A 57,671-nucleotide genomic window follows, 5' to 3' on the forward strand; every position below is an offset into this window, starting at 1 on the left:
AGTTAGATTTGGTTTAGAAATGGTAAAAAGTGAAATAAAAATGGGTATTACAACACCTTCGTTAGGATGGCCTGAATGGTGGTTTGGAATGTTTTTACCGATAGGCGGACTCTTTATATTTATAAGATTTACTCAATTTACTGTTAATATGTTTAGACAAAAAAAGGAGGAAGAATAATATGAATATAGCTACAATTTTATTTCTTTCCTTTATTATACTATTATTTCTCAATGTACCGATTGCTTTGAGTCTTGGAGTTTCTTCTATTATCGCAATGTTGATTTCAGGTTTGCCTCTTGATATGTTCCCTATGCAAATCTACGCATCTATTGGAAAATTTACTTTATTAGCAATTCCATTCTTTATGTTAGCAGGTAATGTAATGGAAAGAGCAGGTATTTCAGACAAATTAATAAATATGGCTAATAAATTTGTTGGACATAAAAATGGTGGACTAGCAATTGTTGCTGTTATTACATCTTGCTTTTTTGCAGCCATTTCTGGTTCGGGTCCGGCAACTGTTGCATCACTTGGAGTAATACTCATACCGGCTATGATAAAAGCAGGTTATGGGGAAGGTATGTCGTCTGCACTATTAGCTACTTCAGGTGGGATAGGAATTATTATTCCTCCTAGTATTACATTTGTTGTATATGGTGCAATAGCAGGGGTTTCAATAGGCAAAATATTTATAGCTGGTATAATTCCAGGGTTACTTATGGGAGCTGCACTTATAATTGTTAGTTTACTTTTAGTTAAAAAAATGGATATAGAACCTCAGCCGAAAGCCTCATGGAGTGAAAGATGGGCTGCCTTAAAAGATGCAATTTGGGGACTCATGATGCCTATTATTATATTAGGTGGAATCTACGGAGGTTATTTCACACCTACAGAAGCAGCAGCTGTTGCTGCAGTATATGGTATTTTAGTTGGAATGATTGTATATAGGAAAATTGGATTTAAAGAATTATATGATCTACTAGTGGAATCTGCAATTAGTTCGGCAGTTGTAATGTTTATTGTTGCAACAGCAAGCTTCTTTGCTTGGTTCTGTACAACAGAAGGTATTTCTGACATGGCGAGTGATTTATTGTTGTCTGTATCAGGTAATAAGTATGCATTCTTGTTAATTTTAAATATTATTTTACTTATAGCAGGATGCTTCATAGATGCTACATCAGCTCTTTATATTTTTGCACCTATTATGCTTCCAGTAGCAACAGCGTTGGGTTATGATCCATTGGTACTTGGAGTTGTAATGACAGTTAACCTTGCAATAGGACAAATTACTCCACCTGTAGGTGTAAATCTATACGTAGCTTGTGGTGTATCAAAAATAAGTATTGGTAGAATATCAAAAGCAGTGATACCATTCTTATTAGCAGCATTAGTTGTATTATTGTTAATAACTTATTTACCAGGTATTGTTACATTCTTACCGGATATAATGGGTATAAAATAATTAATTAAACTTATTAATAATCCCTCTTTTATATAAATCTGAGCGCTATCGAAGACTATGATTAGTGAGATACTTCGATTGCGCTTCAGAATGACTTTAGAGAAATAAATTATTATCAAGCAATTAGATAACATTAATCTTCTAGATTTATAATACATAATGTTAACCTTCAGCATTCGAGGAATCTCATATAATCTAAATGTGTGATTCTTCGATATGCGCCCCCCTAAATTGTATAAGGGGAATAATCTATGTCATTAAAAGATGGATTAATATTAATCCATCTTTTATAATAACAAATTACGAGGAGTGAATATGGACGTTAAAAGAAATGTTATAAAATCAGGTGTTAAGAGAGTAGTTGCAGGAAGAATTCCAAGAGGAGAAGATTTATTAACTGGAATTAAAGAAATATGTAAAGAATATGATATTAAACACGGATATATTCCAATGCTTATAGGTAGCCTTGATAAAGGTAGATTTATCTACGCCATTTCTGATGAAAAGGCGCCAATAGGTTTTGCATATAGCGATCCAGTTGATTTAGAAGGTCCATTAGAGTTGATTTATGCTCAAGGGCTTATAGGTGTCGAGGAATCAGGAGAATTATCCATACATGTTCATATGTTAGTAAGTGATAAATATATGAGAGTATTTGCTGGTCATACTACTGAAGGTGGAAATATTGTAGCTGCAACAGGGGAAATTATTATTCACGAATTAGAGAAAGCAGAATATATTAGAAAATTTGATGAAAAAACAGGATTCAAATTATTTCAAATACAATAGTGAAAGATGAAAAAGGATTAGTATAATAGTATTTTAGTTTAGTCAAAAAAGAATGCAGAAATTATCAGATATCTGCATTCTTTAAATATATACATTTATTATAAATAATTTAATGGAGGAGGCGTAATGTTATACTTAGTTAATAATTCCACAGATCCTTGGTTCAATTTAGCTCTTGAAGAGGTATTAATGAAAGATAAAAGTATAGATGAAGATGTTATTATGTTGTGGCAAAATGATAAATCAGTTATTATTGGGAAACATCAAAATACTGTAGAAGAGGTAAACCAACAATTTGCAGATAATAATAATATTAAAATAGCTCGTAGAACAACTGGTGGGGGTGCAGTTTATCATGATTTAGGTAATTTAAACTACACCTTTATTACAAAATATACAAATAAAGAAAATGTAGACTTTAAGAAATTTGCAATACCTGTTGTAGATGCATTGAATAGCTTAGGATTAAATCCTGAGTTGTCAGGAAGAAATGATATTTTATTAGATGGGAAAAAAATTTCTGGAACAGCAATGGCATGTATAGGTGATAAGTTTATGTTTCATGGTACTTTACTTTTTGATATTAACATTGAGATTGCCTCAAAAGTATTGACTGTTAAAGCAGATAAAATAGAATCAAAGGGCATTAAATCAGTAAAAAGTAGAATGGGAAACATTAAATCATATTTACCTAACTTAACAATAAATGAGTTTAAAGAAGAAATTATAAAAAATCTAGAAAAAAATAGTGACAAATATATTAAAAGAAAAATTAGCCAAAATGAAATCAGTAAAACAAATGAATTATATAATAACAAGTTTTCTAAATATGAATGGAATTATGGATACTCTCCAAAATGCAATTTTCATAAATTTACACGACTTCCTTGCGGTGGAATCGACATAAATTTGAATATTGAAAATGGATATATTACAGAATGTAAAATATTTGGTGATTTTATTGGTCTTCATGGAATAGAATCAGTGGAAAATATTATTAAAGGAAGTATGTATAATGTAAAAGAAATTAGAGTCAAGTTAAATGATTTAAATTTAAATCAATATTTTGGAAGTATGACTATTGATGAAATTTTACAATGCATATTTTAAGAAGAATTAAAGACGAATATTACGATAAGCGAATGAGAGGGAAATTATGATTACATCATTGATTAATAGCATTACTTTAATGGGAATTTTAATGATTATTGGCTTTAATCTTAGAAATAAGAAAATACTAAACGATGATGCAGAAAATGCATTAACATATATCTTAGTGAATATTGCTATACCTGCAATGCTTGTTAATTCTTTTCTTGTTGATTTTTCCGTTGAGCAATTAAAAACAGGATTGACATTGTTGATGGTTGCAGTGTTTTTTGACTTATTTCTTATTTTATTAGGCAATGTTGTTGCTATTAAACTTAAAGATAAGGATAAGAAAAAAATAGTAAAATTTACAGTGGCGTTAATGAATGGAGCCTTTATGGGATATCCAATTGTAAATCAGATGTTTGGAGCAGAAGGATTGTTTTATGCAACAATGTTTCATACTCCGAATATAATATTCATGTGGACATATGGTACATCGTTATTTTTAGATGGGAAAAAAGATAAAAAAAGATATGTTCAAATGTTTGTAAATCCTGGAATGGTTGGAGTTTATATAGGTCTTATAATTTATTTGTCTAGAATTCAATTGCCACCATTTGCAATAAATTTAGTAGGACTTATGGCTAATGTTACAACAGTATTATCTATGATAATCATAGGAAGTAAAATAGCGACTATTGGGATTCACAATTCATTTTTTGATATACAAGCATATTTTGCTTCCTGTTGGAGATTGATAATTTCTCCTATTATTATGATAATAATATTAAAATTTTTAAATTTTGAAGAAATGATAGAACAAATTTATGTAATTTATGCTGCATTACCTGTAGCAGTTATGATGCCTATTATGGCTAAAAGCTATGGAAATGGTGATGATGGTTTTGCATCAAAAATAGTTGTAATAACACATTTGTTATCATTAGTAACAATTCCATTATTTGTGTGGTTATACACCATTATGTAGGGGACGCATTGCATGCGTCCCGATGTTTGTTAATTTGCATATAATTTCACTATTTCTATTAAAATATCAACAGTTTTTTCCATTGATTGAATTGAAATATATTCATATCTTCCATGGAAATTATGTCCTCCAGTACATAAATTAGGACAAGGAAGCCCCATATATGAAAGCCTTGCTCCATCAGTTCCACCTCTTATAGGAATTATTTGTGGTTTAATTCCAAGGTTTTTCATAGCCTTTTCAGCAGTTTCTATTATATGCATGTGAGGGAGGATTTTTTCTTTCATATTATAATAAGAATCTTTCAACTCTACGATAACTGTATTTTCACCATACATTTCATTTAAATAATCTGCGATTTTTACAAACCTATCTTTTTTAGAATTAAATTTAATTAAATTGTGATCTCGAATTATATAGTCGAGATATGTTTTTTCAACTGTACCGTTAATATTATCCAGCAAATTAAAACCTTCATAATTCTCTGTATTAGCTGGATTTTCAAATACAGGAAGCATATTTTGAAATTCCATAGCGATTAAAATTGAGTTCTTCATTTTATTTTTAGCCGAACCTGGATGAATATTAATTCCATTAATAGTAACCTTAGCACTTGCTGCATTGAAATTTTCATACTCTATTTCTCCCAGAGCTCCACCATCAACTGTATAAGCAAAATCAGCATTAAACTTCTCAACATCAAACAAGTTAGCTCCATTTCCAACTTCTTCGTCAGGAGTAAATCCAATTTTAATTGTTCCATGTTCTATCTCTGTATTGTTAATAAAAAATTCAGCCATTGATAGAATCTCAGCAATTCCTGCCTTGTTATCAGCTCCTAGAAGCGTTGTACCATCTGTAACTATTAAATCATCTCCGATATAGTTTAATAAATGCTCAAACATTTCCGTTTTCATAACGATATTTTTTTCTTCATTTAATAAAATGTCTTTGCCGTCATAATTATGTATAATTTTTGTTTTTATATTATTACCCGGCATATCGGGAGATGTATCCATATGAGCAATAAAACCTATTGTTGGAATATCCTTATTTGTATTTTTAGGAATAGTGCCGTAAACATAGCCATAATCAGTCATATAAACATCAGAAATACCTATTTCTTTCATTTCTTCTGTTAGAATACGTGCTAAGTTTAATTGCTTATTACTACTTGGTATTTTTTCAACATCATGAATAGATTGCGTATCAACATTCACATAATTTAAAAATCTTTCGTGTACTTTCATATTCAAATCCTTTCTATGACAAATATTAATTTATATTATAGTATTAATAATTATAACACTATAAATACATATTTCAACAAACAATTTAAACATAGGGGGCGCATTGAATGCGCCCCGCGGTTTGCATACAATGCAAACATACAGTAGATTCACAGTAAATTCATAATTCCAACATGGTGAAATATAGGGGGTGCATTGAATGCAAACATACATTCATTTGTAATTGAAAATATATTGTAATTGTTATATAATGATTACAATATATTACTTACATATTAAAAAATAATAGGAGGATGTTGTATGGATTTCATTCAGGAAGCAAACAAGATAAAAAGTTCAACAATAATAAAGAATCTTAATAAAAGAGCTATGGAAGGTTACTATTTCGAAACGAAGGAAGAAGCAATAAAACATGTTATGTCTATGATAAAACAGGAAGATGTAGTTTCATGGGGAGGAACAACAACTATAGATGAGTTGGGAATAAAGAAGTTATTAAAAGAAAAAAATATAAAAGTTATTGATAGAGATACAGGAAAATCGCCAGAAGAAAGAACTAAACTGATGAAAGCAGCTTTGACATCAGATGTATTTTTGGCTAGTACTAATGCAATAACAATGGATGGAGAGTTGCTGAATATAGATGGAAATGGGAATCGTTTAGCAGCATTTTGTTATGGACCAGACAGTGTAATAGTAGTAGCAGGGATGAATAAGGTTGTTCGAGATTTAGATAGTGCATTAAAAAAAGCTAGATTAGATGCTACAGTACCTAATGCTATTAGAACGAATTCAAAGACTCCTTGTGCAGTTACTGGAATTTGTACAGAATGCACATCTCCACAAACAATTTGTGGACAAATATTAGTAACTAGATATTGTAAACCAGCAAATAAAATAAAGGTAGTTTTAGTAGGAGAACATTTAGGATTTTAACGTAGGGGGCGCATTGAATGCGCCCCGAGGTTTGCCCCGCATTAAATGAAACAAGGAGAATACAATGAAAATAATTCATACCTCAGATTGGCATCTAGGAATAAGCTTACATAGTGCCTCATTAATAGAAGAGCAGAGAAATTTTATTGATTACTTAATTAAGGTGGTTAAGGAAAATAGTGTTGATGCCATTTTAATTGCTGGAGACATATTTGATAATTCTGTATCAAGTGCCGAAGCAATAACAATATATAATTACGCTGTAACGACACTATGCAATGAAATAGGCGTTCCAGTTATTATTTCAGCAGGAAATCATGATGGAGCTGCCCGCTTAGCATCGTGTAACGAGCTCTTGAAAAAATCAGGACTATATATAAGTGGGAAGCTTACAAAAGATATAGTTCCAATTACCATAAATGACTGTAACATATATCCTCTTCCATACTTTAACATAGATGAAGTAAAGGCATTGTTCCCAGATGAAAAGATTAGTGATTATAATGACGCTATGAATTATGTTATTAAAAATATTTTAAAAAACACCCAATCTGATAAGAAAAATATACTAATGTGTCATTGTTTTGTTGGGGGTTCAGTACTTTCAGAAAGTGACCGTTCAGCAATGGTAGGAAGTGCTTCTATCGTATCTGAAAAAATATTTGAAGATTTTGATTATGTAGCAATGGGACATTTACATAGGTCTCAAAAAAGAGGAAAAAATATTAGATACAGTGGTTCACCATTGAAATATTCCTTTAGTGAAGCTAATCATAAAAAAAATATAACTATAATTGATATTGATGATGAAGTCAGTATTCAAGAAATTGAAGTAGTGCCATTAAGAGAAGTTAGAGTAATAAAGGGAACTTTTGATGAAGTTGTTGATATTGCCGAAAAAGATACTCGAAAAGATGATTATATTAAAATAGAAATATCAGATAAGTATGCAGGTATGGAATCAGTTGAACTTTTTAGGTCATTTTATAGCAACTTGTTAAGTATTTCAGGTAAAGTAAATGAAACTCAAGAAAATGAGCTTACTGTAGATGAACTGCATAATTTATCAATAGATGATATTTTAGGTAAATTTTACAAGGAAATCACAGGAACTGATATATCTGAAGAACAGGTAAATTGGTTTAACGAAGCATTAGAATCAGTTCAGGAGGGGGATGGGAACCAATGATACCAATTAAACTTACATTTCAGGCCTTTGGTCCCTATGTAAACAAGCAAGAAATTGATTTTGGAAAGTTTACTAATACCGGTGTATTTTTAATTCACGGAAATACAGGATCAGGTAAAACTACAATACTTGATGCAATCAGTTATGCCCTTTATGGAAAGGCAAGTGGAGGTCAGAGAGGCGATATAACAGCTATGCGTTGTCAGATGGCACCTGAAGATATTCCAACAGAAGTAGAATTTGAATTTGAAATAAGAGGAAGAACATATAAATTTACACGCAATATTAAAATACGAACTAAAAGAAATGGCACGAAAGAATACAATGTAACGCAAAATGCTATGTTTTTAGATGAAGAAGGAATATTCATTCCTTTTTTTGAAAATCCTAGAATTAGAGATGTAGAACAAAAATCTATAGAAATAATAGGACTAAATCATGAACAGTTCATACAAGTTATAATGTTACCTCAAGGTAAATTTGAAAAGCTTTTAGTGGCTAAATCTGGTGAAAAAGAAGATATAATGGTAACTTTGTTTAATGCAGAAAAATGGCAAGAGGCAGCAGAATGGATTTGTAATGAAGCTAGAAAAATGAATAGAGATATTCAAGGTAAAAAAGACAATATTATTCATTTGCTTAAAGCAGACAATGCAGAAACAGTAGAAGACTTAGAAAATCAAATTAACGAATTAAAAAATAATATAGAAAATTCAACTAAAGAAAAAAAGGAAACTAAAGAGAAACTAACTAAAGAAAGAGCCAATTTAGAAATACAAAATGAAATATTTAATATATTTGCAGAAAAAGATAAAGCAGAAAAAGAGTTAAGTAAAATTAATAGTAAAGAATCTGAAATTAATGAAATAATGATTAAGCTAGAAAAAGGTAAAAAGGCATTTAATATATCACAAAAATACGCTAATATGAATAATTTGCAGTTGCAATTAAAAGAAATGAAATCAAAGCTTGCAACTGAAGAAAATAATTATAAAAATTGTATAGATATTATAGAGAATATTGAAAAAACTATGTCAGAATTGACTGAAAAGGAAGCATATATAGAAGATTTAAAGGAAAGTAAAATAAAGTCAGAAGGATTAAAGGAAGTATATAGCCAAATTACTAAATCAAAAGTAAGGGCAGAAAGCGAAAAAAAGAAATATATATCTTTATCATCAGAATTAAAAAGTAAACAATTATTGTATGCCGAATCGAAAGAAAGGTTACAAAAATATTCTGATAAAATTAATTATATTTTTAATAATTATAGTTTAAAACTTCCAATCCTTAGAGAAAATGTAGAGAAATTAAATTCTATTGAAAAAAAACAAAATGAGTTTAATTTGATAAAAGCAGAGATAAAAAATATAGATACAATTTTGGATAAATTTAATAAAGATGCTGACATAAATTTTAAAAATATAGAAACAAAAAAGGCAGAATATGAAAATAAGTATCACCATTATTTAGACCAGGCAGCATATATAATGGGAGAAGGTTTAAGCGAAGGACAGAAATGTCCTGTCTGCGGAAGTATTCATCATCCAGAAAAAGCTTTAAAGTCAAAGGATGATGTAGATGCATCTTTAATTAAAAAATTGGGCATAGAATTAGATAAACTAAAGGAAGTAAATTTAGAAATAAGCAATAATATCGCTAAATATACTGCAGAAAAATCAGCAAAGTCTGAAAGACTTAAAAATATGTATGAAGAAATTGCACAGTTAATAAGTAGTTTTAACGGAGATATTGATAAAAGTATAAGAAATAATCTTAAAATAGCAGAAGAAGAGAACAATAAAATAGATAGCTTAAGAAAGACAGAAGCAAATCTTAAAGATACAACAACTAAAATTGACATAGAGATTTCAGAGCTAAATATAAAACTTACTGAGCAGAGTAAGTTGATGGAAGAAAGTCTTGCAATATATAATTCATTAAATTCTAGGAAAATCAAGGGTATTGAAAACGAAGAAGATTTAAACAAAAAAATAGATGATTTAAATAAGACAATAAATAAATATATAAATACATTAAAGGAATTAACTAATAAAAAAAGTGAAGCAGATAAAGCTCTAAGTTCAAGTAAAGCCAGCCTTAATTATTTAAGAAGCGACGTTAAGAATAAAAATAATGAATTGCAAGAAATTAAGTTAAAATTTGATGTAGAACTTAAAGTTAATAATTTCAATGATTATGAGGAATTTAAGTTATATTTGGTTGATGAGGATATATTAGATAAATGGGATAAAAAAATTCAAAGCTTCATTATAGAAAAGGGAACTGTTAAAAATAACTTAGAAAGACTTATAAAACTAACAGAAAATAAAACAAAACCTAATATTGATGAATTAAAGAATATTATTATCGAACTTGATAAAAAAGTTACAGAGTGGGAAAAACAAATTGCATTATGCAATGATAGAAATAAGCGATTAGAAAAGATAATAAACATTGTTAATAAAGAACAAGAGCAACTTTATGAAATGATGAAGAAGTATGACAACTATTACAATTTTGGTATTACTTTAAGAGGGGATACTGGTATAAGTCTGAGACGTTATGTTCTTGGAGTCATGCTTTCGTCTGTAACTGTTGAAGCAAACAGATTGCTAAAAAATGTTCATGATGGTCGTTTCCAATTATGTAGAACTTTAGAAGGTAAGGGTAGATCTCGAAAGGCTGGTCTGGACCTTGAAGTATTTGATGCATTTTCAGGTGAAAAAAGAGGCGTAGACAGTTTATCTGGGGGTGAAAAATTCTTAGTATCATTATCTCTTTCTCTTGGATTGTCCGCTGTAGTACAAGCTCAGTCTGGAGGTATAAGTATGGATACCATGTTTATAGATGAAGGATTTGGAAGCTTAGATAGCTCGTCAATTGGTGATGCAATGAGAGTTTTAAGCTCAGTAAAGGGTTCGAAAAGATTAGTAGGTATTATATCTCATGTACAAAATCTAAAAGAAACAATAGAAACATCAATAATCGTAGAAAAAGGCAGAGAAGGTTCAAAATTGCAAATTAACGTATAATGAATAAATCTTCGCTATCACTTAGAATAACACGAATATATTAAATAATGGTACGCATAAAATGCGTACCATTTATTATAGTTTTTCTGGTTCTTCGTATGTTTCACCAAAAGTATCAACTGTAACTTTTTTAAGTTTAACTTCTTCAATTGGTCTATCCATAGGATCTGTTTTTGAACGGGCAATTTTATCAATAATGTCATAACCATCAACAACCATTCCAAAGCCAGCGTATTGTCCATCTAGATGAGGAGATCTCTTGTGCATTATGAAAAATTGAGACCCTGCAGAATTTGGACTCATAGATCTAGCCATTGATAAAACTCCTTCATCATGTTTTAGATCATTTTTAAAATTATTTCCACTAAATTCACCTTTAATTGAATAGCCAGGACCGCCCATACCATTTCCGTTAGGGCAACCCCCTTGAATCATAAATCCTTGTATTACTCTATGAAAGATTTTGCCGTCATAAAAATTCTTATTTATCAATGAAATAAAATTTTTAACGGTATTTGGTGCGATTTTTGGATACAACTCAGCTTTTACTATATCGCCATTTTCGAATTCAAAAGTAACTATTGGTAATTTCATATTTCCTCCATAAAATTAATTTTATCTTTAATATACTTTACACTAACTGAGAAAAAAATACAATATCATTCAATATATATTTTTTAATATGTTTTCAGATGGTTACAGTGTAACAACTAAAAGATTTTAGAATATATTAAAGTAAAATATAGTAAATTAGGAGGTAAAGCATGAAATGCTCAAATAGAAATGAAGTTGCAGGAATTGGTGTTACAGATAGATGTTGTACAGCTCAATCGGGATGCGACTGGGATGGTACACTAAGGAATGTTGTAACTGAACCAATTTATGTGCAAAAAATTTATGATGCAGTATTATTTAATTTACAAGGATTAAAAACAGCTCAAGATACTGTTTTTGAACCAAGTTTAGGTTGTGGAACAAATATTATTAGAATTGCAGATATTAGATGCAGAAAATTTTTCAATCCTGACAATATTAATGATGAGTGTAACTTAAAATTAAATCCAATTACTACATTATCTGGAGGACAATTTGTAAAGAAAGAAGATGGATGCGATTACAAAGTTGTAGGTCCAGATGGAACATTGAGTGAAAGATTAATATACACTGATACATCCTATTGTGATGACTTCGAGGAAGGAACTCCAGTATTTGGAACTCAAAACATTGAAGTATCAGGATGTGTTGAAATTGAAATGGATTTAGTTGTTAGCCCATGTAATTCAGATAATGAAAGTATAGTTACATTATCAGCGGTAGTTGAAATTGCTTCAGAATGTAATCCATTAGTATTAACAAACTTCTTTGAAATTTGTGTACCATCAGTTTATGATACAGCATTTTTGCCAAGATTTACAGAATTCTGTAACTTATTATGTGAAACTCGACTTGCTACAAACAGTATTCCAAGAGATTTCACAATAGATCCTAGAACAGGGGAATTATCTGTGAACTTGATTATTTCACTTTGTATAACATGTGAAAAGAAAGTTGTAGTACCAGTTCAACTTTGTGTATTAAGCACAGGATTTACTGAAATATCACCAGAACAAGCAGCATTATGTCCAACATTCCCAAGATTGTTCCCAAGACAAATTGACAACAACTCTGTTGGTGGAGAACGAGGAGGATGCAGGACTAGATCTACTGCGAATGAAGTTATTGATTAATTGTATGTATTATAAAAACCTGTCACAAGACAGGTTTTTTAATATTTAACTTTTTTCAAAATTCCAGTATATATATCATCTAAATTTTGTTTATTAATGCTATACATATCAAAAGTTTTAATAATATTATAGTCATTCATACCTTCAACAAAGGCTCTTTCCTTTTCATCAATAAAATTCAACACATATAGTCTGTTCAATGAATACTTATAAAATATATTATCATATTCTCTTAAATCACTGTAATTTTGCTTTTCTGTCTTTTCAATCATTAGTAGATTTACGAGTTCAATAACTTTTGAGTTATAATTTAAAGGTACAATTGGATTCATTAAATACCTGTACAAAGTCATATCCTTATATAATGAGAAACTATAAATACCAAAACTATAATTTCTAAAATCAGTTGCTTGAGAACTAGGAGCTAAACTCCAATTTATATTTAATAGAGAAGGAATATTATTGGCTTTTTTCAAGTCGTTATAAACTAAAGTTCTAAGCATATCAGTATTATTATTCTTTATATAATATACATATCTAAAAAATAATATATTAGCTTTAGCATTATCACTATCTGTTGTAGAATGCCATTTCTCCAAAGCTTCCATATATAAAGATTCTTTAACATCAAATTTACTAATAGTTGTAAACAACTGCATATATTCTGAGTCATTTAAATCATTTCTAGTAATGATATCTGCTAGAATTTCATTAGAAAATAGATTCTTTTCTTCATCATTGAAATTGCCGAAGTTTATCAAATAAAAATTTATTCCCGCTATGTTGTAATATTCATCTGAATGTAATGTATAAAGAGTTTCAATTGCATTTAAATCATACAAATGTGCATCTTCAGGAAAAACATAACCTCCAAATGATATAAATTCTAAAGTGTCCTTAGCTTTAATATATTTTTTATCCTGAGTATCAGCTGTATTATAATTATAACTACCAAAATAAGAATACATATCCTCGCCTTTTATTGGGAGAAACTCTATTTTAGTTAGATACTTGCTAGAATCACTTGTTTTAATATCGTTGAAAACCCGTTTTATTAATGCAGCTGACTCCGCTCTTGTTATATTTGTATCACCACGAAAAGTTTCATCTTCGTATCCCATAATTAATCCAGCATTATGCAACCTTTTAATTTCGTTATAATATTTATGATTTTCTTTAACATCTTTCAATGGTAGAGGGTTATCATATATTGCATTTTTACAAAATGCTGCAATTAATGCAGCTGATTCTTCTCTAGTAATTGCTTTGTCAGGATTAAAATTTCCTTCAGGAAAAATATCCTTAAAAGTATAATCTGCGTTGGTTTTTAAATGTTCATACATAGATATAACAAAAGTATAAGACCAATGTTTATCTGACATATCATTATATGCCATATTACTTGTGTAAACTTCATTCATCTTATTTTGCTTATAAGCCGTTTTACATAAGATAGTTATAAACTCAGAACGAGTAATATCTTTTTCAGGTCTAAAAGTGAAATCACCATAACCATTAAAGACCTTTAAGGTATTAGATGAGAAATTAATATCTTCCTCTGCCCAATGTCCATAAGTATCATAATAAACAGTTTTAGCCAAAGTCGGCTGAATGGATAACACAACAAAAATAATAGTAATTAATAATAGCTTGTAAAGTTTTTTCAATTTGCGTCACCACCTACTTATATATATTTGTTTATTATTGTATTTACCTCCTCTTCGGTTATATTAAACACCTTTTTTAAGTAAATATCAATACTAATTTTTCCTAAATTAGAGATATTATTTCTAATATTGTCAGGAGGTATATAAATTTTAACATTATTTAACTTATTGGGATAATATTCATACAATTCTTTCCCTACTTTTTTTGATAAACACTTAAAATAAAATTCAAAAACGCTAGAATTTAAATATTCAAGTAAGTATTTGAATGATATATCATCATTAACTTCATTTATTAAATAAACATCAGCACTGCAAAAATATCCATCCTTATCAAAATAAAATCTATTACTTCTTGATTTATATGGAAAAATGATTTTTGGCTTTTCAAAGTCAGAATGATTTCGGCCCCATTGAAGTTCATACCACTTACGTAATCCACTCATGCATTCCCGCCTAGTCATTAGCCTTTCCTTATGGGGTGCTAAATATTTCAATGTATTAGGAAAATCTTTTTCATTTTCAATCAAATTAGTGTAAATTAAATACTTGTTATTATATGTTACTTTAGATTTTGTGATATTACTATTTTTGACCCATTTTTTTAAGAGATATTTTTCTAATTTATGTTTTTCGATTGTCTCCTCATCTACTATAAAAGCTTTATCAAAACCAGTTATTATACCTTGCTTAATATTACAAATATCTCTGATGTAAGCATTACCAATACTTTCTATGCGATTAAAAAGCTCTTCCTCTATTGATTCTAAAATAATCCAACCATGACTTTTTAGCTTGTCCTGATTATAATTGAATTTTTTTTCAATATTATCTCTATTATATTTGACGTAATAAAACTCATTTTTGTTCATGACAATATTTGACAATGTAATAACTGCTGGGCTAACCATAACATTTTTGAAAATTCTAATACCACTATAATCAACGATAGATAAAATCGAATAATTATTTTTTATAAAGTATCTTAGCTTATCAGCGTACATAGCTTCCATGAAATAACGAGATGTTATAAATGATAATACACCATCATTCTTGAGATAATCTTTACATTTCATAAAAAAACAATAAGAAATATCTGATTTATCGTAAAAAACCTCTTTAAACATATTCCTAAGTATAGCCCTATATTCTTTATCAGTGTTCTTATGACCAATATAAGGTGGATTTCCTATAATTATATCATAATTATTTATTTCATATATTTCAATTAAAAAATCTTTTTTTACAATGTTGAATTTTACATTAGTAGAATTACATATAAATAATATGCCTATTTTTGTTAGAAATATTGAAAATTCGTCAATATCCACGCCATGTAACATATTTTCAATTATATATTTATCATTAAAATTTGAACGTTCTTTTATCAATTTAAAGGCTTCTATTAAAAAATAACCACCTCCACAAGAAGGATCTAAAATTTTAGTATCCTTATTTATGGTTTTTATGTTAAATACATTATTAAGCATTTTAATAACAATATATTTAGGGGTATATACTTGTCCTAATAATTTCTTTTCCTTAGAGGTTAAAAGAGATTCATAGAGACTTGCAGGAGAAAAATCATTTATAAATATGTAATCTTTGTTTTCTTTTATTAATATATAAATTCTTTCTTCAATATATGATTCATTAAGATTATATTTATCATACATATCAAATATACCCATACTACTGTTGTTCAAAACATATTTAGATAATAAATCAGATAGATTTTCCTCCAATATACTAATACCATTTAATTTGCATGCATACATTACTTTCGAAACAAAAAAAATAATATATTTCACATTATATATATAATCAGAATTGTCAATATTTTTAATTATTTTAATTAAATCTTTAATAAATTTTTTATTCATAAAACCCCTTGCAGATAGCATATTTGCATAATTTTAATTTATGTATTAAATTACATTCATTATCAATATAATATCATGTACAAAAAAATATATCAATACATTTAGGCTGTTAATGCTATATAGTATTAGGACCATATAGGAGGTGATAAGATGGCAATTATATCTAATCAGGCAGACTCTAAATTTAAAATGGTATTAAATGGCGGACTTGATGAAAACAACAAGGAAATAGTTAAAAGCAAGACATTTTCAAATGTTAAGTCAACTGTTACCAACGAAGATTTATACAATTTAGGTGTATCAATATCAGATCTTCAAACTTATGAATTAACAAATATAGTAAGATTAGAAGAATATGAATTAATTAATGAAGAATAAAGATATAGAATTACAAGTATAAAGGGGTGATAATATGGCTAAAAAATTAGTAATGTCCTTTCTTACAGCAGAAGGTACAACCTCATCTATGACCATTGATGAACCAAAAGAAGATTTGACTGAATTAGAAGTAAGAGCAGTGATGGAAACAATTATAAGTCAAAATGTTTTCAATACAAGCAAAGGCGATTTAACAGAAATAAAAACAGCAAACATCGTATCAACATCCACTGAAAATTTAATATAACAAAGAATAATTTTATGATATAATCAATATAAACAATGCAAACAACGCAATCACCACGCGTAGGGGACGCATTGCATGCGTCCCGCGGTTTGCATACAATGCAAATAATGCAATCACGCGACGGGCGGATACATTTCAAACGATTCAATCACTACGCGTAGGGGACGCATTGTATGCGTCCCGCGGTTTGCATACAATGCAAACATACATTGATATCGTGAAACTATAGGGCGTATATAATGCAAAGCTACAAAAAAATATAGAAAGGGAAATCCCATGATAAACAAAAACGAAATTATTAAAAATAATGAATTTCTAAAAAGCGTTGTAAATTTAAACGAAACATTATGGCTTAATACAAAACTCAAAACTTACAACGAAGCAAGCAAAAATGTAAACATTGATATTGCGGCAATTGACGATGCAGAACTTAGACTAAAAAAATTTGCATCATTAATAGAAATACTATTCCCTGAAACAAAACCTTCACATGGCATAATTGAATCACCACTAAAAGAAATTGAAAAAATGAAAAATAAACTTCAAAATTCCTATAACATACAAATTTCAGGAAAACTATTGTTAAAAATGGATAGTCATTTAGCAATAGCTGGTTCTGTAAAGGCACGAGGTGGAATTTATGAAGTATTGAAGTATGCTGAATCACTAGTTATAAAAAACAACATGCTAACAGAAGATGATGATTATTCAATTCTTGCGGAACAAAAATATAGAGATTTCTTTAATCAATATACAATACAAGTTGGATCAACGGGTAATTTAGGATTAAGTATAGGAATAACATCAGCAGCACTAGGATTTAAAGTTATAGTTCATATGTCTTCAGATGCTAAACAATGGAAAAAAAGTTTATTGCGTTCAAAAGGAGCGACAGTAGTAGAATACGACAGTGACTTTTCTAAAGCTGTAGAAGAAGGAAGAAAACTTTCAGATATGGATGAGATGAGTTATTTTGTTGATGATGAAAATTCTAGGAATTTATTCTTAGGCTATAGTGTAGCAGCAAGACGTTTAAAGAAACAATTGATAGATTTAAATGTTACGGTAGATAAAGAACATCCATTAATTGTATATTTACCATGTGGAGTTGGAGGAGCACCAGGAGGGATAACATATGGATTAAAATCAGTTTACAAAGATAATATACATTGCTTTTTTGTAGAACCAACCCATGCTCCATCAATGCTAATTGGAATGGCAACAGGACTTCATAACGAAATAAGCGTACAAGATTTAGGCATAGATGGAAAAACTCATGCAGATGGACTGGCAGTAGGAAGACCTTCCAAGTTAGTTGGTAAAATAATGGATTATATACTAAGTGGTATATTTACAATAGATGATAATAAGTTATATAATAATATGCGTTTATTACATGAAACAGAAGGAATAGATATTGAGCCTTCATCATGCGCAGCATTTGCAGGACCAATATTATTAGAATCGTCAAAAGAAGGAATACAATATATTAAAGAAAACAATTTAGAAGATAAAATGACCAATGCAACTCATATTGCATGGGCAACAGGAGGATTACTAGTACCAGAAGAAATAAACAACCAGTTCCTATCAACATATCTGTAGGGGACGCATTGAATGCGTCCCGTGGTTTGCATATAATGCAAACCTACATGCTTTTTAATTCGGTTTCAGCTCCTGCGAAGATAGCGAATTTGTTGTATCCGTATTCTTCAAATGTATTTAGTTGCTTTCCTAGTTTTTTTGCTTTTTCATATGTAGAAACAGTATAATTTTGACTTCTTAATTCATCTGCTTTTTTTATAACTTCAATATAATTGTCTGATTTATCATAAATTAAAACAACTTTTTCTAAATTAGGAACGCTGAAATTTTCTTCTATTAATTGATTAACAAGTCTTTCAAAGCCAATAGAAAAGCCTATTGCTGGTATTTTTTGACCTATGAAATTACCTATCATTTCATCATATCTTCCACCACCTGCTATAGAATATCCCAGACTCTTATAAGCAATTTCAAATATAGAACCAGTGTAATAACCCATTCCTCTTATTAGAGTAAAATCAAATTCAATATCGTAATTTCCTTTGGCATAAGCTCTAACATCATCTAAAATACCTTTAACATCATTTATAACATTTTCTGACACTCCATAGTCATTAAGACATTCAGTACCTTTTTCATTTATATTATTAAGAGCTTTCATTAATTTGTCAATACTATCATTGTTATATTCCTTTTCAATAAGCTCTTTTTCAACTCCTGATATTCCAATTTTATCAAGTTTATCTACAACGATACATACACCTTCAAATTCTTCTTCGTTGAAACCACAGTCTAAAATTACAGCTTTTAAAACTCTTCTATCATTAAATCTAACAACAAAATCAGTAACATTTAAAGCAGTTAAAGCTTTTGCAGTGGTAGTTATTAATTCTAGTTCAGCAGCTTTTGTGTCATCTCCAATTATGTCAATATCGCACTGTTTGAAGCTTCTGTATCTTCCTTTTTGAGCTCGCTCTGCTCTAAACACATTTCCTACTTGTAGTGCTTTGAAAACTGATGGGAGTTTAGAGCGATTGTTACAGTAAAAACGACTTAATGGAACAGTCAAATCATATCTTAAGCCTAAATCAGCTAAATTATCTTCAGTTAAGTTTTCATCTGAAAGATTTAATTTTTCCCCTCTTTTTAATATTTTAAATATTAACTTTAAATTTTCTCCGCCTTTACTGCCAATTAAATTATCTATATTTTCAACTACTGGTGTTTCAATTAGCTCAAAGCCACTTTGTTTGTAAGTATTTACAATAACATTTTCAACATAATCTCTTATTTCCTTTTCTTTTGGCGTAAAATCTCGCATACCCTTAGCAGGGTTTAAATTTACTTTCATTTTTTCCTCCTTTTTAATGAATTTCAATTTCTGTGTTGTTTGACAAATCGTTATCTTGTTTTATAACCCTTGATAATATAAGCACTGTTAATAAACCAGCAAACACCCTAGAACCTAAAACTATAAATAAATTTGCTCCTATTGCAGCAAATATAAAGGTATCTTCAATTACAGCATGACAAAGAGATAAAAACATGCAAATAAGAAAAACACTCCTTTTATCTAAGTTGTAGTCTTTAGTACTTTGTATAATTGTACCTGCCCCAAAAAGCAAACCAAAAACAATACCAACTAAAAGAGAAATACCTGAATTTTCACTAATAGTAAAAAAATTTGTCACAGGTTTTATTGCTTTAGAAATCTTGTCAATGATTTTTAAATCTTTAAATATTTCCATTATTATCATTAATGGAAATATTACCTTTGTAATTCCCCATACAAAGGATAATAAATCTAATAGTAAATTAATTATAATATCCATATTATCACCCAAATATCCTAGAATATAAAAAACCAAACAATAAAGAAAAGAATAGCCTTAGAGCCATACTTGCAGTTCCATTAACCCCTAATTTTTTGACTACTGCCGTCTCTGCAATCAAATTATGAGAAATAGAAACCATAATAGCGATAGTCGTAGTTTGTACTGCATTTAATTCTATAGCAGCTAAAGTTCCTAAAGCTCCATATATGCCTGTAAAAATACCTACAATTAGAGTTAATGACGTTTCTCCAGGAAGACCGAATACTGCCATAACTGGACTAAAAATATCTGCTATAATATTTAACAGGCCTGATAATGATAAAAGCTGAACTCCAATATATATAGGAACCATAAGCTTTAGAAGGTCTATTAGGGTTTTTAATCCATTGTTAAAACCACGCTTAAAAGTGTCAATAGTAATCATATAATTTCCTCCATCTAATAAAAATTATTATAGCATAGTAAATACGTTCAAACAATGATAATTTCAAAATATTTGTCAATTGACACACTATGTTAAGTTTGATAGAATTGAAAAGCAAATATAAAAAAAATAAAGGAGAACTTTACCTGATGAAATTCAAAAACATAATAATTATGAGTGCAATCATATATTTATTCACAATCTTCAATGTAGCTTTTGCTAGTGAAACCAATGTAAGCACAATGATGGAATTCTATTCTTCTAGTCATAATAAATATACAAACAATCCCTACGGATATGAAATAATATTACCAAATAATTTAAAGTTAAATGAAGATATTGTAAGCGTAAAAAGTAGATTTGAATCAGATGATTTAGTAGTTGAAATTCTTTATGATAATTTTTACAATACTCTTGATTCAACAACAACTTACAATAGTTATGGTAACAAAGGCATTGAAAGGAATGAAGAATTTCAAATAACAGATGAATATAACCATAACTTTAATGGAATATATGGACATATTGTACTTTATGAACGTCGTAAACTTAAAAATGAAGAATCTGATAGAAACTATTATGCAACAATTTCCTTTTCAAGAACGTCTAAAGAAGTAGTAACTATTTTTATGAAGTCTTCACAACCTTTATACATAGAATATATTATGCAAAACTTTAAATTTATTGAAAAGTCTGGACAGTTAAAGTCTGATGTAGTATTCGAACCTGTTAAAAAGAATTTTGATAAAAAAACCCAAGAATTTTATGATAAGTACTTTGCAAATAATGAAAAAGTTGACTTTGGAATATTTGAACCTACATTTCCAACATACGCATATAGATTACAACAATTAGAAGGGATATTTGATTATAATTTTCCGGTTGTTCTTTTATATAATACATTTTCATTGCCATACAAAACTGATTATATGAATAAAGCCAAAGAATTAGGAAAAGTAGTTGAATATACTTTATATACTACTGATATAGTAGATGGAAAAGAGAAAGATATAACTTTGGACATTATAGAAGGGAAATACGATGAATATTTGGAGCAATTGGCTCAAAGTTTCAATGCCCACGATTTTCCTGTTCTATTTAGATTAAACAATGAAATGAATGGGGCATGGGTTTTATATTCCTCATATTTGGTAGGTAAGGATACGGATTTATATATAGAATGTTGGAGATATATTTATGACAAATTTCAAGATTATGGTGTGGATAATTTGATATTCGTGTGGAATCCTAACGAACTTTCGTTTCCAAATTTCGCATATAATAACTATCTATCTTATTACCCAGGAAATAAGTATGTTGATATTGTTGGATTAACAGCATATAATACTGGAAACTACTACTATGGCGAAAAATGGAGAAGTTTTTCAGAAGCATATGATCACTTTTACTTTGATTATGCTGCTCGGTTCAAACATCCTATGATGATAACAGAATACAGCAGTTCATCTACAGGAGGCAACAAAACTGAGTGGTTTAAAGATATGTTTAATACTATTAATAAGTATGATAGAATTAAACTTGCAGTTTTATGGAACGGACAAGATTACGATACATCAAAACCAAATAAAACAGTTTCTAGAAATTATAGACTAGATTTAGACGAGTCAGTTATACAAGTAATTAAGGAAGGATTACAAAAATATAAATAAATTTAATGTGTTCAGAATGACAAGTATTACAATTTTGGAGGGATTATGAATAGTAAAAATAATGCACTATTTATTGCAAACTTCTTAAGTTTAATATTAGGTGGATATCTGATTACTATGTTACCTGTTTAAAAGTATGGAACTTTTTAAAAAACTATTCGTCCTATAACATAGGAGGTGAATCGTATGAATAAAAAAATTATATTGACAATAATTTTATTAATAGGATTAATTATTGCATTATCTATTATAAATAACATTAAAAACAATGATAATGATGTAGAAGAAACATTCAAAGCAACTGTTTTAGAGAATAAGGGTAATTCATTGCTGGTAGAACCTATTGAAGGAGAAGATGAACTTAACTCAAGTGACAAAATTTCTTTAACAGTGCCAGTAAATGATGCAACATTAAAAGATTTATCTGAATTTTCACCAGGAAGCATAGTTGAAATTACATATAATGGAGAAATAATGGAAAGCTATCCAGCACAGATTAGAGCTATAGATGTAAAATTAGCAAATTAAATATATATTAAAAAATAATTATGATTATACTAAAGTTAATATTAATAATTCTATACTATAATTTTAATTATAGTATTTTTTTTACTAACGTTATAATAAGTTGCAATACATAGGAGGTATATATGAATATATTAGTTTGTGATGATGATGTGGAAATAGTAGAAGCAGTAGAAATATATTTAAAAAACGAAGGATACAATATCTTTAAATCTTACACAGGATTAGATGCTATTGAAACGGTGGAGAATAATGATATCCATTTGGTACTTATGGATATAATGATGCCTGAAATGGATGGTATAAAGGCAACAACTAAAATTAGAGAAATCAAAAATATTCCTGTAATAATGCTTACAGCAAAATCAGAAGACATTGATGTTGTTTTGGGATTAAATATGGGGGCAGATGACTATATTACAAAACCCTTTAATCCTATGGAGCTCATTGCAAGAGTAAAATCACAACTTAGAAGATATACTACATTGGGGGGAGCTTTAGAAAAGGACAATAAAAATCTTTATAAAACAGGTAATTTGTTGATTGATGATGATAGAAAAGAAGTAACTGTGGATGGTGACATAGTAAAACTTACCCCTGTTGAGTATAAAATACTTTTACTTTTATCTCAAAATTTAGGAACTGTATTTTCTATAGACGAAATATATGAAAATGTATGGAATGAACCTTCCTTTAATCCAGAAAATACTGTAGCAGTTCATATTAGACGTATAAGAGAAAAAATAGAGATTGATCCTAAAAATCCAAAATACCTGAAGGTGGTGTGGGGTGTTGGCTATAAAGTGGAAGACATTAAGTAGAAAAACAATTACAAAAACAACCGCATTTATTTTATTAGTATTTAGCCTTATGTTAGGAGTTTTTTCATGCTTGGAAGTATTTTTGAATGTAGAAAACTATGAAAGTATTACTGTTGAAAATTATATTCAAAGCAATACCCTAAGTGACGAACTGCGTCATGGTGCTAATAGGTTGGAGTATTTATTACGCGTTTATAAAGGTAAGGATTTTATTATAAATGGTGGAACCATAGAGAATTTGAAAATTGAAGATAGTTGGCAACTAACTAATTTATACAATAATTTTGTTGTTGAAAACAATTATGAAGATAATATAGAAACAGAAGAGTTATTTTGGATTGAAAAAAGCGACGAAATAGAAGATATAAAAAAAGCAATTATAAAAACTGACTTGTCTAACTATGAAAAAATATTAGATGACTTAAATAATCCAGAAGGATTAATATACTATGCTTATGACGGAAAAAATATTTCTACTAATACAGAAATTGATAGAAAATCATTTTATGAAATAAGAACTGCATATTTGCTTATTGATGAAGATGGCACGGTAATTAAGCCAGAAAATGGGAAAAATAGTTATTCGCCTTCATTAGTAGACAAATTAGAAAGTATTGAAAATGGTATAGATGAAACTGTAATTTATGTTGGTATAACAGATGAAGGATTGGCAACTCGAATAGATAAATGGAATAATGATAGACATACTTTAATCAAGAATGCAATTATCATATTAATTTGTATTGTTATAACGCTAATATGCTTCGTTTACCTAATGATTGTAGCTGGTAGAAGAAATGGAACTGAAGAAATCCACATAATATTTTTAGATAAGTTATATACCGATTTAAATTTGATTTCAATAATAGGTCTTGTGGCAATAGGTATAGTTGGATTTAATGAAGTACTTAGTATAAGATATATAAATATAAATTTAATGAAACTAGCAATGCTTTCATCAGTGGCTGCATTATCTACAGCATTTATAGGTCTATTTCTTTCAATAGTGAAACATATAAAAAAAGGAACAATTATAAGATATTCTGTTATTTATATCGTTTTGTCTAAAATTATAGAAATTATAGTTAAACTATTCAGAGGTGGCCCTCTAATGTTTAAATCCATAACTGGTATAATTATTTTAATGGGAACTACAATATTAGGAACAAAAAACAATTTTTTATTGTTATTAATTTTAATATTTGCTTCTTTCTTTGTTTATAAAAAAGTAATATCTTTTAAAACCATATTAGATGGAATTAAATTTACTAAAGAGGGAGATTATGCCTATAAAATAAATTTAGAAGGTAATGGAGAATTTAAGCAATTAGCAGAAGATATAAACGAACTAACAGATGGTATAAAAATGGCTGTACAAAACGAAGTAAAAAGTGAAAGGCTCAAAAGTGAGTTAATTACAAATGTTTCCCATGATATTAAAACACCTTTAACTTCAATAATTTCCTATGTTGACTTGCTTAAACGAGAGGGACTTGATTCAAAGAATGCTATGAAATATTTGGATGTTTTGGACCGAAAATCTAATAGACTAAAAAACCTTACAGAAGATTTATTCGAAGCAGCAAAAGCAACAAGTGGCAGTATTGAGCCTCATTTTTCAAGGGTAAATGTGAATGCATTAGTTTCACAAATATTGGGAGAATCAAACGATAAAATACAAGATAAAAAACTGCAATTTAAGGTTACTGCAACTGAGGATAGAATATACGCAAATGCAGACGGTAGACTATTAAGTAGGGTTATGGAAAACTTACTTTCAAACATATTTAAATATGCATTGAAAGGTTCACGAGTTTATATAGATATTACTCAATTAGAACAAAATGTATACATTTGCTTTAAAAATGTCTCAGCAAAAGAACTGAATATTCCAGTAGATGAATTAATGGAAAGATTCAAAAGAGGTGATGAATCTAGGAGCTCAGAAGGTAATGGTCTAGGGTTAGCAATAGCTAGAAGTTTAATGGAAATTCAAAAAGGATTGTTAAGTATAAGTATTGATGGTGATTTGTTTAAAGCGGAAATAAAATTAGAAAAATATTCACATTAAAATTTAAAAAAGTTATAAAAAAATATGAATAAAAAATAGCATCCAGTTAATAATATAAAAAAAGAAAAAGTGTGTAACTTTTAAATATAACGTCCCCCTTTATTTTAATAATACGCTTTTTCTTTTTTTTATTTTTGTTATATATTCATTAAGTATATGCAATGATGTTTAAAAATTTTTTAGTGTAACGTTTCTCAATTATAAACTTTCTTTTCCTTAAAAATGGCTTTAATGCAAAATTTGTAATTGAAATGTAATATAAATGATGTTAAAATATATGAGGAATAAAATAAGTAACAAAATAAAATTAGATTAATAGTATATTACATAGATATCATACTGGAAATCAGTAGTTTATGGAGAGATAAATGAAAAAAATAAAAGTAAATAAAAGTCTGGAACTTGCAGGTACTATTAGAGTTGATGGCTCAAAGAATGCAATTTTGCCAATTTTGGCAGCAACACTTCTTTCAGAAGAAGAATGTATTATTCATGATATACCGAAATTAAAAGATGTTGAAATAATGTGTCAGCTACTAAAAGTTTTAGGAGCAGACATAGAAGAAATAGAAAGCAATACACTTAAAATAACAGTTAAAAATATTACTACATGCGAAGCACCATATGAATTAATATCAAAAATGAGGGCTTCGTTTCTTGTAATGGGTCCTTTGTTGGCGAGATGTGGAAATTCTAAAATTTATATGCCAGGAGGGTGCGCAATAGGGACACGCCCTATTGATTTGCACTTAAAAGGGTTTAAAGCTTTAGGAACTGATATTAAATCAGAAAATGGATATGTGAATGCTAAGACTGATAAATTAATTGGAAATTACATTTATTTGGATTTCCCTAGTGTTGGCGCAACGGAAAATTTAATAATGGCAGCAGTTCTCGCTGAAGGAGAAACAATTATAGAAAATGCTGCAGAAGAACCAGAAATTGTTGATTTGGCAAATTTCATTAATAGTATGGGCGGAAATATTATTGGTGCAGGAACTAAAACTATTCGAATTAAAGGTGTAAAAAAACTGCATAAAACTGAGCATACAGTTATACCTGATAGAATAGAAGCAGGAACATATATGGTGGTAGCAGCAGCAACAGGTGGTGATTTGCTAATTGAAAATATAGTATCAAGTCACTTGCAACCAATTATAGCAAAATTAAATGAAACTGGGGCACATATAGAAGAGTATGAAGATAAAATAAGAGTAGTATCAAATGGAATTATAAAACCAGTAGATATCAAAACCCTTCCATACCCTGGATTTCCAACGGATATGCAGGCTCAATTTATGGCATTGCTTTCAATAGCTGATGGCACAAGTATAATACACGAAACTATATTTGAAAACCGATTTATGCATGCAAACGAGTTAATGCGTATGGGAGTTAATGTAAAAATAGAGGGCAGTAGTGCTGTTTTAACAGGAAAAAGTGAATTAACCGGTGCCAAGGTAAAAGCTACTGACTTAAGAGCAGGAGCTGCTTTAATAATAGCTGGCCTAATAGCAGAAGGTGAAACAGAAATTACAGATGTTTACCATATAGAAAGAGGTTATGCTGATATAATAGGAAAATTACAAAATGTTGGAGCAAAAATTAGACTCGAAGAATAATAACATGTTATCATTCGCACATTGATAATTAAATCCAACATTATTCGAATGTAAATCAGGATACAAACGTAGGGGACGCATTGTATGCGTCCCGCGGTTTGCATACAATGCAAACCCAACATGATTCGAATGTAAAATCATGACACAAACGTAGGGGACGCATTGTATGCGTCCCGTGGTTTGTTGTTTATAAAATGTTAAAAAAATTAATTCCTAATTTAATTCCATAATAAATGATTATGATTCCACAAACTACATTGATTACTTTCAATGCCTTTTCGTTGAATACTTTTTTGAATACACTAACTATTGTTCCCAGAGAACCAAACCATACAAATGAAGCTAAAGAAGACCCTATTATAAAATATTTAGCCATTTCAGCAGGTAATGATGCCCTAAATCCACCAAACAATAGAGTTCCATCTATTAAAGCTTGGGGATTTGCCCATGTCACCAAAAAACATGAGAATGCAACCTGTAACAATGTCTTCTTTGTTTCAACACTAGTATTTAGTTTTGGTGTTGATCGAATTAATTGAATACCAATCCAAATAATCGCTATAGAACCAAGACCTAACATTATTTTTTTTATTATAGGTACTGCCTCTATTAATGCACCCATTCCAAAAAAACATGCTAGAGCCAAAGAAATATCAAATAAAATAGTTATAATAGCTACCTGATACATTCTTGAACGACTTTGAGTCATGGCTGTATTTATTACATACATGTTTTGCATACCGATTGGAGCTACATAAGCTATTCCAATGGTAAAACCTTTAATAATTGTTTCAATCATAGATACCTCACTATTTCCTCTTAAATTTAGACGAGCCTATTTAAAATGATATATCTAATTTATATCTTTGTCAATTTCAATTTACAATATCTTTTCGTTGACACACCATATAAAAACAATTAAACTATGAACAATAGGAAAATAAAATGAGAAAATCGCTTATCTATAGTTACAGGAGGAAAGAAATTCATGAAACTGCGAATAGATAAAATGCTATCAAATATAGGTCTTGGATCGAGAAAACAAATAAAACAAGACGCTAAGAAAGGTTTTATAAAAATAAATGATGAAATAATAAAAGATAGTTCTAAAATAATAGATACAGAAGTTGACGAAATAAAATATAAAAACGAAACTGTAAAATATGTTCAGTATATATATCTAATGATGAATAAACCTCAAGGAGTTGTTTCAGCAACAGAAGACAACTATGATAAAACAGTTATAGATTTGTTAGAAGATAACGATAAGTTTTATGAGCCTTTTCCAGTAGGAAGACTTGACAAAGATACAGAAGGACTATTATTAATAACGAATAATGGAAAACTTGCACATGACTTACTATCACCTAGAAAACATGTAAATAAAAAATATTATGTAGAAGTTGCAGAAGAAGTAATAGAGGAGGACGTAAAAGCCTTTGCCAAGGGAGTAACCTTAGAAGATGGATATAATACATTACCAGCTAAATTAGAAATAATAGAATCAGGATATCCATCCAAATGTTATGTAACAATAAAAGAAGGTAAATATCATCAAATAAAAAGAATGTTTAAAGGAATCGATAATGAAGTAGTTTATCTCAAAAGAATATCCATGGGTCCATTGAATCTCGATGAAACATTAAAGTTAGGACAATACAGACACCTAACCAAAGAAGAAATACACAAACTGTAGGGGACGCAGCGTCCCGCGACCCCAACGATTCCAAAATGAAAATCGGCCCCACAAACGTAGGGGACGCATTGAATGCGTCCCGAGACCCCAACGACTAACCCGAACCAACAAGGAGGTTAAACATGAAAATAGGTATGCCAGCACTAGTTGAATACACATCATTGACTCAATTAGTAAACTTATGTTTAGAATTAAAATTAAACTTTATTGAATTAAATATGAACTTACCATATAACTTCATAGAAAACATAAATCCTATAGAACTTAAAAATATCACAAAAGAAACAAATATTGAATTTACAATGCATATGCCAGATGAAGCAGATTTAGGAACTTTTTATAATAGTGTTAGAGAAGGATATGTAAAACTTTTTTCAGACACATTTGATTGGGCTATTGAATCGGGAGTAAAACTTTTAAATATGCATATAATTGAAGGAGCTAAAATGACACTTCCTGATAGGAAAGTCTATATGTACGAAGAATATTGCGATGAATACATAAACAACTTTACAAAATCAATTGATTTTCTATCAAAAAAAGCAAAAAAGTTTAATATAATATTAGCCATAGAAAATAGCAGTAACTTTGATAAAAGTTATATTCAAAAAACCTTAAATAAAGCAATAAAATTACCTAACGTTAAGCTTACATGGGATGTAGGACATGATGCTGTAAGTAAATTTACTGATAGCCTATATTTAATGCAACATAAAGATGATATAGCTCATATGCATATTCACGATGTTAAGGGAAAAAAGGACCACCAGGTACTCTTTGAAGGTGATTTAAATATAAGCAAGTTAATTAAATTTGCAGAAACAAAAAACATACCTATTCTTATTGAAGTTAAAACTGTTGAATCATTAAAAAAATCAATAAAAAAACTAAACAAAAAGCCCCTAGTGTGCTAGGGGTTTTGCCATATCTTACATAACAGGGGTGGGGGTGTATTCTCTAATTAGGAGAGAACAGTTATGCAAAATATCAGTACATTACAATATACGACATGTATCTACAAAAAAATGGGGTACTAATAAAAAAAAATAAATTATTTAAAAATAATTGTAAAGTCTGAAATGTGAAATATTATATTGTTATAACAATATAATAATGATACAATTTCATATTATATACTTTTCAATTGTATATATCATCTATTAATAGGTATTTTATTATCAGAATTAGCATATTATTTTATGAACATCGTAGTAATATAATGAATTTGAACAATTACTCTAACTTTATGCTCATATATTAATTTGCTTAATTTTAATATCAGGAGAATTATAATGAAAAATAAAAAAGTAAATAAGAAAAGGGATTGGAAAAAAATAGTTAGTAGATTACTTTTTATTATACTAATATTGTCAATAATTTATGCTAGTGTTAAAATTGTTACTACACCTTCCGAAGTTGTTACTACTGAGGCATATGTAAAAGTAAAAAGCGATTATGTTTTAATGCTAATCCAATGTATATTGGGATTGATTGTTATGTTAATACCATCAGCTGTTGAACATAGATGGTGTATAGATATTCCTAATAAAATGGAAATATTATATTTTATTTTTCTTTTCTGTGCAATCTATCTTGGTGAAGTTAGAGATTTTTATTATGTAGTACCATATTGGGATTCTGTACTACATGCTTTTAGTGGTGGAATGCTAGGAGCTTTAGGATTTAGTTTAGTTAGTTTTCTTAATGATTCAGATAAATTACAGTTTGAATTAAGTCCCTTTTTTGTGGCTTTATTTGCTTTTTGCTTTGCATTATCAGCAGGTACGGTGTGGGAAATATATGAATACACATTTGACGGATTAATGTCTCTTAATATGCAGAAGTTTGCCTTGCAGGATGGCACATTACTTGTAGGTCATGCGGCTCTTGCAGATACAATGAAAGATTTAATAGTTGATGCACTAAGTGCGTTAATTATTTCAGTAATCGGATATTTTTCTTTAAAAAATGGTGATATTTTTGATTTGTTTATAAATAAATCAAAAAAAACTATTGACAAGGATGAAAATATAGTTTAATATTACATCCAACATCAAAAATAATTAATGCGTTGAAGCAGAGAAAGATATTTTAGTCATTTATAGAGAGTTGGAAACGGTGGAAGCCAACAATGAAAAAATATGTAATATTCACTGCAGAGCATATCTGTTTAAAGGGAAACCAAGTAGGCAGATGCGTATACTCACGTTACAGAGTTAGAAGTTGATTGACTTCGAAGAGTGATGATTTATATCATAATTAGGGTGGTACCGCGGATCTTTCGTCCCTATAAGCACATTTGTATAAAAAAACAAATATGCTTATAGGAATGAAAGATTTTTTATTTTTTGTAAGACTGCGAAAAGCCCTAACCCCTAACCCCAGGAAATATTTTAAACTATGCGCAAAGTTTAATTTATGAAAATAAATTAATAGGAGAATGAAAATATGGAAATTAAAGCAGATAGCAAAATTGAAAATGCTCAAAAAAGAAAGAGGAACTCAATTGTTCCACCGTTTTTAGGAATAGCTGCAGTATGGTTTGGTACTCACGCCGGACCAGGCGTTGCTTCAGGAAAGCAAGTTGCATCATATTACTCAGCTTATGGAATAATAGGAATGTTTACACCGATACTTGCAATGGCGTTATTAGGACTAGCTATATATTTTGCAATAGAATATTCTAGGGTCCATGAGATACATGATTTTAAAACATTTACTAATAAATTTTTTCATCCTCACGAAAAATTATTTAGCGCATTTTTTGAAATATCATTCCTTGTAACGTCGCTATTAGCACCAGGCCTTTGTATTGCAACTAGTGCTCAGTTATTAGAACAATACTTTGGGTTAAATATTTGGATTGGAACTATATTAATGGTTTTAATATCTGTAATATTAGTTATTTATGGAGCTGAAATAGTGAAAGCTGCATCTACAGCCCTAACAGTTGGAATACTTGTAGTTATCGGTTTAATTGTTTTCTTGGGAATTAAAGCTAACGGAAGTGCAATCAGTACAAATTTGGCTAATACATCAGTTGCTGATTACTCATTATTCGGAGGAATTTGGTTGGCAATAACATATGCAGGCTTCCAATCAACTGGAATTATAGGAAATTGCATTTCAGTTTCCCAAGGATTAAAAAGTAAGAATGATTCAATTAAATCTGCAACGCTAGGAACAATATTGAACACAGTGATGCTAGTTGCTATCGTGTTAGTAAACTATGCTTATCAACCTGAATCAATTAACAGTTTATTACCAAACTATTATATAGTTCAGCAGTTAGGATTGCCCATATTAGAAACTGTGTATGTTATATTCGTAATAATGGCATCTTTGTCAACAATTATAGCATTTGCGTTTTCACTTGTTGCTAGATATGGAAATAAAGAATATTTGGTAAATAAAATAAAACAAGAAAAATCAAGAAATATATTAATCGTATTAGGGATGTTGATTTTAGACGTATTAGTATCAACATTTGGAATTGCCTCTATAGTTAATATAGGATATAAGTATTTAGGATATTTCTCAATATTCGTAGTATTGTTCCCATTTATTATAGTAGGAATGAAAAAAGGAAATCAAAAATTGACTCAAGAGAACGAATAAGAGAACGAGTTTAGAGCACTTAAAACAGGAGGAATTAGACATGAAAATCATAGTACTTATTAAACAAGTACCCGATATGGAAAAAGTTAAATTTGACAAAGAAAAAGGACGAATAAACAGGGCGTCAGCTGGAACAGAAATCAATCCATTTGATTTAAATGCATTAGAAACAGCACTGCAAATAAGCGAAAAGACAGAAGCTGAAGTAATAGCTTTATCCATGGGACCTCCACAGGCAGAAGAATCATTAAAAGAAGCTATAGCAAGAGGAGCACATGAAGGAATACTTCTAAGTGATAGTAAGTTTGGAGGCTCTGATGTTAAAGCTACAGCAAATATATTATCTGCAGCAATTAAAAAAATAGGTAACTATGATTTAGTAATAGCGGGAATACAAACTGTTGATGGTGATACTGGACAAGTAGGACCTGAAATAGCTGGATGTCTAGGGATACCACATATTAGCAATGTTGAATGTATAAAAGACTATACTCTAAATAATATTGATGTTGTTAGTAATGTATGGGAAGGATTATATTTAAAGCGGGGGAAATTTCCAATATTAATAACCGTTACTAAAGATGTGAACACACCTAGACTTCCATCATTCAAAAATAAGATGAAAGCAAGAAAAGCAGAGATAACTAAATGGAATTTTGAAGAATTGAAAGAAATACTAGATGAAACGAAAATAGGAATTAATGGCTCAGCAACAAAAGTTAAAAAGATAGAAATACCTTCTCAAAATAAAAGAGACGGAAAAGTATATAGAGATAATGATATATACATTTCAGAAATATTGAATGTTCTAAAAGAAAACAAAGTGTTGCAATAGGAGGAAATCATGACAGAGAAAGAATACAATGGAATTATAATTTTTGCTGAGCAAAAGAATAATAACATACACAAAGTTTCATATGAGTTGCTAGGAAAAGGAAAATTATTGGCATCAAAACTAAAATGTGGGTTATATACAGTTGTATTAGGCTCAAAGGATATAGACACTGATGAATTAATTTACAGAGGAGCAGATAAAGTATACCATATTGAAGATGAAGTTTTTAATAAACCAGATGAATTAATATACTCTCAAAATTTAGTAAAAATTATTGAAGAAATTAAACCAGAAATTTGCTTATTTGGAGCAACAACATTTGGTAGAAGTTTAGCTCCTAGAATAGCTGCAGTTCTAGAAACTGGATTAACTGCGGATTGTACAGATTTGCAAATAGATGAAGATGGAAAATTAATTCAAATAAGACCAGCTTTTAGCGAAAATATATTAGCTCATATTAAGTCAGATAATTATCCTCAAATGGCTACAGTTAGATATAAGGAATTTGATGAAGCAGAAAGAGATGAAAGCCGAATCGGAGAAATAGTTAAAGTACAATCTATTAAATTAGAAAATAATTTAGTTGAAATAATAGAAGAAATTTCAAATGAAGACATAAATTTAGCTGATGCAAATGTAGTAGTAGCTGTTGGAGCATCTTTGAAAAGTTTAGAAGATTTGAAAATGATTGAAGAACTAGCAGAATTATTAGGAGGAAAAGTAGGAGCCTCTAGAGCATTAGTTGAAACAGGAATTATTTCAAAAGCACATCAAGTAGGGTATAGTGGAAACAGAGTTAAGCCTACAATATATGTTGCTTGTGGAATATCAGGAGCACCGCAGCATGTTGCTGGGATGAAAGATTCAGATACTATAATAGCAATAAACAACGACCCGTCAGCACCAATAATAAATATAGCTGACTATTCGATAATAGGGGATATGTTTAAAATTATCCCTGAATTGATAAATGAAATAAAAAACAAACACAACGTCGGAAATAACATGTGAAATTCGTCAATAATCGTAGGGGACGCATTGAATGTGTCCCGCGGTTTGCATAAAATGCAAACATACATTGGGAATGTTGATTAACACATATACATTGAAAAATGGAGGGTTAAAATGAATGATCAAATAATAAAAAAAATGCAACAAATTGTGGGAAACGAATGGGTAGTAACTGATACCGATAAAGTTAGCAGTTACTGTGAGGACGAAACAGAAAAAGCTATGAAACCTAAAGTGTGTACAGATTGTGTTGTAGTAAAACCTGCAAACACAGAGGAAATATCACAAATTATAAAATATGCCAATGACCAAAAATTAACTGTAGTTGCTAGAGGCGGTGGCACTAGTTTGTCAGGAGCAGCAGTTACTATTATGCCAAGCATTATTATATCCATGGAAAGAATGAACAAAATTATAGAAGTAGATGAATCTTCATTAACAGTAGAATGTGAAGCAGGTGCAACATTACTTGACATCGTTGAATTGTTTAATCAACACGATAGTTTGTACTTTCCAATTCACCCAGGAGATGAAGGCGCTCAAGTAGGTGGTATGATAGTCATGAATGCAGGCGGTGTTAGAGCTGTAAGATATGGTGTTATGAGAGAACAGGTCAAAGGATTAGAGGTGGTTTTACCTACTGGAGAAATTATTTATTTAGGTGGAAAGTTAATTAAAAACAATGCAGGTTTAGATTTGAAGAATCTAATAATAGGTAGTGAAGGTATATTAGGCATTGTAACAAAGGCTACATTAGCACTTAAACCTAAAGACAAATATTCAGGTAGTTTATTAGTTTCATTTAATGATGAAAGTGATGCAGTTAAAGCTGTGACTGAAATATTTAAAAATGGAATAAAACCCTTGGCTATTGAGTATATGGAAAAAAGCTCTATTTTAAGAGCTGCTGAAGATATAGGTATGACATGGCCTTCAAGTGTTGGAAATGTTGATTTATATTTTATTGTTTCAGAAAGAAAAGAAGATGATTTATATGAAATGTATGAGATGATTGTAGGAATATGTGAAGAAAATAATGCAATAGAAAGTTTTGTAGCAGAAAGCACAAAAGAACAACGTACACTTTTGGAAATTAGAAGCCATGTATATCCAAGTATGCAAAAAAACTTAGTAGATGCCATAGATGCGGCTGTTCCTATTAAAAATTTAGCAAAATATATGCAGGGTATTTCTAAAATAGCTACAAAGTATAATGTTGAAATTTCAACTATAGGACATATAGGTGATGGTAATATGCATAACAGTATTCAAACAGAAGATGCACAAAAACCAGAAAACTATGATAATTTAGCAGATGAAATTTTTAAATTAGTAGTAGAATGCGAAGGAGCAATTACAGGAGAACATGGTATTGGAAAAGTAAGGAACGATAAATTGAAAATTCAATTTTCAGAAAAAGAATTAAGTCTTATGAAAGCAATAAAAAATGTATTTGATCCCAACAATATATTAAATCCAGGAACAGCACTTTAATAAAAACTTCATTAATACTTGTTAATCTAAGCGCTAGCAAAAACAATTCAGCTGGACATTTCTGTTAAGCCTTCATTTTAGTAGATTAAAATGAAGGCTTTTTAATTATACCCTAGTTTTTCCTATAAAATTAACGAATAATATAATATATGCTAAAATAGGGTGTATTAATTTACCAATATATTCAAATAATTGTTACTATTTGCATAATAACAGATTTATTTAACTTAAATAATAAAAATCTGTTATAATTCTTAAAAGATGGGTATTAGATTAATAAGTATACCTGTAATTAAGGTAGAAATAAACAAAAATTGAGAAAAACAAACAAAATGACATTGATGATAATGCATACAACTAAAATTAAATTATGGAGAGTATACAATGAAGATTGAACAATTGAAATATCTAACAAGTTCAAGAAATCATAACTTTATATTTAACTTAGTATGGAGTATCATAATATTATTTTGCATCTTTATAATTGGAGGAATTATATATTTAACTGATGGATTAATGAGTTCTTTAATACAGTTATTTTATATTCCTATTTTATTAGCTGTGTTTATATTTGGTACTAAGGGAGGCATATTTTTTTCTATTATATCAGGATTAACAGTTGGACCCTTTATGCCTTTAAATGGATTAACGCAGCCTGCTGGTGCTTGGATTTTGCGAATATTTATGTTTGTAGCAATAGTTTTAGTTGTTGGTTTTCTAGTTGAACATATTAAAAGTATAAATGATATAGAAAGAAAAAAAGCTTATGAAGATATAAATACTGGATATCCAAATGTTAATAAATTCAAACATGACATAAATCAAATTATTAATTCAAGAAATCAAAATAATTTTTCTATAATTATATTTAAACTTGAAAACTTGGAAATGATAAATAGATATGTTGATTTTGAAACGGGTCAATATACTTTTTCTGCATTAATGGACAAGGTAGTAGACTTTTTTCCTACAGGTAGTATCTATTCAATAGATACAAGTAAATTTGTAATAGTCATACCTGATATAAATTCTGATATGGCCTATTCATTAGCTAAGGAATTTGCTGCTAAAACTAAAACACCAATTTATATAAATAATCTTCCAATATCAATTATTATAAAGGGGGGTATAGTATCTTTCCCACCATATAGTGATAGTGTGAAAGATATTCTATATAAATTGGATAGAGCTTTAGAACAGGCAAATATTACTCAAAGAGAAATAATAATTTATGATAACAATTTAGCTATAGAAAGCGAAAAATACTATAATACACTAGTTACACTTTATGATGCTTTGCAAAACGATGAATTTACTTTAGTATATCAGCCTAAAATTAATATGATAAATCAAATAGAAGGAGTAGAAGCTCTTTTAAGATGGAATGATAACTCAAAAAATAATTTATCTATTGCTCAATTAATTAATATAGCAGAAGAAGCAGGCTTTATTAATGAAGTTACAAAATGGGTAATAAAACATGCTATATACCAACTGAATGTATGGAAAGAAAAAGGTATAGAAACAAATGTTTCAATTAACCTTTCATCAAGAGATTTAAATGATGACTCAATTTTAAAATTTACAAAAAAATATATTAAGTTATATGATTTAGAACCTTCGTGTTTAGAATTTGAATTAACAGAGAGAACAATTATAGAAGATGAACAAAATGTATTTAGTAAGATTAATGAAATAAAAGATTATGGAATCAAAGTATCATTAGATGATTATGGAACAGGATATAATACGTATAAATATCTCATAAATTACTCTAAAACATTTAATTATATAAAAATTGATAAATCATTTATTAATAATATAAAATATAATAAAAATAGAATAATAGTAGAAGGTATAATAGATTTAGTTCATAAGTTAGGTTTAGAAGTAATAGCAGAAGGCGTTGAAACAAAAGAACAAGTTGATATTTTAAATAGTATTAATTGTGACATTATGCAGGGATATTATTTCAGTAGGCCTATAAAACCAGAAAAATTAGTTTCAAAGTATTTCGTTAAAGTAAACAGATAGAGATAATGGGATTAAATTACTTTAAATGTAAAAAAATTAATAAAATGTTATAAATAGTATTGACAAATGCTTCATAAAGGAATACAATTGAATTGGAATAAACTAGCATATTGATAAAGGCAAACTCGATGAAAGTCGAGGACGCAAAGCCACGGGCCTTAAGGTTTTATAAACCATGGTAGCCGGGTCGCCAAAATTGCGAATACATAATAATAAGTGTATTAGCTCTGTTTGGCATACAATCAGAGTTTTTTTAATTCCTAATTTGCAATCGATTTCATGGAATTGTTCTCCTAATACTATGTATTTTTAATTTGGAGCTATCTTGCTAAAAGCAAGGTAGTTCTTTCTTTCTGAAAAAATTATAATTTTGACTTGTTATAATTACATAGTACAGCTATAATTGAAATAATAATCTTGACATATTAAGGAGCATTCAATGAATGAAACAGGAATTTTTCATTGGTTTGGATATATATTACCCTTTGAAGAAAGAATTAAATTAATAAAAGAAGCAGGTTATGACTATGTAATGTTATGGTGGGAAGATGAAACTTATCCTACATATATAAATAGAAAAAAGTTAAGAAATATAGTTTATTCATATGATTTAAAATTAGATAATGTACATTTACCTTTTGATGATATAAATTTGCTTTGGAATGAAGATGAAAACAAAAGAGAAATACATACAAATAAAATTATTAAATGGTTATATGAATGTAAAAATTCTGGTGTAGATACAGTTGTTATGCATAACACACAGGGAAATAATATTGAATTAAACTATACAGCGGGATATAAATCATTTGAAAATATAGTAAAAGTTGCAGAAGATATTAAAATTAAGGTAGCATTTGAAAACACTCAAATGTTTCATTATACTGATTTTATATTAAATGAATTTAAGTCTAATTATATAGGGTTTTGTTATGATTCATCCCATGATTTCGTAAATGGACAAAGCAATGGTGATATATTAGACAAATGGAAAGATATATTGTTATGCGTCCACCTTTCAGATAATGATGGTCTATGCGATAGACATTGGATTCCAGGTACAGGTCATGTTAATTGGCAGAAAATAATAAATATAATTAAAGAAACAAAATGTAAAAGTTTTTCAATGGAAACCTATCCATTCGAAGAAGATAAAAAACTTCTACCATTAGATTTTTTAATAAAAGCAAGAAATAATCTAATTTCATTAATTTAACACATAACACATCCCGCCGCGGTATGCATACAATGCATACCCTACATTGAAAATGAAAGTTAACGTGATATTGGCATGAATATTGGAACACATTACGTTGCGTATTGAAAACGAAATTAACATATTGTTGTGACGAATAATGGGACGCATTGGAATACGTATTGGAAATACAACACAAACGTAGGGGACGCATTGCATGCGTCCCGGGACAAACCAAATCAACACGATTAAATCAATATAACACGACCCGTGGCGGTATGCATACAATGCATACCCTACATTGAAAATGAAAATGGTCGTGATATTGGGACGCATTGGAATACGTATTGGAAATACAACACAAACGTAGGGGACGCATTGCATGCGTCCCGGGACAACCGAGACAACCGGTACAACATGATTTAAAGGTAAAAATTATAATTGGAGGAAAACTATGAAAACTAGGATATTAGAAAAATTGAATACTGCAAAAGGTAAAATTGGTTTTTATTATAAAAATCTCATTACTGGCGAAGAAATATGTTATAATGAAAATGATACATTTTTGGCTGCTAGTGTAATAAAGCTTCCAATTTTGGCTGAGATATTTCGTGAATCTGCATTGGAAAATGTTAACCTATCTGAAATATTAACTGTAAAAAATAGTGATAAAATGCCAAGTTGCGGTGCATTAAACTTATTTACTGACGAGCCTAATGTAGATGTGAGAACGTTATGCAAACTTATGATTGCATTAAGTGATAATACTGCGACTAATGTTCTAATTAAACATTTTAATATTGAAAAATTAAACAAAGGATTTGATGAAATTGGGTTATTAGATACTAAAATTAATCGACTTTTATTTGATGAAAGTGCTCAAAAAGAGGGAAAAGAAAATGTGATTGTACCAAGAGAATTAGGTTATTTGTTAGAACAGATATACAATAAAACTTTTGTCAATGAGAATGTTTCCAAAGAGATAGAAGAAATATTGTTGGAACAGCAAATTAATCATAAAATTCCAGGTAAATTACCAGAATCCATTAAAGTAGCTCATAAAACAGGTGAAGACGATGGTATTACAAATGATGTAGGTATTGTGTATTCAGAAGAACCTTTTGTAATAGTGTTCGTGTCGAATTATACTGATGTACCAGAATTTGAACAAATGATTCGTGATATTTCATATCAATGTTGTAAACTTGATAAATAGATTAATTAGTTTGGAGATTTTATGAAAAATGCAAATATAGATTTAATTATTGATAGTGATTTGAAAATTAGAGAAATTAGTATTGCTGCTCTTGATTTAGTTAAGCCTGAATATCAATTCTACTTAGGATATAAAAGTGATAGATTTCAAATTTCGGATGTAATTATAATTGTAGAAAACCACTATTCAAAAAATAAAGAAATCTACACAAAAGAATTTATTCATAATTTAAATATTGATTATAGTGAATCTATGAAAGAACGATTTATTATTGTAGGAGCTTATAAAGATTCATCCATACAAGCTATTTATAAAGATAATTTCTCAAATGAATCTTTAAAAACAGTTTTTAATGGACAAGAGATTTCTATTGCTACTACTGACGAATCAGTGTTTTTGCAAATTGATGATACCAATTATAATATTGAATTGAGTAAATGGGATAATCAAGTTATTGCTTTGAATTCTAATCAAATTAAATTCTTTATTAATCCTAATATTAAATTTAAAGAAGACTTACTGGAATATTTTTATTTAGGTAGTTTTAATGAGTTTATTAATTACAAAAAGGACATTATCATTGGTTTAGATGTTGAACAAATTTTTAATAACGACTTAATTAATAACTTAAAAGAATTTTTTAATTCTAAAGAATCTCAAATGATATTTACATATAAAGGTGAGAGTATATATTTAGTGAAAAAAACATTACTAGTTGACGAGAAAAAGGTTATATCAATTAGTATTTTTACTAAAAAGATGTGTATAAATGAAATTGATTCATATGGGAATGTTTTAAAATCACTTGAGAAGTTTGAAGCGATGAATACCCAAACCCCATGTTTAAATTATATAAATATTATAGGGAACAGTCCTGAAATTAGATTGGTGGAACAATTATTAGACAGAGCTGCTAGAACAAATGTTACGATTATGTTATTGGGTGAAAGTGGAACAGGAAAGACACTTTTTGCAAAGGAGATACATAATAAGAGTAAAAGGAAGAATAATCCCTTTATTCATGTTAATTGCGCAGCTATTCCTAAAGAATTAATTGAAAGCGAACTGTTTGGTTATGAAGAAGGTGCATTTACTGGTGCTAAAAAAGGTGGTAAAAAGGGTTATTTTGAAATAGCTAATAAAGGCACTGTTTTTTTAGATGAAATTGCAGAGTTGCCTATGGAGTCACAAAGTAGACTTTTGGAAGTTTTACAAAGTAAGACTTATTATAGAGTAGGAGGGCAATCGAAAATTTATGCTGATTTTAGGATTGTAGCTGCAACAAATAAGGACTTAAAGGAACTTGTTGAAACTAATCTTCTAAGAAAAGATCTTTATTATAGATTAAATGTTTTTTCAATAACAATACCACCTCTTAGAGAGAGAGGGGATGATATCTCTCTTTTGTGTAAAAGTTTATTGCCAAAAATTTGCAAGAATCTTGAGATTGAGTCTTTACTCATAAGCGATGAAGTTCTTCAAAGATTTTCATGTTACCATTGGCCTGGTAATGTTAGAGAACTTGAAAATATTTTAGAGTGTGCTGCTATTTTATGTGAAGGTAGAGTAATTCAAAACAGACATATTATGATGATTGAAAATGAATTTACACAAGACATACATACTACAAGTTTAAAACAGAGAGTTGATAGTTATGAAAAACAAATTATATATGATTCTCTACGATTATATAAAAATAAAATAAAGACAGCAGAAAAACTTGGAATTGGCAGAACTACACTTTTTGAAAAAATGAAAAAATATGATCTTGAATTCTAGGAGGAAATTATGTTATCAAAACAAATTAAAGATAGAATAGGAAATATACAAGGTAATATCGGTATATATTATAAAGACCTTAAAAGCGGTAGAACTTGTATCGAAGGAAATAGTGAGAAATTTATTTCTGCCGGATTAGCCAAAGTTCATGTTTTGCTAGAAGTTTTTAATCAACTTGAACAAGGAAAATTTAAGAAAGATGATATTTATATTTTAAAAAATACTGATAAAATGCCATCTATTGGGGCAGTTATGCATATGCATGAAGGAACTGAATTAACAATTGAAGATTTATACAAATTAATGATTTCGATTGGTGACAATTCAGCATTTAACATTTTAGTTAATTTATTAGGTATTGATTCTATAAATATGACTTTAGATGAATTAGGATTTGTTATATCACGTGTTAATAGATTGCTTTATTCTTATGATGCTATGTCTAAAGGGGTTGAAAATTACACTTCAATACATGAGATTGGAGATATTTTCGATAGGCTATATAACCAGCAAATAATCAGCCGAAAAGCTAGTAATGAAATTATTGAGGTTCTCAAATTGCAACAACGAAACTTTATAATTCCTTACTATTTTGGTCTTAATACTATTATTGCACATCAAGTAGGTGAAGATGATGAGTGTATTCACGATGCGGGTATTGTATATTCTATGAACCCTTTTATTCTGTGTATGAGTGCAGATAATGTTGATGTTAAAAAAGCTGAAAGTGCAATGAGAGATATTGCATTGATGAGTTTTAAACATTCAAATAGACTTAATTAAAATGTTCGAAAAAATGACGTGAAATTCGGAAATCCGAACTAAAAAAATAATTTTTATTTTCTAAAATCAGATTTGAAGTTGATTTCAAGTCTTTTTTTATTGGCATAAAAATTGCTTAATTAAGAGTAGTGAAACATTTAAAAAACATAATGAAGAAATGAGGCTTATAAAATGATAGTATTTGATTCACATAGTGACCTATGGATAGATATTTTGAGAAAAAATCGAATAGGGGAAAAGGATGTCTTTAAAACAAGATATTTAAAAGCATTTCAAGATGGCGAAGTAATTGGAGGAATATTTGTAATTTGGGTTGATCCACCCTTTACGGCTTATCCTGTTGAAAGAAGCAAAGACGTAATTAGAAATATGGCAAAAGAATTAAATAATAACACAGATATTATGAGATTAATCAGAAATTATGATGATATAGAAAAATCATTAAAAGATAAAAAAATGCCTATTATGATGGGCATAGAAGGAATGAATTTCATGGAGGAAAGTGTGGATTATCTAGATGTCCTATATTTGATGGGAGCAAGACATGCTATGCTTACATGGAATGAAGAAAATATTTATGCAACAGGTTCAAGAGGAAATAAAAATAGAGGCTTAACAGAAAAAGGTATTGAAGTTGTTAAAAGGATGGAAAAGTTAGGTATGATAATTGATGTTTCTCATGCCAATGAAAAAACGTTTTGGGATATTGTTGACAATACAACTGGACCTATTATTGCATCTCACTCTAATGTAAGAAGATTATGTGATACTGTAAGAAATTTAACAGATGAACAATGTAAAGTTATAGCTAATCGGAATGGTGTCATTGGAATGAATAGCTATGATGAATTTGTATCTAAAGATAAAGCTAAAAAGAATTTAGATGGTCTTATAGACCATATAGATTATTTGCAAAAATTAATTGGTATAGACCATATTTGCTTTGGATTTGATTTTATGAATTATTTAAATTCACCACCTGGAGAAGATGAAAGTGTCATAGGTCTTGAAGATGTATCACAAACACAAAATATAATTAATGCAATGAGAAGAAGGGGTTATTTAGAAAATGATATAGAGAAAGTAGCTTATAAAAATATCTTTAGAGTTATAAAAGATGTTTTAGATTAATTATAAATTCATTAAATGAATTAATTTAATAAATTATATATGAGAGATAAAAGGGAGGTGTGAATTACAGAAGGTTAAATAATTAGTTATAAATAGACATAGTTAGATAAAATTCTAGGAGGTATAAATATTATGTTAGTTAAATTAGCTTCTGCATTAGTTGACTTTTTATGGGGTGTACCATTATTCGTAATTGTTATGGGTACAGGTTTATTTTTTACAGTAAAATCAAACTTTTTTCAATTTAAATTTTTTAAACATATGTGGAAAATAACCTTTGGTTCATTGTTTGAAAAGAAAAAAGAAGAAGGAAATGTAAAAGGTGTACTAACACCTATACAAGCCATTAGTACAGCAGTTGGCGGATCTATCGGTATGGGTAATATTGGTGGTGTTGCTTCTGCTATTGCAGTTGGTGGACCAGGTGCGGTTTTGTGGATGTGGATAGCGGCATCAGTTGGACAGATAATAAAAATGGTTGAGGTTTCTCTAGCTTGCCACTACAGATTGACAGATGAGAAAGGTGATCCATATGGAGGACCTAACTATTATATGAAGAGAGGTATTAGCGAGGAAAGAGGATATAAAAAACTTTATAAAGTACTTAGCTTCATTTTCATGTTTGGTATGCTTGGTGGCTTTTTTATCAATGTAGCAAATTTTACATTATCAGAAGCGATTACAAAAGTTTCTGGCTGGAATATGGTTGCAGTTAGTATAGGGTATACCATTGTTATATATATAATTACTGCAGGTGGAATTCCTAAAGTAGGAAAAATTTCAGAAAAAATTGTACCTTATATGGTTGTGTTTTATATTGGAACTGGTTTGTTTGTTATATTTAAAAATTATGCTGCAATTCCAGGAAGTTTAAAGCTTATTATATCTGGCGCATTTAGTGGAACAGCTGCTGTAGGTGGATTTACAGGTGTTGCTGTTGCAAGTGTTATTCAAATGGGTATCTCAAGATCAGTTTACAGTAATGAAGCTGGTTGGGGTACTTCACCTATGATACATTCAACATCTAAAACAGATCATCCAATTCGTCAAGGGTTATTTGGAGTATTTGAAGTATTCATGGATACATTCGTTATTTGTTCTATTACTTCTTTAGTTATTATTACAACTGGAGAATGGTCTTCAGGTTTATCAGGAGCAACATTAACTTTAACAGCATTTGAATCTGGAATGGGTTTTGCTGGACCACTTCTCTTAACAATAGCTATGGTGTTATTTGCATTAACTACAGCTGGCGGTTGGTATGGATACTATGAAATTTTATTAAGATTTTTATTCAAAGATAATGAAAAGGCCAAAGAAATTGGTTTGAAATTTGTAAAATTGACATATCCATTGCCAGGATTACTTTTGACTATTCTAGCTGCGACAAATAACTATCCAGGATCAACTGTATGGATTTTTGCAGACATAGCTACAGGGGTTCCAACATTCGCAAATATTATTGCCATATTTGTTCTTTTCCCAAAATTCTTTGAATTATTAAAAGATTACAAGGCAAGATATTTAGGCATAGGCAAGATAGATCCTAATTTTAAAGTTTTCTATGAAGACGATATAACAAACGTAGGGGACGCATTGAATGCGTCCCGGAACAACCAAATCAACACGATTAAATCAATATAACACGACCTGTCGCGGTATGCATACAATGCATACCCTACATTGAAAATGAAAATGGTTGTGATATTGGGACACATTGGAATACGTATTGGAAATACAACACAAACGTATGGGACGCATTGAATGCGTCCCGTGACAACCAAATCAACACGATTAAATCAATATAACACGACCCGTGGCGGTATGCATACAATGCATACCCTACATTGAAAATAAAAATTATCGTGATATTGGCATGAATATTGGAACATAGTTGTAGGGGACGCATTTTTTCATGCGTCCCCCGCTTGTTATATTTAGGATGACAAAAAATCTTTTCTGTTTCCTACCCTAGTTTTAGCATATCAAATATCGAATTATGTAATATGGTTATTTTTATGCTAAAGGAGGATGAAGATGATTAAAAGAAAAATATCGTTAGTGATAATATTTATGATGGTAATGTCGCTAATGATACCAACTTTTGCTTTTGGAGCTGGAAAAGATTATTCAGGACATTGGGCTGAAGATACGATTGATGAATGGTATGAAAAAGACTATGTAATTGGATATGAGGATGGTTCGTTTAAACCAGACCAAACAATAACAAGAGCAGAGTTTATGAGAATGGTAAATAAAGCGTTTGATTACAATGAAAAAGGTTCTACAAACTTTAATGATGTTGAATCAGATGACTGGTTCTACCAAGACGTACAGAAGGCTGTAAAAGCTGGATACATCATAGGTTATGAAGACAACACAGCAAGACCTGGTAATAAAATTACCAGACAGGAAGCAGCTCTTATGATTGCTAGAGTAAAAGATTTAGATTCAGATGCTTCAGAAGCGAAAATATTCACTGATTATAGTGATATTGCTACTTGGGCAAGAGGTGGAGTAGGAGCAGTAGCTGAAATTAAACTTATGATAGGCTACGAAGATGGTGAATTTAGACCTGACAGATTCATTTCTAGAGCAGAAGCTTTAGTTACAATCGACAGAGCAATGGAAGAAACACCACCTGTTGATGAAGACGAAGACGATAAAGGTGGATCAGGCGGTGGCGGAAAAACACCAGTTACAACACCAGCTGCGATAAAACTTAATGGAGAAGTATTAGAATTTGATAGTAATAATTCACTTACTACAACTGCATCAGCAATTACTACATCATCATCAATAACTATAACTACTTATGGTGGCGAAGATGTAAGCGTAGCAGTAACTACTAATTCTTCAATAACAGGAACTGCAATAGAAGTTACAACTTCTGCAGCTATTGATGGCGGTATTGATCACATAGCAACTGTACCATTGAAAGTAGGAGAAAATATTATATCAATAATGGTTGGTAACGAAGAGTACATTATCACTGTTACTAAACAAGAAGAGTAGTAATCCATAATGCACTGGGGAATGCACTGGGGACGAATGCACTGGGGACTGTCCCCAGTGCATTTCTGTTATAAATTGTAATACATTTTAAATTCTTCTGGATGAGGCATTTCATTTATTTTGTAATGGTCCTTTTTTATTCTATCTATCTGATTTTTAATTATGTTTTTACTGAACACATTACCTTTTAATAAGAATTCATGGTCGTTTTCTAAGGCTTCAGCAGCTTCTAAAAGATTAGTAGGCAGAGCTTTAATTGATTTCTTTTGTTCTTCACTTAAATTATATAAATTAAAATCAAATGGTCCAAATCCTTCTTTTGTTGGATCTATTTTATTTTCTATACCGTCAATCATAGCCATTAATACAGCCGAATATGCATAATATGGGTTGCATGTTCCGTCTGGGAATCTTATTTCATATCTTTTATCCATTGGCTCAGTAGCATAGTTAGGTATTCTAATTACTGCACTTCTATTTGCTGTAGCAAAACATATACTTACAGGAGCTTCAAAGCCAGGTATTAGTCTTTTGAATGAATTTGTACTTGGATTTGTAAAAGGCATAAGTGCAGGAGCATGCTTTAACAAACCTCCTATACTATACAGTGCTGTTTGACTTAATTTAGAATAACCATTTTCATCATAAAATAATGGTTTACCTTTATCAAACAAATGTAAGTGAATATGCATTCCACTTCCACATTCGCCATTAAATGGTTTTGGCAGAAATGTTATTGTTTTATTAAATTTAGCAGCACAACTTCTAAGTATATATTTTAACTTCATAGTTCTATCTGCCATTTCAACTATGTCTCCATGACATACTTCTATTTCAACTTGTCCAGGTCCACCATTTTCACAGTGATGATATTTTATTGGAATATTATTTTCTTCAAGATGTAAAGTAACCATATCTCTGAAATCAGAATTAGTGTCGAAAGGTTTATCCAAATGATAGCTATTATAATTTCTGATGTTTAATCCAGTGTTGTTTTCTTTATTTGCTGCATTCCATTCGCCTTGACTTGACTCTATGGATACTTCCATGTGGTTAACTTCGTTTTTTACTGATATACTGTCTAATAAATAAAATTCAAATTCTGGACCTAAAAGAGCTGTATCAGCTATATTTTTGTCCACTAAAAATTTCTTTGCTTTTTCAACAAGATATCTTGGGTCATCTTCAAATCTTTCTCTTTTTTCCTTTAATGCATATATATTTCCTATCATAGTCAATGTAGGTATTTCAGAGAAAGGAGCAATAAAAGTTGAAGTTAAATCAGGTATAAAAACCATATCTGATTTTTCTACTGTTAAAAATCCATAACTAGATCCATCAAATCCAATACCATCTTTTAGCAACTTTTCATCAAATCTTGTAGCAGGAATTGTAAGATGATGCCACCTTCCACTCATATCTACAATTTTAAAATCAATAATTTTAATATTATTTTCTAATATGTATTCTTTAGCTTCTGAATAATTTTTGAACATGGTAACCTCCATTGTTTTATTTTTCACATTAATATATAGCAAAGGTTGTGCCAAAAATCAGCATTTTGCTAATTAATATATTTATGTATTTTTCAATATTATTTTAAGATAAATAGAATATTGAATTTTAAATTAAACAAAATTAATGGGAATAAAATATTTTCTAAATTATTTGTTTCCCATTAATCGTAAATTGTGGTAATATAAAATCAAATACTAAGTCAATCGAAAGGAGTAAGATTTTGAAAAGGAAAATTACTGTTTTAGTTATAGAAGATAAAATTGGCAACTATTTTTTAAAAGAACTAAAAAACATATTTGAAAATACTGTAGAAGTTGAATACTTTACACCAAATATGGCAAATAAGCCTTATATATATGAAACAGATTTGATTTTGTATACTGACCCTAGTATTTTCATAGAAATGATAGAGTATATTAAATGTAGTGCTCCTACATTGATGATGAAACGAACAATTTCTAAACAATCAATGGAGAAACTTTGGGAGCTAGATGGTAACAAAAGTGCATATGTTGTAAATATTAACAGTTTCATGGCAAATGAAACTCTAGCAACGCTTTATAGTCTTGGAATTAAAAATATGAAACTTTATCCATATTATAATGGCGTAACTAACGTTAAAAAAGTTGATTATATCATTACACCAAATGAATTTGAAAACATGCCTAATATAGATGCAGAAATAATAGATATTGGAAATAGATTATTTGATATTTCTACTATTTTAGATATTATTGCTTATTTGAATATTGAAAGGAAACATTCCGAAAAAATAATCAAAAAATATATTTTGAAAGTACCAACATTTTGGATAGGGCTTAAAAATACATTATATGACAAAAAGATGCTTTCAGGACAACTCGACGTAGTTTTGAATGAATTTGATAATGGTATAATTTTATGTGATGACAAAGGTTTTGTAATACTATCAAATAATAAAGCATCAGAAATATTAAATATAAGTAGAGAATTCCAAGAATGCATTGGGGACAGTCCCCAATGCACCAAGGATTTAAGTATTTTATTATCAAAAGATGAAATATCTGATGAAATAATTGATTTTAGAAATAAGAAACTTGTTGTAACTATGAAAAAGGTTGTTTATGATGATGTATATTTTGGTAAATTAATAATATTGAAGTACTATAATGAACTATTAATTAAGCAACAAGAGTTACACAATAAATTAATTGGGAAGGGATATTATTCGAAATATAATTTTGACAGTATTAAGGGGTCTCACCCAAAGCTTATGGATGCAATACAAATAAGCAAGAAAGTCGCAAATTCATCTTCTACAGTTTTGTTAATTGGTGAAAGTGGTACAGGTAAAGAACTATTTGCAGGAGCAATACATAATTATTCAGATAGAAAATATAAACCATTTATAGCTATTAATTGTGCTACCTTACCAGAAAATTTATTGGAATCAGAATTGTTTGGCTATGAAGAAGGCTCGTTTACAGGAGCAAGAAAGGGCGGTAAAATAGGTGTTTTTGAAAAAGCTAACCACGGAACACTCTTTTTAGATGAAATTGGTGAAATTCCATTGAATCTTCAAGCAAGGTTACTGAGAGCTTTACAAGAAAATGAAATAATGAGAATTGGCGGAGATTCAATTATTAACGTTGATGTTAGAATTATAGCTGCTTCAAATAAAGATTTATTTAAAATGGTAGAACAAGGTGCTTTTAGAGACGATTTGTTTTATAGACTCAATGTTTTTCAAGTTAATTTACCTCCACTTAGAGAGCATAAAAGTGATATTGAAATTATGATTAACTACTTTTTAAAGGAATTTAAAGAAAATAGAAAAATAGATGCTAGCTTTACTAAATTTTGTCAAGATTATGATTGGCATGGAAACATTAGAGAGCTTAGAAATACAATAGAATACATGATTCAAGTTTCAAAAGATTCACTTAAAATAGAAAATTTGCCTAATTATTTAAAAAAGAAAGAAATACTATCATTTCAATCATCAATAGATATGGAAATGACTGTGTTAGATATAATTAAATCAAGAGAAAACAAAGGTTTAGGAACTGGTAGACGCTCAATATACGAAGAATTTTGTAAGAGCTATTATAGAATTTCTGAAAAAGAAATAAGAAATATAATTAAAAAACTCGAAGAAGATGGGCGCATAACTATTTCAGTCGGAAGAAAAGGCTGTCGAATCGCTGAATAAACAAAGAAGTGCACTGGGGACTGTCCCCAGTGCACTCTTGACAATTATTAGTACTTATGATATGATTAGCATGAAAAGTATGAAAAGTATGAAAAGTATGAAAAATAAACAAAGGAGACTTTATAATGTCAGAAATAAAAAAAGGAAAATATATGTTTGGCTCTGTAAAAGTGGGGGAAAGAGGTCAAATAGTGATTCCAAAAGAAGCTAGAGATATATTTAATATTAACTCAGGTGATGAATTGCTCGTATTTGGCGATGAAAAGAAGGGATTGGCAATAGTTAAAATGGACATAATGAAAGGACTTGCGTTAAAGGTATTAGAAGGTTTTGATGCATTTGATAAACTAGAGGATGATGAGAATGAATAGTAAAATCAAGGCTGTTATTAATAAAAAAGGACAGAAGGTAGTTGCGTGGTAATGGTTTCAGTTATACGATTATTAGTATTTTAGGAGGTGGTTATCGTGTTTTTGATAATAGTTTTATGTGTAATGATTGTGGACTTACTAATCCCGTTTGCAATAGCGCTGCCATATAAAGGGTATAGTCACTTAAAAACAGTTATGAGTGTACTAGGATGTAAAGCAAGCCCTTTGGGATGGGTTTATAATATCTGGATGATTATTTCTGGTTGTACAATAGCGGTTTTTGGATACATACTTTTTACCTATTATTATAATGAACAGGCGGGATTAGCAATTGTACTGTTTACTTTGCTTTTTATCTATGGTATAGGAGATGAGGTCATATCTGGAATCTTTCCTCTAAATGAGAAAAAAGATGATGTAACTGTATCCACTAAAATCCACGGAGTTGGCTCAGTTATTGGTTTTATTACACTTTTGTTTGCGCCATTAATTTTAGCAATAATACAATTTAATGTAGGTGTGTGGTACTTGGGTTTTTCTTCGGTTATTTTTTTTCTACTTAGCTTAATTGCGTTTACTTTTTTTGTAATGGGAGATAATCCAAAATTCCAAAATAAAGTTTTTGCTTTAGAAGGGCTATGGCAAAGGGTATTGTGTTGTTTGATGTACGCCCCTTTTATAATTTGGATTATAACAAGTTTATAGAATCCAACATTTCACTGCATGGTTTTGATACATCTGAGTTATCTACAAATAAAACCGCCTTGGTGTTCTTTTTAACATTATCCATATACTTTACAAACAATATGTCGTTTTCATTAAAGCAATCTAAATTTCCCTTTTCAACTGGTATGATAATTTGCTAAAAATAGCTTTTTAGAATATAATTTTCTACTTTTTGGGTTTGCATAAGGCATTGTTTATCTTCTGATCAAAAAAAGGGGAAACTCAAATTTTGATAAATATTGTATTAATTTACCAAAAATGTTACAATAAGTCAACTATAATTACTATGCTTCAATAGATAAATGATAATTAAATAAGAGGTGGAAAATGGCAAGGGAAGCTAGAAGAGAGAGCCAGACTGGATATTATCATGTTATGATTAGGGGCAACAATAAGGAAATGGTATTTAGTAAAGCAGTGGATAAGCAATATTTTATTGAACAATTGCAACAAAAGAAAGATGAAGGACTTATTTCAATAGCAGCATACTGTTTGATGGACAATCATGCCCATTTATTGATTAATTCAAATTTAAAATTTATGAGCGAATCTTTTAAATGGGTTAATGGTAAGTATGCTGAAAGATATAATTTTAAATACGATAGGGTAGGACACGTTTTTCAAGGCAGATACAGAAGTGAAGTTATTAATATGGACGATCATTTACTACGAGTGATGAGGTATATTCATAATAATCCAGTAAAAGCTAAAATGGTTTCAAATGCATCGAAGTATTTTTGGAGTAGCTATAAATGCTATATAGGATATGATGACAAACTATTAAGTTCTAATGAAAAGCAGATGGTAATGGAATTATTTTCAGGTTCAATGGAGCAGTTTGAAAAGTACCATTTACAGTTAGTAGAAGAAAACTATGAATTCTTGGAATTAAAACAAGTTTTAGAATTAGAGCGTGAAGAAAAAGCTCATATTATTATTGAAAGATACTGCCGACAATACGGTATTAATGACATGAAGGAGCTTTTTGGTAGGAAAGATATATTGGAAGATATGATTATTGATCTCATTAAGAAAAGTAAATTGTCGCATAGAAGAATAGGTGAATTAACGAATACATCGAGAGGAATTGTTCATAATATTGCCAAAAAGGCATGAATGGTGCACTGGGGACTGTCCCCAATGCACTTTTCCCAATGCACTTTTTTAAAAAAGTTGTTGTATCTGAGTAGTAATAATAATATAATGGCATAATGATAATAATAAACATAAATAAAGAATAATGAAGGAAGAGTATATAAATGCAATATATGAAAAACTTACCCCCATGGTCTAATAAAATATATAAAATTGTTTTGTCAGTATTAATTATTATTTTGATAGGTTATTTATCTATGAATGCCAAGATAAATGAAGATAACCATTCAGGAGAAGCAGAAGCAATACCATCTTCTGAAAAATATTATGAGAAAGATAACGAAAACAATGACAATGATGAAAGAAATAACGATATAGTTTGGGATGATGATGAAACTATATTTGAAAATAAAGATATTGTAAATATATTACTCATTGGACAAGATAAAAGATCAGGTGAAACTAGAGCAAGATCGGATTCTATGATTGTTGCATCTATCAATAAAAATAGTAAAACCATTAAATTAATATCTCTAATGAGAGATATGTATGTTCAAATTCCAGGATATAGTGATAACAAATTAAATACTGCATATGCATTAGGTGGAAAAGATTTGCTAAATGAAACTATAGAAAAGAACTTTTCAATCAGTATTGATGGAAATGTGGAAGTGGACTTTGAAGGTTTTACAAAAGTTGTTGATAAAATTGGTGGAGTTAAAATTGAATTAAATGAATCAGAAACATACTATTTAAATAAAACTAATAATTTAAACCTATCATCAGGTGAAAACCATCTAACAGGAGATGTAGCTCTACAATATTCTAGAATTAGATATATAGGAAATGACGATTATGAAAGAACACAGCGACAAAGAAATGTGCTGGTAGCAGCGTTTAACAAATTAAAAGATTTGAATTTAAAGATTTTGATAGGTTTAGCAGATGAAATTATTCCGTTAATATCAACTGATTTATCAACTACAGAAATTATAGCACTTATTACAAAAGCTATCCTTTGGGATGTGTCTAAAATTGAAACATATCGTATACCAGCCGATGGCGAATTCACAGTAACTTCAATTAATGGTATGTCAGTATTAGTACCTAAATTATCAGAAAATAGATTATTATTAAAAGAATACATGGGATATTAAAAAAATGCACTGAATACTTTTTTAGTGCATTTTTTAGAGGGGATAATTATGCTAACAATATGAATAACATTCGACAATGTTATTCATATAGAGTTAGGAACTTAATATAATGTATATAGGAGTAACTTAATCTTATATTTTTAAGGAGGAAAAGTGAAAAAGCTACCTATAATATTGATAATAGCATTAATACTAACATCCTTGAGTGGTTGTGGAAGAAATTTTGCAATAGAGCCAGCGAAATCAACATCTGAACCAACTGAGCCAATTATATTAAAATTAGCATTTAACCAAAACGAAGAACATCCTCAATACATAGCTATGAAAGCTTTTGGTGAGTCTCTATATGAAAAAACAAATGGAAAATATGCATTAGTAATTTTCCCAAACGAACAATTAGGAAGTCAAGAAGAATCAATTGAAATGGTTCAATCAGGAACAATTGCTATGGCATTGGTTGTTGGTAGTTTATTGGAGAGCTTAAATCCTGATTATTCTATATTCGATCTTCCTTACATATTTAAAAGTGCGGAGCATCAAAGAGATATAGTAAATGATCCTGAAATAGTTGGAGAACTATACGAGTCCACAGCTGATAAAGGAATTATTACTCTTGCAGCTTTTCATGCTGGTATAAGAAATGTGTACACAGATGTAGGTCCCATTAGAAGACCTAGAGATTTAAATAATCTTAAACTTCGTGTAATACCATCCGATACAAATTTAAGAGGTATGAGACTAATGGGTGGCACTGGTGTTGGTATGAGTCAAGGAGAAGTATATTCTGCAATCCAAGAAGGCTTAATAGATGGTGCAGAAAATAATGAATTGATTTATTCAAGTTTAAATCATGTAGAAGTTGCACCGTATTATTCATATACTAAACATTTAATGCTTCCTGATTACTTGATTATAAATTCTGATTTGTGGAATGAGTTACCTGAAGATGTTAAACAAATTTTTAGAGAAGAATTAGAAATAGCTGTTGATTATGAATATGATATATTTGCTGATGCTGTAGAAGCTGCTAAACAAGCTGCTGTTGAAGCAGGCGCAGAATTCAATGAAGTTGATATAGAAACTTTCCAAAGACAAATAACACCACTTACTGAAATTAAAATAACAACAGATGTAACGAAGGATATATATAATAGAATTAGAGCATGGAGAGGAAACTAATTCAAATCAAACCTTACTTTGAATTAGTTAAATTACGTATACTATATATATGTAATAATATGTAGAAACATAAAAATCTTACTAGAATATAAATTCAATTTCTGATTGCATATAACATACATAGCGTGTTATAATATATAAGCATAATTTACAACGACAAAAAATAACAATTATTTATTAATACGTGGGGGACATAAAAGTGAAATCCAAAAAAGAAAAAAGAACAAAAGAACCTATAACTATAGATTATGAAAATAAAAAACTATCTACAATTTATTTTTTGCCACTATTATTATTAGTAGGATTTGTACCATTAATAGTCTACGCTAAACTTATAGACCTCTCAGGTACAACTCAAGCTTTATATTGGACAGGCCAACAGCAGTATTTAGATTTCTTCAGTTATTGGAAATCACGTTGGGTAATAGTCCTAACAGCAATAGCCCTTTTAACTTATATTATACTATATAAACAAAAGAAATTACCCTTCAAAAATTTGAAGCAATATTACATTCCACTAGGAATTTACGCACTATTTGTTATTGTTTCAACTATATTTGCAATAGATACTCAAACAGCTCTATGGGGCTTTGTAGATATGTATCAAGGTATGTTTGTATTACTCAGTTACGTGACCATCACATTCCTAACTATTAACTTTGTAAATAATGAAAGGGATGTGAATTTGTTTGTCAAAGCATTTTTATTCCTTATGATAGCAGAAGGAATATTAGGTATATCTCAATACTTTGGGTTTGACATCTTACAGACAGGATTTGGCAATAAACTTATATTGCCAGGTTATTTAGTAGTTGAAGATTTGTCATTCTCATTTGGACCAAAGACAATATATGGTACGCTGTTCAATACAAACTTTGTAGGTAGCTTTGCTACACTAATGTTGCCGCTATCAATATCTTTTTTACTAGGCTCAAAGACCGAAAAACAAAGAATAATATCTGGACTAGCTGTAGTACTGATGATATTCACATGGATTGGTTGTAATTCCAGAGCAGGATATCTAGGAGTTGCAGTATCAGCTGTATTTGCACTATGGTTGTTTAGAAAAGTAATTTTTAAAAATTGGAAAGTTTCAGTTGGTTTAGTTGGAGTAATCATTGTACTTTTAATAGGATTAAATAGCTTTTCAGGTGGAGCGTTGGTTAATAGATTGAAGACGTTTAATGTTGCGGAACAAATAGAAAATATAAAGGCTCAAAATGAGAAAGCTTTAAAATTTGAAGATATTACTTTAGGTAAAGATTCATTTTCTATAAAAACAAACTTAGAAACGTTGAATTTTAAATTAGATAATGATAAATTGTATTTTTTAGATGAAAGTAACAATGAATTAGAAATATCACAAAAAAGAAATGAAATAAAAATTAATGACAATAGGTACAGATACTATAAAATCACAATTCCTGAAAATTACCCTGGTGTTACAGTTGCAATAAACTGGCATACAATAAATTTCTATATTTCAGAAGATGGAGTCAAAGTATTAGGTAGTGGAGGAAGATTAACAGAACCGGTTATAGCAGAAGAATTTGAACCATTAGATGGTTTGGAAGGATTTATGTCTGGAAGAGGATATATTTGGAGTCGTACAATTCCAATGTTTTCACGTTACTTTGTAAAGGGATCTGGCTCAGATAACTATCCAATGGCTTTTCCTCAAGATGATTTTGTTGCAAAATTAAATACAAGTTATAACACTAATGCTAATTTAGTTGTAGATAAACCACATAATATGTATCTGCAAATAGCAATAAATACTGGTGTAGTTTCGCTAATTGCATTACTAGCAGTATGGATACTATATATTATTAATAGCTTAAAATTGTATAGCAAAGTTACTTTTGATTCATTAGAGAAATTTATAGGAGCATCATGTTTCGTTAGTGTAATAGGATACTTAATAGCAGGTATATTCAATGACCATATTGTATCAGTATCTCCTTTGTTTTGGATAATATTAGGAATTGGAATAAGTATAAATATGAGATTGCATAAGAAAATAGTTCAAAATGAAAATTAATTTTTAGTAAGGATATAACATGTCAAGAATATATAAAGGTTTATATAATATATTAAATAAATATCGTAAATTAATACTAGTGCTTATAGATACGTGTATAGCTATATTTTCATATTTGATGCCCTATGTTGTAAGTGGTATACATCCAGTTAAAATAGAATTCTTTAAGGAACAATTTCTTATTTTTACAGTGATTTATATTGGAACATTTTTAGTTATGGGTGTTTACAAAAACATGTGGCGTTATGCTGGCATTGAAGATATATATCATTGCTTAAAAGCATCAGTTGTAGGTAATGTACTGTTTATTATAGTAACACTACTATTTAAAATACCAGTTAGATATTATGTATATCCTGTTGTATTTCCTGTGTCAAGTTTTTGTACTATGGCAATTAGAATAGTTTATAGAGCTATACTAATAATCGG

Annotated in this window: 49 protein-coding genes, 1 riboswitch and 1 other annotated feature (2 of these 51 running past the window's edge); of the genes, 40 read left to right on the top strand and 9 right to left on the bottom strand. The window is 29.4% G+C overall.

What is annotated here, in order from left to right; translation table 11 throughout:
- From U8307_RS10660 to U8307_RS10680, 5 genes are all read left to right on the top strand, one after another.
- Positions 1–178 carry the 3' portion of a TRAP transporter small permease gene (locus U8307_RS10660; protein WP_326907725.1) on the top strand. It extends 296 nt beyond the left edge of the window, so 178 of the gene's 474 nt are visible here — the last part of the coding sequence; the start codon falls outside the window, past its left edge; its stop codon occupies positions 176–178.
- 1 nt (position 179) lies between these two features.
- Positions 180–1,463, top strand: coding sequence for a TRAP transporter large permease (locus U8307_RS10665; protein WP_326907727.1), 1,284 nt, complete (start codon positions 180–182; stop codon positions 1,461–1,463).
- A gap of 315 nt (positions 1,464–1,778) precedes the next feature.
- Positions 1,779–2,252, top strand: coding sequence for a PPC domain-containing DNA-binding protein (locus U8307_RS10670; protein WP_326907729.1), 474 nt, complete (start codon positions 1,779–1,781; stop codon positions 2,250–2,252).
- A 126-nt stretch (positions 2,253–2,378) separates the two neighbouring features.
- Positions 2,379–3,362, top strand: coding sequence for a lipoate--protein ligase (locus U8307_RS10675; protein ID WP_326907731.1), 984 nt, complete (start codon positions 2,379–2,381; stop codon positions 3,360–3,362).
- Between the two features lie 46 nt (positions 3,363–3,408).
- Complete coding sequence (locus U8307_RS10680) at positions 3,409–4,332, top strand: AEC family transporter (RefSeq protein ID WP_326907733.1); 924 nt, start codon at positions 3,409–3,411, stop codon at positions 4,330–4,332.
- 29 nt (positions 4,333–4,361) lie between these two features.
- Here the strand turns inward: U8307_RS10680 and pepT are convergent, their stop codons facing one another.
- A complete protein-coding gene (pepT, locus tag U8307_RS10685; RefSeq protein WP_326907735.1) occupies positions 4,362–5,582 on the bottom strand; it encodes a peptidase T in 1,221 nt (406 codons plus the stop codon).
- Between the two features lie 300 nt (positions 5,583–5,882).
- Between pepT and U8307_RS10690 the strand changes: the two genes are divergently transcribed.
- The 3 genes from U8307_RS10690 (at position 5,883) to U8307_RS10700 (ending at position 10,742) form a co-directional block, all read left to right on the top strand.
- Positions 5,883–6,518, top strand: coding sequence for a lactate utilization protein (locus U8307_RS10690; RefSeq protein WP_326907737.1), 636 nt, complete (start codon positions 5,883–5,885; stop codon positions 6,516–6,518).
- Between the two features lie 64 nt (positions 6,519–6,582).
- The gene (locus U8307_RS10695) at positions 6,583–7,707 is read left to right on the top strand and encodes an exonuclease SbcCD subunit D (RefSeq protein WP_326907739.1); all 1,125 of its coding nucleotides are present in this window, start codon (positions 6,583–6,585) and stop codon (positions 7,705–7,707) included.
- Positions 7,704–10,742, top strand: coding sequence for an AAA family ATPase (locus U8307_RS10700; RefSeq protein ID WP_326907740.1), 3,039 nt, complete (start codon positions 7,704–7,706; stop codon positions 10,740–10,742). The genes U8307_RS10695 and U8307_RS10700 overlap by 4 nt, the downstream gene beginning before the upstream one ends.
- Positions 10,743–10,817: 75 nt before the next feature.
- Here the strand turns inward: U8307_RS10700 and U8307_RS10705 are convergent, their stop codons facing one another.
- Positions 10,818–11,336, bottom strand: coding sequence for a peptidylprolyl isomerase (locus U8307_RS10705; RefSeq protein WP_326907742.1), 519 nt, complete (start codon positions 11,334–11,336; stop codon positions 10,818–10,820).
- Positions 11,337–11,506: 170 nt separating this feature from the next.
- Here U8307_RS10705 and U8307_RS10710 point away from each other — a divergent pair, with 170 nt between their 5' ends.
- Entirely contained in the window at positions 11,507–12,469 is a 963-nt protein-coding gene (locus U8307_RS10710) for a hypothetical protein (protein WP_326907744.1), read from the top strand.
- Positions 12,470–12,507: 38 nt separating this feature from the next.
- On the opposite strand, the gene U8307_RS10715 is transcribed toward U8307_RS10710, so the two are convergent.
- Positions 12,508–14,136, bottom strand: a complete 1,629-nt coding sequence (locus U8307_RS10715; RefSeq protein ID WP_326907745.1) for an S-layer homology domain-containing protein — start codon at positions 14,134–14,136, stop codon at positions 12,508–12,510.
- Between the two features lie 17 nt (positions 14,137–14,153).
- Positions 14,154–16,019 carry an Eco57I restriction-modification methylase domain-containing protein gene (locus U8307_RS10720; protein WP_326907746.1) on the bottom strand — a complete coding sequence of 622 codons (1,866 nt, stop codon included), beginning with the start codon at positions 16,017–16,019 and terminating at the stop codon, positions 14,154–14,156.
- Positions 16,020–16,169: 150 nt separating this feature from the next.
- Between U8307_RS10720 and U8307_RS10725 the strand changes: the two genes are divergently transcribed.
- The 3 genes from U8307_RS10725 to U8307_RS10735 all read left to right on the top strand — a co-directional run bounded on the left by U8307_RS10725 (position 16,170) and on the right by U8307_RS10735 (position 18,249).
- On the top strand, positions 16,170–16,397 hold the full coding sequence (locus U8307_RS10725; RefSeq protein ID WP_326907748.1) for a DUF1659 domain-containing protein: 228 nt from the start codon (positions 16,170–16,172) through the stop codon (positions 16,395–16,397).
- Between the two features lie 34 nt (positions 16,398–16,431).
- Positions 16,432–16,644 (top strand): DUF2922 domain-containing protein, encoded by a 213-nt coding sequence (locus U8307_RS10730; protein WP_326907750.1) that lies wholly within the window; start codon positions 16,432–16,434, stop codon positions 16,642–16,644.
- A 279-nt stretch (positions 16,645–16,923) separates the two neighbouring features.
- On the top strand, positions 16,924–18,249 hold the full coding sequence (locus U8307_RS10735) for a D-serine ammonia-lyase (protein WP_326911592.1): 1,326 nt from the start codon (positions 16,924–16,926) through the stop codon (positions 18,247–18,249).
- A 43-nt stretch (positions 18,250–18,292) separates the two neighbouring features.
- Here U8307_RS10735 and hisS read toward each other — a convergent pair whose 3' ends face one another.
- Genes hisS through U8307_RS10750 form a run of 3 tightly spaced genes read right to left on the bottom strand, consistent with a single transcriptional unit; the run spans position 18,293 to position 20,448 of the window.
- Positions 18,293–19,540 (bottom strand): histidine--tRNA ligase, encoded by a 1,248-nt coding sequence (hisS, locus tag U8307_RS10740; protein ID WP_326907752.1) that lies wholly within the window; start codon positions 19,538–19,540, stop codon positions 18,293–18,295.
- 13 nt (positions 19,541–19,553) lie between these two features.
- Positions 19,554–20,021, bottom strand: a complete 468-nt coding sequence (locus tag U8307_RS10745; RefSeq protein ID WP_326907754.1) for a nucleoside recognition domain-containing protein — start codon at positions 20,019–20,021, stop codon at positions 19,554–19,556.
- A gap of 4 nt (positions 20,022–20,025) precedes the next feature.
- Positions 20,026–20,448: a nucleoside recognition domain-containing protein gene (locus U8307_RS10750; RefSeq protein ID WP_326907756.1), complete on the bottom strand. Its 423-nt coding sequence runs from the start codon at positions 20,446–20,448 to the stop codon at positions 20,026–20,028.
- A gap of 149 nt (positions 20,449–20,597) precedes the next feature.
- On the opposite strand from U8307_RS10750, the gene U8307_RS10755 reads away from it, so the two are divergent.
- The 5 genes from U8307_RS10755 (at position 20,598) to murA (ending at position 27,157) form a co-directional block, all read left to right on the top strand.
- Complete coding sequence (locus tag U8307_RS10755; RefSeq protein ID WP_326907758.1) at positions 20,598–22,118, top strand: glycoside hydrolase family 26 protein; 1,521 nt, start codon at positions 20,598–20,600, stop codon at positions 22,116–22,118.
- A 186-nt stretch (positions 22,119–22,304) separates the two neighbouring features.
- Complete coding sequence (locus U8307_RS10760; RefSeq protein ID WP_326907759.1) at positions 22,305–22,646, top strand: DUF3221 domain-containing protein; 342 nt, start codon at positions 22,305–22,307, stop codon at positions 22,644–22,646.
- A gap of 122 nt (positions 22,647–22,768) precedes the next feature.
- A complete protein-coding gene (locus tag U8307_RS10765; RefSeq protein ID WP_326907761.1) occupies positions 22,769–23,464 on the top strand; it encodes a response regulator transcription factor in 696 nt (231 codons plus the stop codon).
- The gene (locus tag U8307_RS10770; RefSeq protein ID WP_326907763.1) at positions 23,433–25,535 is read left to right on the top strand and encodes a sensor histidine kinase; all 2,103 of its coding nucleotides are present in this window, start codon (positions 23,433–23,435) and stop codon (positions 25,533–25,535) included. The genes U8307_RS10765 and U8307_RS10770 overlap by 32 nt, the downstream gene beginning before the upstream one ends.
- A gap of 368 nt (positions 25,536–25,903) precedes the next feature.
- Positions 25,904–27,157, top strand: a complete 1,254-nt coding sequence (gene murA, locus U8307_RS10775; protein WP_326907765.1) for a UDP-N-acetylglucosamine 1-carboxyvinyltransferase — start codon at positions 25,904–25,906, stop codon at positions 27,155–27,157.
- Positions 27,158–27,344: 187 nt separating this feature from the next.
- On the opposite strand, the gene U8307_RS10780 is transcribed toward murA, so the two are convergent.
- Positions 27,345–27,956 carry a LysE/ArgO family amino acid transporter gene (locus tag U8307_RS10780; protein ID WP_326907767.1) on the bottom strand — a complete coding sequence of 204 codons (612 nt, stop codon included), beginning with the start codon at positions 27,954–27,956 and terminating at the stop codon, positions 27,345–27,347.
- Positions 27,957–28,145: 189 nt separating this feature from the next.
- Here U8307_RS10780 and U8307_RS10785 point away from each other — a divergent pair, with 189 nt between their 5' ends.
- From U8307_RS10785 to U8307_RS10855, 15 genes are all read left to right on the top strand, one after another.
- Positions 28,146–28,853, top strand: coding sequence for a 16S rRNA pseudouridine(516) synthase (locus U8307_RS10785; RefSeq protein ID WP_326907769.1), 708 nt, complete (start codon positions 28,146–28,148; stop codon positions 28,851–28,853).
- 122 nt (positions 28,854–28,975) lie between these two features.
- On the top strand, positions 28,976–29,767 hold the full coding sequence (locus U8307_RS10790) for a sugar phosphate isomerase/epimerase family protein (RefSeq protein ID WP_326907771.1): 792 nt from the start codon (positions 28,976–28,978) through the stop codon (positions 29,765–29,767).
- A gap of 378 nt (positions 29,768–30,145) precedes the next feature.
- Entirely contained in the window at positions 30,146–30,892 is a 747-nt protein-coding gene (locus U8307_RS10795; RefSeq protein WP_326907773.1) for a hypothetical protein, read from the top strand.
- Positions 30,893–30,915: 23 nt separating this feature from the next.
- Positions 30,916–31,145, top strand: a binding site (T-box leader).
- Positions 31,146–31,301: 156 nt separating this feature from the next.
- On the top strand, positions 31,302–32,471 hold the full coding sequence (locus tag U8307_RS10800) for a YkvI family membrane protein (protein ID WP_326907775.1): 1,170 nt from the start codon (positions 31,302–31,304) through the stop codon (positions 32,469–32,471).
- Between the two features lie 40 nt (positions 32,472–32,511).
- Positions 32,512–33,306: an electron transfer flavoprotein subunit beta/FixA family protein gene (locus tag U8307_RS10805; RefSeq protein ID WP_326907777.1), complete on the top strand. Its 795-nt coding sequence runs from the start codon at positions 32,512–32,514 to the stop codon at positions 33,304–33,306.
- A gap of 9 nt (positions 33,307–33,315) precedes the next feature.
- Positions 33,316–34,317 (top strand): electron transfer flavoprotein subunit alpha/FixB family protein, encoded by a 1,002-nt coding sequence (locus U8307_RS10810; protein ID WP_326907779.1) that lies wholly within the window; start codon positions 33,316–33,318, stop codon positions 34,315–34,317.
- A 114-nt stretch (positions 34,318–34,431) separates the two neighbouring features.
- Positions 34,432–35,811: an FAD-binding oxidoreductase gene (locus U8307_RS10815; protein WP_326907781.1), complete on the top strand. Its 1,380-nt coding sequence runs from the start codon at positions 34,432–34,434 to the stop codon at positions 35,809–35,811.
- Positions 35,812–36,195: 384 nt separating this feature from the next.
- Positions 36,196–37,845 (top strand): bifunctional diguanylate cyclase/phosphodiesterase, encoded by a 1,650-nt coding sequence (locus U8307_RS10820; RefSeq protein WP_326907783.1) that lies wholly within the window; start codon positions 36,196–36,198, stop codon positions 37,843–37,845.
- Positions 37,846–37,953: 108 nt separating this feature from the next.
- Positions 37,954–38,040: riboswitch (cyclic di-GMP riboswitch) on the top strand.
- Positions 38,041–38,284: 244 nt separating this feature from the next.
- Complete coding sequence (locus tag U8307_RS10825) at positions 38,285–39,061, top strand: sugar phosphate isomerase/epimerase family protein (RefSeq protein ID WP_326907785.1); 777 nt, start codon at positions 38,285–38,287, stop codon at positions 39,059–39,061.
- Between the two features lie 433 nt (positions 39,062–39,494).
- Positions 39,495–40,256 (top strand): serine hydrolase, encoded by a 762-nt coding sequence (locus U8307_RS10830; RefSeq protein ID WP_326907787.1) that lies wholly within the window; start codon positions 39,495–39,497, stop codon positions 40,254–40,256.
- A gap of 21 nt (positions 40,257–40,277) precedes the next feature.
- Positions 40,278–42,035 (top strand): sigma-54 interaction domain-containing protein, encoded by a 1,758-nt coding sequence (locus tag U8307_RS10835; protein WP_326907790.1) that lies wholly within the window; start codon positions 40,278–40,280, stop codon positions 42,033–42,035.
- A 9-nt stretch (positions 42,036–42,044) separates the two neighbouring features.
- A complete protein-coding gene (locus tag U8307_RS10840; protein WP_326907791.1) occupies positions 42,045–42,818 on the top strand; it encodes a serine hydrolase in 774 nt (257 codons plus the stop codon).
- A 171-nt stretch (positions 42,819–42,989) separates the two neighbouring features.
- The gene (locus U8307_RS10845; RefSeq protein ID WP_326907793.1) at positions 42,990–43,949 is read left to right on the top strand and encodes a dipeptidase; all 960 of its coding nucleotides are present in this window, start codon (positions 42,990–42,992) and stop codon (positions 43,947–43,949) included.
- Between the two features lie 132 nt (positions 43,950–44,081).
- Positions 44,082–45,593 carry an alanine/glycine:cation symporter family protein gene (locus U8307_RS10850; protein WP_326907795.1) on the top strand — a complete coding sequence of 504 codons (1,512 nt, stop codon included), beginning with the start codon at positions 44,082–44,084 and terminating at the stop codon, positions 45,591–45,593.
- Between the two features lie 393 nt (positions 45,594–45,986).
- A complete protein-coding gene (locus tag U8307_RS10855; protein ID WP_326907797.1) occupies positions 45,987–46,964 on the top strand; it encodes an S-layer homology domain-containing protein in 978 nt (325 codons plus the stop codon).
- A gap of 68 nt (positions 46,965–47,032) precedes the next feature.
- Here the strand turns inward: U8307_RS10855 and glnA are convergent, their stop codons facing one another.
- Positions 47,033–48,460, bottom strand: a complete 1,428-nt coding sequence (glnA, locus tag U8307_RS10860) for a type I glutamate--ammonia ligase (RefSeq protein ID WP_326907799.1) — start codon at positions 48,458–48,460, stop codon at positions 47,033–47,035.
- 242 nt (positions 48,461–48,702) lie between these two features.
- Here glnA and U8307_RS10865 point away from each other — a divergent pair, with 242 nt between their 5' ends.
- The 8 genes from U8307_RS10865 to U8307_RS10900 all read left to right on the top strand — a co-directional run.
- The gene (locus U8307_RS10865; protein WP_326907801.1) at positions 48,703–50,673 is read left to right on the top strand and encodes a sigma 54-interacting transcriptional regulator; all 1,971 of its coding nucleotides are present in this window, start codon (positions 48,703–48,705) and stop codon (positions 50,671–50,673) included.
- 125 nt (positions 50,674–50,798) lie between these two features.
- A complete protein-coding gene (locus U8307_RS10870) occupies positions 50,799–51,044 on the top strand; it encodes an AbrB/MazE/SpoVT family DNA-binding domain-containing protein (RefSeq protein ID WP_326907803.1) in 246 nt (81 codons plus the stop codon).
- Between the two features lie 96 nt (positions 51,045–51,140).
- Entirely contained in the window at positions 51,141–51,749 is a 609-nt protein-coding gene (locus tag U8307_RS10875) for a DUF998 domain-containing protein (RefSeq protein ID WP_326907805.1), read from the top strand.
- A 348-nt stretch (positions 51,750–52,097) separates the two neighbouring features.
- Entirely contained in the window at positions 52,098–52,886 is a 789-nt protein-coding gene (locus U8307_RS10880) for a transposase (protein WP_326907806.1), read from the top strand.
- 143 nt (positions 52,887–53,029) lie between these two features.
- Positions 53,030–54,022, top strand: a complete 993-nt coding sequence (locus tag U8307_RS10885) for an LCP family protein (RefSeq protein WP_326907807.1) — start codon at positions 53,030–53,032, stop codon at positions 54,020–54,022.
- A gap of 153 nt (positions 54,023–54,175) precedes the next feature.
- Positions 54,176–55,201 carry a TRAP transporter substrate-binding protein gene (locus tag U8307_RS10890; protein ID WP_326907809.1) on the top strand — a complete coding sequence of 342 codons (1,026 nt, stop codon included), beginning with the start codon at positions 54,176–54,178 and terminating at the stop codon, positions 55,199–55,201.
- 199 nt (positions 55,202–55,400) lie between these two features.
- Positions 55,401–57,242 carry an O-antigen ligase family protein gene (locus tag U8307_RS10895; RefSeq protein WP_326907810.1) on the top strand — a complete coding sequence of 614 codons (1,842 nt, stop codon included), beginning with the start codon at positions 55,401–55,403 and terminating at the stop codon, positions 57,240–57,242.
- Positions 57,243–57,261: 19 nt separating this feature from the next.
- Positions 57,262–57,671, top strand: partial view of a polysaccharide biosynthesis protein gene (locus tag U8307_RS10900; RefSeq protein ID WP_326907811.1) — the 5' end (the start) only. The gene runs 1,471 nt beyond the window's last position; the window shows 410 of its 1,881 coding nt (coding positions 1–410); it begins with the start codon at positions 57,262–57,264; its stop codon lies beyond the right edge, outside the window.

It is taken from the genome of Sedimentibacter sp. MB31-C6, assembly GCF_035934735.1.
In the GTDB taxonomy this organism is placed as follows: Bacteria; Bacillota; Clostridia; order Tissierellales; family Sedimentibacteraceae; genus Sedimentibacter.

Excerpts from the sequence above, each read along its gene's own strand:
- U8307_RS10810 (WP_326907779.1), top strand. The coding sequence starts at position 33,316 with ATGACAGAGAAAGAATACAATGGAATTATAATTTTTGCTGAGCAAAAG.
- U8307_RS10795 (WP_326907773.1), top strand. The coding sequence starts at position 30,146 with ATGAAAAATAAAAAAGTAAATAAGAAAAGGGATTGGAAAAAAATAGTT.
- U8307_RS10820 (WP_326907783.1), top strand. The coding sequence starts at position 36,196 with ATGAAGATTGAACAATTGAAATATCTAACAAGTTCAAGAAATCATAAC.
- U8307_RS10760 (WP_326907759.1), top strand. The coding sequence starts at position 22,305 with ATGAATAAAAAAATTATATTGACAATAATTTTATTAATAGGATTAATT.
- U8307_RS10665 (WP_326907727.1), top strand. The coding sequence starts at position 180 with ATGAATATAGCTACAATTTTATTTCTTTCCTTTATTATACTATTATTT.
- U8307_RS10835 (WP_326907790.1), top strand. The coding sequence starts at position 40,278 with ATGAAAAATGCAAATATAGATTTAATTATTGATAGTGATTTGAAAATT.
- U8307_RS10690 (WP_326907737.1), top strand. The coding sequence starts at position 5,883 with ATGGATTTCATTCAGGAAGCAAACAAGATAAAAAGTTCAACAATAATA.
- U8307_RS10725 (WP_326907748.1), top strand. The coding sequence starts at position 16,170 with ATGGCAATTATATCTAATCAGGCAGACTCTAAATTTAAAATGGTATTA.
- U8307_RS10675 (WP_326907731.1), top strand. The coding sequence starts at position 2,379 with ATGTTATACTTAGTTAATAATTCCACAGATCCTTGGTTCAATTTAGCT.
- U8307_RS10885 (WP_326907807.1), top strand. The coding sequence starts at position 53,030 with ATGCAATATATGAAAAACTTACCCCCATGGTCTAATAAAATATATAAA.
- U8307_RS10730 (WP_326907750.1), top strand. The coding sequence starts at position 16,432 with ATGGCTAAAAAATTAGTAATGTCCTTTCTTACAGCAGAAGGTACAACC.
- U8307_RS10780 (WP_326907767.1), bottom strand. The coding sequence starts at position 27,956 with ATGATTGAAACAATTATTAAAGGTTTTACCATTGGAATAGCTTATGTA.
- U8307_RS10695 (WP_326907739.1), top strand. The coding sequence starts at position 6,583 with ATGAAAATAATTCATACCTCAGATTGGCATCTAGGAATAAGCTTACAT.
- U8307_RS10700 (WP_326907740.1), top strand. The coding sequence starts at position 7,704 with ATGATACCAATTAAACTTACATTTCAGGCCTTTGGTCCCTATGTAAAC.
- U8307_RS10870 (WP_326907803.1), top strand. The coding sequence starts at position 50,799 with ATGTCAGAAATAAAAAAAGGAAAATATATGTTTGGCTCTGTAAAAGTG.
- U8307_RS10705 (WP_326907742.1), bottom strand. The coding sequence starts at position 11,336 with ATGAAATTACCAATAGTTACTTTTGAATTCGAAAATGGCGATATAGTA.
- U8307_RS10840 (WP_326907791.1), top strand. The coding sequence starts at position 42,045 with ATGTTATCAAAACAAATTAAAGATAGAATAGGAAATATACAAGGTAAT.
- hisS (WP_326907752.1), bottom strand. The coding sequence starts at position 19,540 with ATGAAAGTAAATTTAAACCCTGCTAAGGGTATGCGAGATTTTACGCCA.
- U8307_RS10680 (WP_326907733.1), top strand. The coding sequence starts at position 3,409 with ATGATTACATCATTGATTAATAGCATTACTTTAATGGGAATTTTAATG.
- U8307_RS10745 (WP_326907754.1), bottom strand. The coding sequence starts at position 20,021 with ATGGATATTATAATTAATTTACTATTAGATTTATTATCCTTTGTATGG.
- U8307_RS10790 (WP_326907771.1), top strand. The coding sequence starts at position 28,976 with ATGAAAATAGGTATGCCAGCACTAGTTGAATACACATCATTGACTCAA.
- U8307_RS10785 (WP_326907769.1), top strand. The coding sequence starts at position 28,146 with ATGAAACTGCGAATAGATAAAATGCTATCAAATATAGGTCTTGGATCG.
- U8307_RS10710 (WP_326907744.1), top strand. The coding sequence starts at position 11,507 with ATGAAATGCTCAAATAGAAATGAAGTTGCAGGAATTGGTGTTACAGAT.
- U8307_RS10815 (WP_326907781.1), top strand. The coding sequence starts at position 34,432 with ATGAATGATCAAATAATAAAAAAAATGCAACAAATTGTGGGAAACGAA.
- U8307_RS10800 (WP_326907775.1), top strand. The coding sequence starts at position 31,302 with ATGGAAATTAAAGCAGATAGCAAAATTGAAAATGCTCAAAAAAGAAAG.
- U8307_RS10825 (WP_326907785.1), top strand. The coding sequence starts at position 38,285 with ATGAATGAAACAGGAATTTTTCATTGGTTTGGATATATATTACCCTTT.
- pepT (WP_326907735.1), bottom strand. The coding sequence starts at position 5,582 with ATGAAAGTACACGAAAGATTTTTAAATTATGTGAATGTTGATACGCAA.
- U8307_RS10720 (WP_326907746.1), bottom strand. The coding sequence starts at position 16,019 with ATGAATAAAAAATTTATTAAAGATTTAATTAAAATAATTAAAAATATT.
- U8307_RS10755 (WP_326907758.1), top strand. The coding sequence starts at position 20,598 with ATGAAATTCAAAAACATAATAATTATGAGTGCAATCATATATTTATTC.
- glnA (WP_326907799.1), bottom strand. The coding sequence starts at position 48,460 with ATGTTCAAAAATTATTCAGAAGCTAAAGAATACATATTAGAAAATAAT.
- U8307_RS10670 (WP_326907729.1), top strand. The coding sequence starts at position 1,779 with ATGGACGTTAAAAGAAATGTTATAAAATCAGGTGTTAAGAGAGTAGTT.
- U8307_RS10845 (WP_326907793.1), top strand. The coding sequence starts at position 42,990 with ATGATAGTATTTGATTCACATAGTGACCTATGGATAGATATTTTGAGA.
- murA (WP_326907765.1), top strand. The coding sequence starts at position 25,904 with ATGAAAAAAATAAAAGTAAATAAAAGTCTGGAACTTGCAGGTACTATT.
- U8307_RS10805 (WP_326907777.1), top strand. The coding sequence starts at position 32,512 with ATGAAAATCATAGTACTTATTAAACAAGTACCCGATATGGAAAAAGTT.
- U8307_RS10765 (WP_326907761.1), top strand. The coding sequence starts at position 22,769 with ATGAATATATTAGTTTGTGATGATGATGTGGAAATAGTAGAAGCAGTA.
- U8307_RS10855 (WP_326907797.1), top strand. The coding sequence starts at position 45,987 with ATGATTAAAAGAAAAATATCGTTAGTGATAATATTTATGATGGTAATG.
- U8307_RS10830 (WP_326907787.1), top strand. The coding sequence starts at position 39,495 with ATGAAAACTAGGATATTAGAAAAATTGAATACTGCAAAAGGTAAAATT.
- U8307_RS10750 (WP_326907756.1), bottom strand. The coding sequence starts at position 20,448 with ATGATTACTATTGACACTTTTAAGCGTGGTTTTAACAATGGATTAAAA.
- U8307_RS10850 (WP_326907795.1), top strand. The coding sequence starts at position 44,082 with ATGTTAGTTAAATTAGCTTCTGCATTAGTTGACTTTTTATGGGGTGTA.
- U8307_RS10880 (WP_326907806.1), top strand. The coding sequence starts at position 52,098 with ATGGCAAGGGAAGCTAGAAGAGAGAGCCAGACTGGATATTATCATGTT.